The sequence below is a fragment of the Collinsella sp. Sow4_E3 genome, from assembly GCF_052116285.1.
Lineage (GTDB): Bacteria > Actinomycetota > Coriobacteriia > Coriobacteriales > Coriobacteriaceae > Collinsella.
Genome location: NZ_JBQKLJ010000002.1, coordinates 230,686 through 272,560, shown reverse-complemented (window position 1 = coordinate 272,560; position 41,875 = coordinate 230,686). Strand labels below are relative to the sequence as shown.

The window sequence follows — 41,875 nt, the reverse complement described above, 5'->3', positions numbered from 1 at the left end:
ACTCAGCCGTTCGCCACTCGCTTCCACCCGGAGGTGGGTGCCGTTCGACTTGCATGTGTTAGGCGCGCCGCCAGCGTTCATCCTGAGCCAGGATCGAACTCTCCGTCCAAATATGTTTGGGCCTCGAGCCCGTCCGGTCCTCTCAGTCATCGCTGATCGGTTCCGTTCGATTCATATGGTTCTGTTTGATAGGAAAAGGAATTTCTCGGGGCCGCCTCTCGGCGGCCTTGCGAAAAACGAATCCAAGTCAGACCATTTCAAATGGTTCGATGTCTGCCCGGATGCGACACATCTGGTGTGTCCATCCTCGCAGTATCCGGTTCTCAAGGTGCACGCCCTCGCGGTCAATCCGGTCCGACCGGGCCGCGCGGCAAGGAGATATATTGCCAGACCGGAGGGGCCCGCGGGGCGGGAATCCCGCACTCCATATTTTGTTCACAAATAAATTGATCCTTCAGCTGTTCCACTGAAGTCATATCTGAAGCATCGGCTTCCGGTATTGGCGATGACCAGCTGGTTTATAGGTGTTGAGGTATCGGTCATCTCTGGTGCGCTACTTTACTCTAACGGCATCTGGTTTTGGTTTCCTGTCGGTAAAAGGCTGGTTTTGGCCGCCAGGCGTCCTTATATATAGTGAAGATCGGGTTCGAACCCGTGCACCGGCAACAAAAAAGCGGCCGGCATCCGCCAGTCGCTTTTCTATTCTATGGTGGGCCGTCAGGGGTTCGCGCCCGCTGCGCGGGCGGCCGCTTCGGCGCCTCCGCGCCTCGCGCGCTGCGCTGGCAAACGCTGACGCGTTTCCTCAGCTCCGCGCCCTTTCGGGTTCGAACCCGTGCACCGGCAACAAAAAAGCGGCCGGCATCCGCCAGTCGCTTTTCTATTCTATGGTGGGCCGTCAGGGGTTCGAACCCTGGACCTTGGGATTAAAAGTCCCCTGCTCTGCCAGCTGAGCTAACGGCCCGCGGATGGCATTGTACCACGGTCTGAGACTATTCCCAACTCCATTGGCCGTTCTGGAAAATCACAATTTCACGTCCATCAGGTGTAATGCCCGTAATATCGATGTCGTCCGTGCCAATCATAAAGTCAACGTGCGTGCTCGAAACGTTGACGCCATGCTCCAGAAGTTCCTCTTTGGACATGTCATACCCGCTTTCGATGCACTCGGGAAAACCGACACCCAACGCAAGGTGACAGCTGGCGTTCTCGTCATAAAGTGTGTCGTAGAACAGAATGCCGCTTTCACGAATTGGTGTGTTCTTGGAAATAAGCGCGACCTCGCCCAGATGAGCAGCACCTTCATCGGTTTCAATAATGCTCGCAAGCGTTGCCTTACCCACGCGAGCGTCATAGTCCACTACGCGGCCGTTCTCGAACTTAATCCAAAAATCGTCAACCTTATTGCCGTGGTGGATGAGCGGCATAGCCGAGTACACGATGCCGTCGGCGCGCATACGATCGGGCGAGGTGAAGACCTCCTCGGTGGGAATGTTGGGGAAGAAAGGGTGACCGTCGGGAGTTTTTCCCTTGCCGCCGGCCCACTCATGGCCTTTCGTCATTCCAATCGTCAGATCAGTTCCATTCGAAGCGGTGTAGTGCAGGCAATCAAATTGATTATCGTTTAGGAAGCGCAGGTTCTTTTCGAATGTGGCGTCATGGAGCTCCCAGTCGCTCTCCGGGTCCTGGCCATCAGCACGAGCGGTGTGCAGAATCGCATTCCACAGCTTATAGACTGCAACCTCATCGGCGTCTCCCGGGAATACCTCGCGCGCCCAAGCAGCGACCGGAGCGCCGGCGATGCACCACGGGTTAATGTTGTAGTCCAGTCCACGGCGGAAGACCTTACACTGCATGTTCCTCGCCTTAGAAGCTGCGGCAGGCTTAGCGGGATCGATGCCCTTGAGGGCAGCAGGGTCCGTGCCCTCAATAAAGATAAAGCAGGCTCCGTCCTGAGCCAACGAATCCAGCTGCATGCGCTTCCACTCGGGAGTCTGCTCAAAATAGCTTTTCTCGACATGCTCGTAGGTAAGCCTCGTCACGGCATCGTCAGCCCAGATGACCGTCACGTGACCGGCACCGGCGTCATAAGCCTCCGCAACCACCACGCGCGCAAATGACGCGCACTCGACGGGAGACTGAACGACGACCTCCTGACCGGGCTTAACGTTGACGCCCTTGCGGACAACGAGACGCGCATAATTTTTAATCTTGGGCTCCAGGGACTTCATACCCTCCAGAGCCTCTTCGACCGTCAGGGCAGCTCGAATCATGTGCCACTCCATCTATCTACAGGACAGTAAAAAGGCGCGCCGCAAAAAACGACGCGCCTTATATCTTAGCGATATCTATAGGTTGTAACGCTACTACTTCTTCTTGGAGGCCTTCTTGTCCTCTTTGGCAGCCGAGCGCTCGATAATAGCGTTGAGCTTGTTATCGGACATGCCCTCGGCCTGCGCGCGATACATATTACGCAAGGGACGGATGCGCACGAAGTCGTAGATGAAGTCACCCAGAATGACGATGTAGGACAAAACAATGCCGGCCATCTGGACGGGGCTGGACACCATGCCAGCGGGAGCGAAGTACAGCGAAGACCAAATGGCCACGACGAGCACCATGCCGATAGTAAGCACGGCCCACCAGATGCGGCGGCGCTTGGTGTAGTCCTCATCCTGCTTGAGAAGGATACTCGACACCGTGTAGATGCGGTCCTCCTTGGCGCGCCGCTTAGCCTTGCGGGCGCGCTTCTCCTCTTTAGAGAGGCCCTCGAGGCTCTCGCCCTTCTCGAGCTCCTTGCGGCGTGCCTTGGATGATGCCGGCACGACGCGAACAGAACTCGCTGCCTGACGAGCTGGCTTGGCGGATGCGGCGGACTTGCGCGCAACCCCGGTAACCTCGTGGGATTGCGTGCGCTTGTTCGTGGCGCTGCGGGTACTCACTTACGCGTTCTCCTTCATGCTTGTAAACTGGGAGCCCGTGATGATCTGGAAGGCCTCGCGATAGCGCTCGGACGTGCCATCGATGACCTCGGCGGGCAGATGCGGGGTCTCCCCCGTCATATCCCAGTTGGCCTTGAGCCAATTGCGGACGAATTGCTTGTCGTAGCTAGGCTGAATCTTACCCTCCTCGTAGCTGGCGGCAGGCCAGAAACGGCTGGAGTCGGGCGTGAGGCACTCGTCGATCAGCGTGACCTTGCCATCGATGACACCAAACTCAAACTTGGTGTCGGCAATGATGATGCCACGGGTCGCTGCATACTCGGCGGCAGCCTTGTAGATCTTAAGAGACAGATCGCGAATCTGCGTGGCGATGTCCTCGCCAACGATCTCGCAGCAACGCTCAAACGAGATATTCTCGTCGTGATCACCGATCTCGGCCTTCGTGGACGGGGTGAACAGCGGCTCGGGGAGCTTGGAGGCCTCGGTCAGGCCCTCAGGCAGCTGGATGCCGCAGACGGTGCCGTTCTCGTCGTAGGTCTTCTTGCCCGAACCGGTCAGATAGCCGCGGACGATGCACTCGATAGGAATCGTCTGGGCCTTCTTCACCAGCATGGCGCGGCCTGCGAGATAGTCACGATACTCGGCAAACTCCTTGGGGAAATCCGCCGGATCGATGGAGACGAGGTGATTGGGGACGATATCGGCAAACTTGTCGAACCAGAACGCCGAGATACGGTTGAGCACCTCTCCCTTAAACGGAATTTCGTCGGGAAGAATAAAGTCGAACGCAGAAATGCGATCGGTGGCGACCATCAACAGGTTTTCGCCGGCATCGTAGATATCACGAACCTTGCCACGGGAATCCGGACGACGCTCCATCGTTGTCACGTGAGTCACTCCTTACCTAAATACGATAGAAATGCGGGTTCTTTACCGCACGTTTTCGCAAACTCGGAGCGGCAGGGACGCGGCCCCTCCTTCACCGAATAGCGAAAAGCTAGTGCTCCATTGTAGTAGATGCCGCGTCCGCCGTGTGCTCGCGGGGCAGATGAATCGTAAAAGTCGTACCCTTTCCAAGCTCCGACTCCACGGATATGTAGCCATGGTGACGCTCGACGATCTGTTTAGTTACGGCGAGGCCGACGCCCAGGCCGCCAGCTTCGCGGGCGCGGCTGGCATCGGCGCGCCAAAATCGTCCGAAGATACGCGACAGATCGTCCTTGGCGATACCGATACCGGTATCCGAAACGGCAATACTGACATGCTTGCGGTCACTGAGCACCGACACTACGACCCAACCGCCCTCGGGGGTGTAGCGCATGGCGTTGCTCATGAGGTTGATGACGCATTGCGTGATCATGTCGGGATCGGCCTCGACGACATCGTCGTGCCCCTGGGTTTCATCTGCAAAGCGAAGGCGAAGGTCACGGTCGGCAAACAGACGCTCCTGGCCGTTCACAATCGATCGCACGAACGGAACCATGTCCACCGGTTCGAGATTGAGCGGAGCCGTGCTGTTTTCCATACGCGATAGGTCAAGCATCTGCTGCACCAAACGAGCCAGGCGACGCGTCTCGGAAGCGACCGTCTCCAAATGCTCGTCGTCGGTGGGGTACACGCCGTCTTGCATGGCCTCGACCGTTGCAAGCATGGCCATGAGCGGTGTACGAAGCTCGTGTGCGACATCCGAGGTCAGGCGCTTTTCGTGCTTCATATCTTTCTCGAGCGAGGTGGCCATCTCGTCAAAGGTCTCACCCAGCTGATCGATTTCGTCATCGCCGCGCAAGCCCGTACGAGCAGACAGATCGCCGTCGCGAATTTGCTTGGCTGTGCTCGTAATACGATGAATCGGCTTGGTAAGCATGCGCGACACGAGCGATCCGATAACGACCGAGATGCAGATTGCAACAACCGCGGCAAGAGCCATGGCGTTAAAGGTCTTCTCCCTAAACGCAGAATCTGCCTTAGTGAGCAGAGCGTCGGAGCCGATAGCCCATAGCTTTACCTGTCCGACATGCTCGCCAGAGGACGTAACGATTTCGACGTTGGCAACGCTATCGGAGTCGGTGGGCGCTGACGAGACCGGGCTATGCGAGGCCTTTTTACCGCTCGAGCTGCTCGACGGCAATTCGCTCTCGCGCACATCGGCGGTCGCACTTGCCGAAGGCCATGAGTCGTCATAAACGACAACGCCCTTTTTGTTGACGACCTGCATACCCAGGTCGTCGGACACCAAGCTCGATGTCGCGACCGTGCGCAGCTCGCCCGCAGTCCAATTGCCGTTTTCCTCATACGACGTCGCAAGCTTTTCGGCAGCAGAATTGGCGATCTCGACGATATTGGAGCGCGTGTAATCCGAAAAGACGGTGCCCCACACAACGGAGACAACGCCCACCAGCACCAATACCGTCATGAGCGATGTCAGGGCAAAAGCCAAAGCCATACGCGAGGGATAGCTTATCGCCGGCCGTGAATCGGAACGAGGCGTGTTCCAACTTGCCTTGGAACCCGCCTCGTTCTCCTGCTTGTGCTTTTGTCCGATTTCAAAGCGCGCAGGTGTCATATGTGATTTACCTATTTCTCGTCCGACTTATCGGTCTTGGCCGGAGCCTCGAAGCGATAACCGACGCCGTGAACGGTATAGAGCCACTTAGGCTTCTTGGGGTCGTCGCCCAGCTTGGCGCGAAGGTTCTTCACATGGCTGTCGATGGTGCGCTCGTAGCCCTCAAAGTCGTAGCCGAGCACCTTCTCGACCAGCTCCATACGGTTATAGACGCGACCGGGATGGCGAGCAAGCGTGGTGAGCAGCTTAAACTCGGAAGCGGTCAAATCAACTTCCTTGCCCTCGACCAAGATCTTGTGGCCCGAGATATCGATGACCAGATCGCCAAAGTCGAGTACCTCAACGGCGGGCTCGTCTGCCTGGTGAGCACGACGGAACAGGGCGCGAACGCGGGCGACGAGCTCGCGCGGCGAGAACGGCTTGATCAGGTAGTCGTCGGCACCAAGCTCGAGGCCGATGATGCGATCCTCGATCTCGCCCTTGGCGGTAAGCATGATGATGGGCACATCCGAGGTATCGCGGATAGTGCGGCAAACGCGCTCGCCGGGGATCTTGGGGAGCATAAGGTCGAGCACAACCAGGTCGAACTGGTGCTTCTCGAACTCCTCGATCGCAGACTGGCCATCGCCAACGCCAACAACCCAGTAGCCCTCGCGCTCGAGATAGGCAGCGACAGCGTCACGGATCGCCTTCTCGTCCTCGACCAGCAGAATCTTTTTTGCATCTGAAGCCATAACACGGCCCCCCTGTCTCAATTAGCTAAGAACAAGCCCATTTTAACGCACCTGAGCCCACCGGGCATCGCATGGGCGCGACAGCTCGGCGGGCGGTACTCACGGTTACAATGGGCTTATTCCCCCGTTGGCGCCTTTTTAACCCCTCGGCGCTAAAGAGAGAACAGGCGAGCGGTAACCGTCTCGGGAATTCCTTGGCTATTACGCACCGTGGCATAGGTTAAAAACGTATTCGATTTTCCCGCCGTAGCTGGATAATCGCCATATTCGAGAGCGCGGTCGGGCGACAGCAGCGAACCATAGGTTTTAGCGGAGGTATCGATCAGAAAATGCGACGCCTGAACCTTAACCAGATATTTGCCCTTCCTGCCGGCGGCGCACGCAAGCGGTTCGCGCGATAGAAATTGATACGGGCCGCCCTCGTTACCAATGTAGGTACCCATATTGCCCAGGCCGCCCACGCCGGCATAGGTCGCCTCAATGGAGAACACAAACGTATCGCCCATATATACGGCCTCGAAAGGTGACACCGACGAAGGAAGGACCAGCTGAGCCCTCTTGGTATTGTTGCCGTCCGTCAGGTCGATCGCCGTCATGCCGTAATAGACGCCCTCGTCATTGCGCACGCGGGGTGAGATAGTCAGGATGCCATCGCTCACGCGCGGTGCGGACGCAAAGCGGCCTGTCGACTTCCAGATTGCCTCCGCTTTAGATTCATCGAGCGAACGGCGGTAGCAATATGAATCGCTGCCGGTCTTATTGCCACCGGTCGAAGGCATCTTGTACCAGACGACCGACGAGTCAAAGGCGGTAAACAGCGGAGGGTCGTAATCCTCACCGCCGCGATCAAGCTCAACGGCATTACCAGTAAGCGCCGCGCCCGACAGGGTTTGCGCATAGAGCTTCCACGACGAATTCGCGTAGTTCATCTCAACCCACGCAAACACGCTATCGGTGGCGCGAACGTCGTAAAACGCATAACCGGAACCCTCGACAGGATCGTCAATCAACGTGGTGAGTGAGCCGTCCCCCATGTTGAACACGCCAAGCGTGTTGGCATGCAGCGCAGATGCGGGCGCCATCATCGCCGCAGCGTAACCGCCATCGCAGTAATACAGGAGCGTCCCCAATGGCAACGTCCACGACGCCGTCGGCTTAAGATCAATGTCGACGGCCTCATACTCTTCGGTAATCGAGACGATCTTGGAATCATCTTTGATAACCTGCGGCTCACCGGCAGCATCATCGCTGGTGCCCGTTTTTTTCGAGCACCCCGCAAGCAGCGTGGCAGCACTCGCGGCAGCACCACCCAACACAAATCCTCGGCGCGTTATCCCATTCTTAACGCGATCAAAAATACTCATTAGGCAATCTCGGCACGCGCGGCCTCGATGGCACGCGTAAGTTGGTCGGCACAGGAGGTCTTTTTCGTGCCGCACGTATTGCCGGCCAACACCTCAATCACACGATCGGAAGAAACACCTTCGACCAATTTAGAGATGGCCTTGAGGTTGCCGTTGCAGCCGCCGGTAAACTCAACGCCCAGCACCTTGCTGCCGTCATCGGAAAGATTGAGGTGAATATTGCGAGTACACACGCCCTGGGGCTTGTAATCAAACGAAATCATGCGATCTCCTTCTCAGAATGTCATTCGAGACGACTATTATCCCCGTCTTTCCATGAATGCAACGAGGCGCTTTACCGGCAACACACATTACCAGCAAAGCGCCCTAAAAAGCTAACGTTATGCCCGAACCTACTCGAAGCTCAGCTGCTCCAGACGATCGAAGACCGTATCGATGCGGGTGAGGAAGTCCCACGGATCAAAGATCTCGTCAAGCTTCTCCTGGCTGACGGTGCAGCGCGGATCGGCCTCGAGGCGCTCCTTGAAGGTGGGGCCGGAAACGCAGTCCTGCACCTCATGCCAGGTCGCCATGGCGTTTTCCTGCACGATTGCGTAGGCGTCCTCACGGGTAATGCCCGTATCGACGAGGGCCAACAGAACCTTGGAGGAGAAGATGAGACCGCGGGTCTTGTTGAGGTTGGCCATCATGCGAGCCGGATACAGCTGGAGGCCATCGATAACGCGGATAAGGCACTGGAACATGTGGTCAAGCGCGATAAAGCTATCGGCCTGGGCGACGCGCTCGGCAGAAGAGTGCGAAATGTCACGCTCATGCCACAGGGCGACGTTGTCGAAGGCGACCTGGGCGTTGGACTTCACGACACGCGATAGGCCACAGACCTTCTCCATGGTGATGGGGTTACGCTTGTGCGGCATGGCGGAGCTGCCCTTTTGACCCTTGCGGAACGGCTCCTCGGCCTCGAGTGTATCGGTCTTCTGCAGATTGCGAACCTCGGTAGCAATGCGCTCGCAGGTGGCCGCCGTGGTGGCAAGGACGCCGGCGAGGTAGGCATGATGGTCGCGGCTGATAACCTGCGTGGACAGCGGGTCGTGAACCAAACCCAGGTGCTCGCAGACATACTCCTCGACAAACGGCTCGATGGAGCTGTAGGTGCCAACGGCACCCGAGATGGCACCGAAGGCGACGTTCTTGCGAGCGTCCTCAAGGCGATCCAGATCGCGCTTGAGCTCCCAGGCCCAAGAGCCAAACTTCATACCAAAGGTCATAGGCTCGGCGTGGATGCCGTGAGTGCGACCGGCGCAGAGCGTGTTACGCTCCTCGAAAGCGCGACGTTTGCAGATCTCGCCGAGTTTCTTGACGTCCTCGATAATTAGGTCGCAGGCCTGGGTGAGCTGATAGCACAGGGCCGTATCGCCCAAGTCAGAGCTGGTCATGCCATAGTGAACCCAACGGCTGGGTTTAGGCTCGCCCTCGGGAACATCGGCGTCGATATACTCCTTCATATTGGTCAGGAAGGCAATGACGTCATGGCGCGTGACTTCTTCGATCTCGTCGACCTTCGCCTTCTCAAAGTTGGCGTGGTCGCGGATCCACTGAGCTTCTTCTTTAGAAATACCGATCTTGCCGAGCTCCGCCTGGGCCTCGCAGGCCAGAACCTCAATCTCCTGCCAAATGGCGTACTTGTTCTCGAGGGAGAAGATGTGTCCCATCTCCGGGCGGGTATAGCGATCGATCATAGCGGCTCCTTTTTGGTTATTGGCACGTTGGTCGTAACCCAACCATTGTACCGTGCGCAGGTGCAAGTATAGGCAGCAGGTATTAACCTAACATTTTGCCATTTGCCTAACGTTCACACCTTGTCGGGTTCGAGTCCCGGCGCTTTATTGAAAAAAGCACGACACCGTGATGGTGCCGTGCTTGTACTTTTAACTGGAGCGGGCAACGGGACTCGAACCCGCGAGTGTCAGCTTGGGAAGCTGATGCCTTACCACTTGGCGATGCCCGCATATGTGGGGGATAGTATAACGCGGTTGTCTTGTTTGATACAAGGGCACTAACCCTTGTTTTACGCATGGAAAATCATCTTTTTGTTGCTCGAATTGCGAAAACAGGGACTCGAGTAACCTGTTTTACACCGTCTTCTACCTGCTCTTTTGTTTGATTATCTAAAACCGGTCTCCATTTGTTGGGAACTTGGCAAGTTCTTGGTCAGCTCGCGGTACTTACCCGTATGACCCCCGGCGCTAATCTCATCCCACGCGCCGCAATCTCCCAGCGCGGCGCACAAAGGATAAGGAGCAGCCATGTCCAATGCACCCACGCACTCTGTCCACAGCGCAATCGCAACAGCACCGCTGCTCCTATTCCTCTTGTTGTTTCTAGCCTGCGCCACGCCTGGTACCGCCTGCGCCGTCGATGGAAACGATACGCTTAGTTTCCGCACCATCAGCGATATGTGCGGACCGTTTGGCATTGGCAAGTACGAGGCACAAGACGCCTCGATTTCTTACTGCATGAACCAAGACTGCCCCGGCCCCAGCAGCCCGGGAGGACCCTGGCGGACCTACAATCAGGGTTGGACATGGCTCGACAACGAGTTTGCCGCCGTCATCTGCCATGGATACCCTTCCGCCACATCATTTGGCGGCCATAACCTAACGGCCGAACGCGCCCGCGCCGCAACCCAGATTGCCGTGTGGATGCTCAAAGGAACCACGCGCCCCGATGGCTCTTTTGCGTATACAAACAACGCCGGCGTTGCCAAAAGCGGCAAGTTCGATCAAGACGCCGAGGTTGTCGCGGCGGCGCGCTGGCTCTACGACAACGCAAAAGCCGGAAATATTAAGGCCGACCCGCATCGCGCCAGACGCTATCACGGACCCGTCTCTAACGAAGGCCGGCACCAGGATATGCTCTACGTTTTGCCCACCATCAACGTATCCTTTGAGAAAAGATCTGCAGACACTGTCATTACCAGCGGGAACGATACGTATCAGTTAGGTGGGGCGACGTTTAACATATTTGAGGAAAACACGGACAAACACGTCGGCAGCATCAAAATGGACGGCAACGGTCGTGCACGGGCAACACTTTTGCCCAACACGGCATACTACCTAATCGAAACCAAAGCGCCGACAGGCTATCTGTCCCGACGCGATCGCATTGCCTTTACCACCGGAAAAAGCGGCGGACATGTCACAATCAACGAGCAGCCAGGTTCTATCACGCTGCGTGTCGTCAAAACCGATGCCGCTACGAGTGCCGGAGCGCAGGCGGGAACCTCGCTCGCCGAAGCCGAATTTACCTGTGTCTCGCAATCTACCCCTGGGTGGACGCGTACCTTCACGACCGAAGGCGATGGCCAGGCGACCTTAAGCGGCATTCCCCTGGGAACCTTTACCCTCTACGAATCGAAAGCACCAGAGGGCTACCTGCTCCCCCATGACAGCTGGACCTATACGGTCGGCCCCAATCAACTAAACGACATGGGCGTCGTTGAGCTCGAACGCCGCATCCCCAATACTCATATTGCGTTTGACCTCGAGATTTCCAAGTTCAAGGATTACGGGAACGGCGAGCAATCGGGATTAGAACAGCCAGCGGAAGGCGTCGTCTTTGAAATTGTCAGCAACAGCTCTAAGCAGGTCGTAGGCACATTGACGACAAATATCTATGGCTTCGCATCCACCAAAGACCAGACCAAGGCCTGGTTTGGCGCGGGCACACGGCCGGACGGCGTCCATGGAGCCATCCCCTACGATCGTGAGGGGTATACCGTTCGCGAGGTCCCGGAAACTGTTCCCGCAGGCTTCAAGCGGGCAGAAGATTGGACCATCGCGCCCGAGCAAATCGCCGACGGAGCCAAGCTTCAGTACATAGTGGACAATCACACCCTTTCGACACATCTCCAAATCATCAAACGCGATGCCCAGACGGGAGCTTCCGTCCCCCTTGCCGGCTTTAGTTTTCAGCTGCTCAACAGCAACCGTGAACCCATCTCTCAAACATGCTGGTATCCGACGCACAACGTTATGAACACCTTTACCACCAATGCGACCGGCACCGTCACGTTGCCAGAATCGCTCAAGCCGGGCACATATTTCGTACGAGAAGTCGCAGCCAAAGCGCCCTACCTTGTGGGCGACGAACTGAAGGTGACGATTCCTGCCGATGCAGATCTCACACCTATCGCCGCCGTCTCGTATTTCAACAGCGCGGCAACCGGAAGCATCGAGATCGTGAAGGCTGACGCAGTAGACGGCAGTGCCCTATCTAGTGCCAAGTTTGAAATTCGCGCTGCCGACGATATCGTTTGCCCCGATGGCCACATTGCCGCCCTTGCCGGTGAAGCCGTTGCCGCCGTCACAACTGATGAACAGGGTAAAGCTCGCGTAGACAACCTTTCGCTGGGTTGCGGAACGGCACGATACGAAGTCGTTGAAACCCAGTCTCCCGACGGCTATCTACTTGATCGGACAGCACATATCGTTGAGCTTGCTTATATCGACCAGAAGGTCCCCGTGGTCGAGTCGCAGATCGAATTGTCTAATGATTACACCAAGGTCGATTTCTCCAAGGTCGATATGACAGGCAAGCATGAAGTTAAAGGCGCCCGACTGGTCTTATGCGACGCCGATGGAACAGAAATTGATTCTTGGATATCATCCGAGCAGCCCCATCGCGTGGAGCACCTTGAACCCGGTTCTTATACCCTACGCGAAACAATGTCCCCGCGCTCCTATGACCTCGCTGAAGACGTATCCTTTGAAGTCAAGGATACGGGGAAGATCCAGGCCGTAACCATGACGGATGCACCGATTGAGATTAAGGGGAGCGTCGACAAGCGACAAGAAATCGCGCGGCCAACCGCAAAGGGAACAGTGGCGAACGGCGACGGTAAAAACCGGGCGGCGACGCAACCCGACAGAAAGGGCTCCTATTCCTACACCATCGACGCTCAAAACGAATCGAGCACCTGGGTCGACGAGTTCACCGTCACCGACGATCTCGAATGTGCCAAAGACGGCACGGCCAAACTTGTCGCCATTAAAACCCCGATCGCCGTCGGCGACTTAAACGGGCTCTGCAATGTTTGGTATCGAACGTCACCGGCAGACAAGTTGGACATAAAGGAAAAGGCCAACGCCACACTTGACGATGAACACACCAACCCGTGGCTCGAGACAGCCGAGGTCAAAGAGCGGCTGGGCGAGGATGTGCGGATTGTCGATTACGATGGCTGGAGTCTTTGGAAAGCCGATGTCTCGACCACGGAGTCTTCCACCCTCGAAGTAAAGGACCTTACACTTTCGGAAGACACTGTTATCACGGGGATTCGCTTTGAGTATGGCTCGGTTTCCGCAGACTTTACGACCCGGCGCGACAACGATTCTTGGAATCGCGATGGGCTTAAAGACGAGCATGACGACCTTGACGACGCGGCGGCATCCCTCAAATCGGATTTACACGGAGCAATCATCCGGATGTGTGCAACCTCATCCTATACGCCCCAAACCGCACTCGCCAACAGTGCCCGTGTGGACCTTTGCCGCAACGGAGGAGGCGAAAAACTCGAGTCGCACGATAAAGATCGTGTTGTTCAAAAATGCGCCATTCCGCAGGATCTTCCAAATACGGGCAATGCACCCATCATCTCTTTTCTCACCGCATTATTGACCGCCGGTGGCACAGCAATTTGGCTCACTTGGCTAAGCTCGGCATCAAAAGAGGAGTAGGTAGAAATAACGGGCGAGCCGATATGCCGGCTCGCCCGTTATCTGGCGTATGTAACCAAAGGCTATTCCGTAGACGCAGACCCGCCGTCAACAAGTTCCAGATCGCCATCCGAAATGCCGTCGGCACCCAAACTCTGCTCTTGCTCCACCTCTTCGCTCATCGTGGACCTGGGCGTCGACCCCTTAGCGCCCACGATATATGCGGCCCCCAGACCCATAGCGATGGCGATCAAAAACAGAACCACATAGACGGGCCAATGGCGTTTGATGTATGAAAACACGCTAACTCCTTAGAGGTCCGTTACGAACGGCGGATGACCTCGGTGACAACCTCGGACACCGTAGCGATGTTCGTCGGGTTGACGTTGTACGGCAAATCGTCTTCGGTGCGCGCGCAGGCAAGACGCGGGCCATCGACACCGGCAATTGTGAGGGCGCGACGGCTCGCCTCGAGCGCGGCATAGGCATCGGTCTTGGCATAGGGCATCTCAAACGCGCCACAATCAACGTGGAACGACTTGCACACCTTGCTGACCAGATTCATGATGCGGCGATCACCCTTGAGCAACTGCTGCTCGCCTTCGACCGTCACGACCGAAAGCCTACCGGCTCCAATGGACTCAAGATTGATAAAGAACACACCACGCAGCTTATCGCGATGGGCTTCGAGGAACGCCTTCATACCGGCGCCGTCACAATCCGAGGCACCCGTTGCCACAAACCAGATATCGTGACCAAGCAGCTCGTCATCACCCATGGAGGCAACAGCCGAAAGCATGTCCTCGGCAGAAGCGCCGTCAGAAGAGGTGGCACCGCCCTTCCAGCCGTTATCATCGTCCTCAAAGTTATCCCAAGAGCCGATACCGCGGCCAGACTTCTTGGCATCGTAGTCATCCTCGACGCCCAGCCAGTCGCTCATGCTGTTCTGCTCATTCTTCTTTTTGCGTCCGAACAAGCCGCCCAGACCGCGCTTCTGAGGCTTTGCCTCCTTGACGACGGGAGCCGAGATGGTTTCGATGGGCTGAGCGCCCGAAGAAACGGGCATGGAGGGGGCAACCGGCGCCGACGTGGGCTCGGGCCCCTGAGCCGTCGCGAAAGGATCGTCGGCCTGAGCCGAGGGGTCGGGGAGATCGAAGAGGGATGTGCGGGATGCGACGTTGGCCTGCTGCATCGAGGGCAGCGATGGATCGGGGACCGAGGCAAGCGGCGAAGAAGAAGGTGTGAGCACCGGAGCAGAAGCGGGATCGGGGATATTCATCTGCGGACGCGGTGCGGCCTTGGACGAAATCTGTGCCATGAGCGAATCAACCGTCTCGACCTGCGCCGATGCGGGGTTGGCAACCGTGGAGCCGGGATCGCTCGGGGTAGGCATGGTAAAGATCTGCGTAGAGTACGGCCTGGACTCATCGGCGTTAGAAATCACCGGTGTCTCTTCTTGCTCAACGACGACCGTCGCTTCGGCTTCAATCTCGTCGGCGGTGTTCGGCTCGGCGTCAACGTTCTCAACCTGCTCGGCATCGACACTCTCAGCCGGCTCGGCTTCGGGCGCCTCGATCTCATCTGCAACATCCTGGGACTCATCGGAAACAGAAAGGGGCTCGGCGATGGCAGTACCCTGCTTCTCGAACGTTATCGTGGCATCGAAGTTCGCGGCGTCGAGCGTTTCGGTGGCGTCGATTGGCTGCTGGGCCTCGAAGGACGTCGTAGCCTCGGCGACCTCCGTCGCGGCAGGCTGCTCAGCCTCATGCTGTTCAAATTCCCGCGCAGCACGCTCACGCTCGGCCTCGGCAGCCTGCTGGTGGGCGATAGCCTCCTGCTCTGCCACCTCGCGCGCAGCGGCACGCTTTTCCTCAAGGTCGTCGACAAGTTTTTTACCCTTAGCGAGTGCGCCCTTAAAGAAGCTTGAAGCGCTGGCTCCAATCGAAGAGAACGCAGATGCTATATCGGCATGGGGCGTCGCGACCGGTAGATCGGCCGAAAAATCGGTATCGCTCTCATAGGAAACGCGCTGCGGATACTCATCGTAATCGCTGGCGGAATCGTCGTACACATCCTGAACCACCGGAGCGGGTGCAGCGGTGTCCGGCTCGGGTGCAGGGCTGGGCTCGGGTTCCGTCTCGGGCTCGGTATCGACGACGGGCTCGTCGGCAGGCGCGGCGACAGGTTCAACCGAAGCAGGCTCGGGATCGATCGTCGGCTCCTCGCCCTCTTCGTAATCAAGCGTGCACGACTCGGGAAGCATCCCCAAGGCACGAATGGCATCAGAACCAAAGCGAATATTACCGGCAGCATTGCGATACAGCTTGGGCTCGGGCTCGCCCGGCTCAGCGACAGCGGGCGCCCCAATCGACTCGACGACATCCTCATCCGCGACCGGCTCGGCAGCAACCTCGGCTTCAGCAAGAGCCTCGGGAGCAATGACACCAATCAGGGTTTCGTCAGCTGAGGCACCCTCAAAGCCATCGATCTGCTCGTCAAAAACTTCGCCCTGCTCGGATTCGGGAGCGATCGGCTGGCCAAACTCGTCCTCGGTGTAGGAGGGTTCTTCGTACTCGATCGTGTTGCCGTAGTCGTTTTGCTGCTGGGCAGTGGCATACTCAGCCGCCGCACGCGCCATCTCCTCGGCACGACGCTTTTGTTCACCAAAATAGTCATCAAACGGAATGTCGTTGGGGAACTCGTTTTCGCCTTGGTAAGGAGCAACGTTATCCATGACACCGAGCATCGCGGCTACAGAAGACTTATTGCAGACCGCACCGGACGTATAGGGAAGAACAAAACGGTTGGCAATGATATTGGCCGCGTTGGCGAGCGCCACAAGAGAGGCGAGGATCGCAACGATCCAAAGCAGAACCTTCAGAGCGCCGGGGAGCGGCAGAATACGCAGAATGGCGACGGCAGCGGGGACAATCGTGGCGACCGGCAGCATCTTGGCGATGAGCGCGCGATACGGTGCATACGGTTCGCGAGCGAGGAGCTCGGCACGCGGAGAATCGTAATGGGCGACAACAACCACCGGACGGTTGCGCGGAGATGCAAGCGGACCCGTGGCCTTGTGATAGGCAATGACATTTTGACTCACGCCCGTCTTGCCCAGGCGAGAGATAACAGGGCGACCGGTACGCTCGAGCACATACAACACGGCACCGGCGATGGCCAGCAGAACACCGATTAAGCCGATGCTGCCGCCAATACCCATAAGCAGGGCACCGGCAAAAGACAGGATGCCTGTGACGGCAAATGCCAACCTGCTGGGTGCAGGAGCGTTAAATTCCTGGACTTCGGGATCAAAGCCATGATTGCGGAAGATCTGGGCGATATCCTCGGCAGCCAAACGCTCTTCTTCGCTGCACGCCGGCGTGATGCCCGTGCCCTGCAGCAGGTGATTGATATAGTTCTGGGTGTTCGCCATGTGCGCTCCACATCCATAATCCGACAAATAGGCCCAATGCTTGCACATTAGAACCGTATATAGTCGAAAGTATACCCCGAGCGAACGCAATCGGCCGAAATCTGGGCATCTTAACGCACTGAGCGGACAAGGATATAGCCTAATCTCCATATCGGATTAAAATCATGGCATCAAATAACCTTCCCATGCGAGGATTCTATGACGGTAAGCGATATGACCGCGACAAACAAAACAAATGCGCCAGAACCCGGTTTCGACAAAACCGCCCAGCGTATCCTCAACCTTTTCTTTGTCCTCAACAGTTCCCCCGAGCCCTTAACTACCGAGCAGATCGTGCTGGATTCTGACCTAGGCTACGGATCGGGCAACGTCGACTCGGATAAGCGAAAGTTTCGCCGCGACCGCGACAAGCTGCTCGAGCGGGGCATTGTGATCAAGGAAGTTCGCGCCGCGGGTGCCCAGGAGACCGAGGAGAGCGCCTGGACAATCGACCGTGAGCATACGTTTGCCGCGGGCGGCTTGATCACCGCAGACGATGCCGACATTCTGCTAAACGCTATCGATCAGACCCTCACCACGGGCTCTTCGGCCTTTGCGACCCCGCTCGCCGACATACGCTCCAAAATTGCCTATCTGACCGGCGAGACGAATACGGCCGAGCACCCCGTTCTTCACTCGCCGACGGTCGATGCGGTATGGAGCGCGTTTGCCGATCGATGCGCGCTGCGTTTTTTGTATCAAAACGGACGGGGTGAGCAACGACAACGCACTGTTTGCGTCTACGGCATGTTCGAGCGCGAAGGAACAGCCTACTTTTGCGGCCTAGATGACGCCACCGGAAAAATCAGAACCTTTCGCTGCGATCGCATCGTTCGTGCGTGGCGTCCATCGCGGGCCTACGCCATTCCCGCAGACTTCAATCTCAACGATTACCTCTTCTTTGAATTCGATTTCTCCGATTGCCAGCCCGTCACGGCAACTTTCTCGTTTGCTCCGCAGGCTCAATCCGACATGGTCCACGGCCTCACACGTGGGCGAGGAAGGCTCGAGCACGCCAAAGACGGCTGGACCTGGACCGTTGACGTTCGCGACCTGAATGCGGCGGCGTCATTTTGCATGGAACACAGTGTTGACGGTATGAGGCCCGTAGCGCCCAACGAACTCAAGCAGGCGTGGAACCGCCTCATCGAAAGGACAGTGAGCGCTCATGGCCGCGCGTAAGCTCACCAGCGAACAAAGGCTCTCGCGCTCCATCGACATTATGGAGGCACTCTATGCCGCCGGCGAGGCGGGCATGACGCGAGACGAAATCTGCAGTCGCTTCGATATCTCCGGAGCTTCGCTCGACGAGATCATCGGCATCATCTCGACGCTCGCAGACCGCGAATCGGGCGCGCGCATCATTTGCGAATGCCGCGATGAACGTGTGATTCTCATCGGCGATGCGGGCCGAGTGCTGCCGCTTCGCCTGAGTGCCGCCGAGGGCGCCGTACTCAACCATGAATTGGAGTCGCTCGGAATCGAAGAGTGCGCGGCGGCGCGCATCCGGCGCGCACTCCTTCCGGCGGAACTCGGATACAACCAACGCGTTGTCGATACCGTCGCTCGCGGATCTTATTGGCAGCAACTCTGCTGTGCAATCCAGGATGGTGTGCGATGCCTCGTCACCTACCGCTCCCTGGACGACCAGCATCCACGCAGGCGATTGATCGACCCCCTAAAGATCACGACCAACGGCGACCAAACGTACCTGATTGCCTGGGATGTCGAGGCAGACGGGCAGCGCTCCTACCGTATGGACAAGATCGAGGAGCTTCTGCTGACGGAAGACTCCGTCGTGCGTCACACGACCGAAACCACGTCCATGCACGATTCCCTTGCACAGGCAAGCCAGAGCGTTAAGCTCCTGATGCCGCTCGATATGGCAGAACGCGTGAGGTGGGCAGGTATCAGGTCAATTAAAGCCGATGGGGAGGGTACGGCAAGCGTGACCGTTTGCTATAGCTCCGAAAACTGGCTGTTTAGCCAAATTATCGCAGCGGGCGGAGCCATCCGCATCGCAGACGACCCCGCCCTTTCAAAGCGCCTATGTGATGCCGCCGAGGCACTGGCCTTCCGTTCTTAGCGATGGCGTTCGTGCGCTTGGCGCCATAACTGAAGATAGTGGCCGATCTGCGCCGTTTCGATGCGCTGATACGAGCTCGTAGGCAGCGATGTCAGAAATTTCTTGCCGTAACCCTTCGTCACCAGACGCGGGTCGGCCAAAATCAACACGCCGCAATCGGTCGATGAACGAATCAGGCGACCGGCCGCCTGCTTGACCTCGAGAACCGCCTCGGGCAGCGAGTAGCGTACCCAGGCGCGGTCCTCGCGCAGATTGCGCTCGCACGAGAGAGGATCGGTGGGGCTCGAGAATGGCAGCTTGGGGATAATGACGCATCTCAGCGTCTCGCCGCCGGCATCGAAGCCCTCCCAAAATGCCTTGAGAGCAAAGAGCGACGAGGTCGACTCGTTGATAAAGCGATCGCGCAAGCGACGGGGAGACGAATTGCGCTGCTGGCAATTGAGTTCCAGGCCGGCACGCGCCAGCTTGGGCTCAACCCGAGCATACAGGTCTTCCATATCGCGGCGATTGGTGAACAGCGTGAGCACCGACCCGCCCATAGCAAGATGGGCATCGACCAGTACGCGCTCGAGCGCGGACAGATAGCCCTCGCGGTCGCGAGGGTCGGGAATGTCCCCCGCCACGACTACGGCCATGTTCGAATCGAAGTCATAGCTCGAATCCAGGTGCAGTGACGAGGATGCCGAAGCACCAATGCGATCGAGGCCTACGGCATGGTTAAAGTGCTCAAAGCTCTTGGACACCGTCATGGTTGCCGAGGCAAAGATGGCCGTATGCACCTCGGGCAGCCACTCGTTCGCCAGGGCCTCGCCGATGTCGATGCGCTCGGCGGTCATGGATTCTCCGCCCGCACGTAGGCGGCGGTTGACCTGCAGCGAGTACACATAATGCTCGTCGGTGCCGTCAATGATGAGCTTGAGGTTCTCGGCCAGCTCGTGCAGACGGCGCGAAATATCGCCCAGGTCGACGACGATCTCGGGTTTATCGGCAGCGACAGCCTGCACCAGCGCGGCAACATTTTTATCCGCCTGCTCCAGGGCATCGATAGCAGCGCTGGCAGACTGCAAGAAGTCATGCCAGTCATCCGACTCGCGCAACTCGGGGCCAATCCACAGATTTGCGCTGTCATAGCCACCGCGGGCGCGACGGCCGAGCTCACGCACGCCGTCAAACACCTCGGCGAGTGCCATGCTCGCGCGTGCGACCGTAGACGTCGCCTTCGCGGTGAGCCCCAGATAAAGCGTGGAGCCTTCGGATGTCGCCAAATCACGAGATACCTGGCTCAATGCACCGGAGCTCGACCCGCCAAGGCGCTCAAATAGCACACGAGATTCGTCTGCCGAGACCACGCGCGCCCACTGGCGGCGCGCCTCGCGCTCGATGGAATGAGCCTCGTCGATTACCCAGTGGCGGATGGGAGGCAAAATTCTCCCTTCGGCCGCAACGTTGCGAAACAGCAGGGAATGATTTGTGACCACGACATCGGCATGCGCCGCGCGACGACGGGCACCGTGGACGAGGCATTTATCGGGGAAGAACGGACACAGGCGGCGAGCGCATTCGCGCGAGGCCGTCGTAAAGTCGGGACGGTTGACGCTGCGCCAGCGAATGCCGAGCGAATCGAGGTCACCATCGGCAGATTGGCACACATACGCCATGATCACCGCAACCGCTGTGAGCGTGTCGGCAGGATCGCGCTTGGTGGTAATCTCGGCCTGACTTCGGCTCATGCGCTCGAGTTTGCGCAGGCACGGATAGTGGTCATATCCCTTGAGCGCACAGAATGACAAGCCTCCGTCCAGCTGTTCGGCGAGTTTTGGCAGCTCGTGGTACATAAGCTGATCGGCAAGATTATTCGATTTGGTCGCAATGCCAACGGTAATGTTGTTTCGGCGGGCGGCCTCGGCAAAGGGCACGAGATACGCCATCGATTTACCGACGCCCGTACCGGCCTCTATCACGCGATGCGTATCCGTAACCAACGCGTCGCGTACCTCGAGCGCCATGGCAATCTGCTCGTCGCGCGGCTCATAAGTGGGATACATGCGATTGACTAGACCACCGGGGGCATAATCCGCCTCAATCTCTTCGCGGCTCGGCATGCTAAGAACCGGCAGCTCGTCGGCATCTACGCGATCATCGGCGCGATCGGCCTTGAGCACGTCGGCGCGGGCGGCGGCAAGCGAGAAAATCGAGCCGGGGTTTTGACCTGCCAAAAACGAGAAAATGGGACGATAGGACCAAGGAACATCCGCGTGCATATCCGCCAGACGCGCCATAAGGCCCTGCGGCAAGTCCGTAAGGGCAACCAGCAGCACGCGCCACACCCCACACAGGGCATCGACATCGGCATTTGCACGGTGCGACACGGAGTCGCAGCCAAACAGATCAGCCATAAAGGACAACTTGTGCGATGCCAGGCGCGGCAGCGCGATACGGGACAACGCCAGCGAATCGATCCAGATGTCGCTGACGTTGACACCGCCCTTGACCGATTCGATGAATGATCGGTCAAACGTGGCATTGTGCGCGATAACCGGGCACCCGCCCACAAAATCGGCGAGCGCAGCCACGGCCTCTACAGCCGAGGGGGCATCGGCCACATCGGCGTTTGTGATGCTTGTGAGCTCAGTGATTTCGGCAGGGATCAGCTGCTTGGGATGCACAAACGTGTCAAAGCGGTCAACGACCTCGCGGCCCGAAAGACGGGCCGCGGAAATCTCGATAAGCTCGTTGTCCTGGACCGAAAGACCCGTGGTCTCGGTATCGAGGACGATAACATCCTCCTCGATAAGGCCAAACGATTGTGTGCGGGCACGCTCGGCAAGCGTTGCATAGGAATCAATGACAAACTGCGGCGTTCCAGGAGATACAGCATCCTCGATTAGCATGCAATGCCCGCTCGACGGAGACCCATGCGAATCAGACTGTCACAGACCTGCGGGAAGGTCATGTCTTTGGTATGACGAATCTCGTCCGGATACAGCGATGTATCGGTCATACCGGGAATCGTATTGGTCTCGAGGATGACGGGGCCGTCCTCGCTCACGATAAAATCGCTGCGCGAAATGCCCAGACAGCCGAGGGCTTTGTGGGCCGCACAGGCTAGTTCCTGGGCACGAGCATAGTTTTCGGGCGAAATCTGCGCCGGAATACGGTGGATATCCGTGGGATCGACGTACTTCACATCCAGGTCGTAGAACTCACAGTCCTCAGGCTTGCGAATCTCGACGATCGGCAGGGCGCGCACGTCATCCTCGCCGTAGACGCCTACGGTAATCTCGGTTCCCTCGATGCACTTTTCGACCAGCACCTTATCGCCGTACTCAAAGGCCTTGGCGATGGCGGCAGGCAGCTCAGAGGGCTCGTGTACCAGGGAGATGCCGTAGCTGGAGCCGTTGACGGCGGGCTTTACAAAGCAACGCTCGCCGCAAATCTCAACGATGCGATCGATATCAACCTCGTCGCCCGCCTCAAGCGCCAAACCGGGGGCAATGGGGATGCCTGCCTTGGCATACAGAAGCTTTGAAACCTCTTTATCGGCGCCACACGCGCTGGCGAGCACACCCGACGCCGTATAGGGGATACCCAGCGTCTCCATGGCTCCCTGCATGGCGCCATCCTCGCCGCCGGCGCCGTGCATGGCGATAAACGCCACGTCAAAATCGCCAGTTGCCATAGTCACCATAAAATCATCGGCAGCCGTATCGAGCAGCTCCACCGAAGTGTAGCCAGCCTCCTTTAGGGCCACCACGACGTTCTTTCCCGAATTGAGCGAAATCTCGCGCTCGGCGGAATGGCCGCCCGCCAAGACCGCTACGTGCATGTTCTCTAGGCTTTTACCCGGCATGGGCAGACTCCTCCTCTATGATTTCTGCAGCTGATACCATATTGTAGCGATACCCCTTACGTTTCCCCAAAATCGAAAGGCTTCCATGAATCCCAGGACTAAATCTCAGGACATTCGCGACTTGAGCCAAAACGATATTCGCGAGCTCGTGGCCGAACTCGGCCAGCCCGCTTTCCGCGCGAAGCAGCTCATTGAATGGGTTTTTGAGAAGAACGTTTGTTCGTTTGACGATATGACCAACCTTCCCAAGGCTTTCCGCGAGCAGTTAAAGGAGGCATTTGCCTTCGACACGCCGACCGAGCTCACCAAGCAGGTGTCCAAGGACGGCTCTCGTAAATACCTACTCGAGTACCACGATGGCATTTCTGTCGAGACCGTCGGCATGCCCCGTCGTAACAAGCTCTCTGTCTGCGTATCCACCCAAGCCGGCTGCGGAATGGGCTGTGCTTTTTGCGCTACCGGTCTCAACGGCCTCAGGCGCTCGCTGACCGCCCAGGAAATCGTCGACCAGGTACTTCACGTTTCCAATGACTTTGGCGAGCGCGCGACAAGCGTAGTGTTCATGGGCCAGGGCGAGCCCTTTGCCAACTATGATGAGGTTCTTAAGGCGCTGCGCATCCTTAATGACCCCGACGGTATCGGCATTGGAGCGCGCCATCTCACCGTGTCTACCAGCGGTGTTATTCCTGGCATCCGTAAGTTTGCCGACATTCCCGAGCAGTTCACCCTAGCTGTCTCGCTGCACTCCGCCATCCAGTCCACACGCAATAAGCTCATGCCCGGTGTCAAGAAATACACACTCCTGCGCCTTCACGAGGCACTGCAGCTCTACACCGAGAAGACCGGCCGCCGTCCGACGTACGAATATGCCATGATCGAGGGCGTCAACGACACCAACCCCGAAATGCAGGCGCTCTGCGACTTCTGTGAGGGCACGCTGTGCCACGTCAACCTGATTCAGCTCAACGATATTGAGGGCAGCCCACTCAAGCCGTCACCGATCCATAAGGTAGAAGACCTTCAACGCCGTCTTGAGTCCCGTGGTATCGAGACCACGATTCGCAACTCCCGTGGTAACGATATCGATGCGGCTTGTGGCCAACTCAAGCAGCGTTTCAAAGTTCAGAAGAATGCGTAGGGGCGACCAGCCCAAACGTTTCATGTGAAACATCAGAAAGCCCCGGTTGCTTAATTGCAACCGGGGCTGTTTCATATTTATCGATTATCTGCATCATACGATTGTCCAGCATTATTTAGGACGATATTAGGGATCCCTGTACTGGTGATCAGACAAGGAACCCTTCAGAATAGATGAGTCATTGTTAGGTACCTAAAAGCCTACATTTTCCCATTGATGATTAACCCAATCTTGGTTGATCTTGGGATTCTTAGTCATCTGAGCCGTACGCATGGCAACGTCCTCGGTCATAACATCCATTTTCTTTTTTGAGGTATCAACGATATCCTGCGCTCCGCGAAGTAAACGACCACGCAATTCATCATCTGTCGCAATCTTATAACCGGCAAAAGCGCCAACTGCAACAGTAGCAGCCAAAGCGACAGCAGTCAGAACTTTATTCCTCATCCTGACCTCCTTGATCAAACTGAATGATTTCGCCAAGAATGCGAGAGAGTTCCTCTTCATCCTTAAATTCAATCTCGATCTTGTTCTTGCCGCGCGAGCTCTTTACGCGAACGTTCGTGTTAAACACCTGACGCAGAACGCGTGCCGCCTTCTTAAAAGACTGAGGCGTTGCGGTTCGAGGCGTTTTTGGTGTCTCTCCGGCAGAAAACAACGGAGCAAGATTTTCTGTCGCGCGGACGGACAATCCTTCCGCAACAACCTTCTCAGCTAACTTAATGCGTGCATCTTCGTATGGAACTGCAAGAATTGCACGAGCATGGCCAGCAGTCAGTTTACCTTCAAAGATCATCTGCTGAACAACCTCTGGAAGATCAAGTAGGCGCAGCGAATTGGTGATTGCGGAGCGAGACTTGCTAACAGCCTTCGACAAGGCCTCTTGAGTCATACCACTCGCATCGATGAGCTGTCGATACCCCTTAGCCTCTTCGACGGGATTGAGATCAGAGCGTTGCAGATTTTCAATCAATGCAAGCGCAAGCATCTGTTCATCATCAACATCTTTTATGATGACAGGAACTTCCTCAAGTCCAGCGAGCTTAGAAGCCTGATAACGGCGCTCACCCGCGATAATCTCATAGCCATTACCGTGCTTGCGTACAAGAAGTGGCTGAAGAACACCATGCTCCTGAATCGACTCACTCAACTCTCGAAGCTCGGTCTCATTAAAATGAATTCTGGGTTGGTTGGGATTCGGAACGATATCTTCGATTGGAAGTTTAGTTTCCGAAGCGGTATTGGATGCGGACGTCGCAGATCCACCGGTCTCATATTCTGCTTCGGAGACCAATGCATTGAGTCCGCGACCCAAACCGCCACGCTTCCTAGGACTAGGCACGCTTGATCACCTCTTTGGCAAGGTTCATATACGCCTTTGCACCCTTATTTTGCGGCGCATATGTAATTACCGGCTCACCGAACGACGGTGCTTCAGATATTTTAACCGTACGCGGAATCAAGGTCTTAAATGCCTTATCGCCAAAGTACGACTGCACTTCTTCGACAACCTGATTTGAGAGCGATGTTCGCGAATCATACATCGTCATAAGCACGCCATAGGTATCAAGGCTCTTATTTAGGCGTGTTTTGACCATCTTCATCGACTCAAGCAGCTTCGTGACACCCTCGAGTGCGTAATACTCACACTGAATCGGAATCAGAACACTGTCCGCCGCCGTCAACGCATTAATGGTCAACAAGCCAAGTGAAGGCGGACAGTCAATAAATATAAAGTCAAACTCATCCTTAACAGGCTCAAGCAGATCCTTCAAGCGTGTTTCTCGTGCAATTGCGCTCACAAGCTCAATTTCGGCACCTGCAAGCTGGATAGTAGCCGGAATTACAAATACCTTACTGCAATTTGTATCAAGAACAAGCGATTCAGCCGGAACATCATTCAGCAATGCATCATAGATGCAGTTATCGAGTTCTTCTTTTTCGATTCCAAAGCCGCTCGTGCTATTACCCTGTGGATCAAAATCGACAATCAGCGTCTTTCGACCCTGTTCACCCAGTGCTGCTGCAAGGTTTACTGCTGTGGTGGACTTACCCACACCACCCTTTTGATTGATGATTGCAATGATACGCGTGTCTTTTGCGCTCTTTGAACGCTTAACGTCGCGAAATCCCACGGTCCCTCCTGGTGTATTTTAAGCTGTTAAACGGAGGATGTTTCACGTGAAACATTCCGATTCATCATCTGTTATGTTTCACGTGAAACATAACAGGTAATTACTATCCATTATGTTTCACGTGAAACATCTAGGCAAGCGGATTCTTCTTCGCCATGCCATTAGCACGTGGAAGCGAAATAGCTGCCGGACGAGATTTTTTTAGAATGATAAACTCGCGATGACCCAAGCCATTTGGCAAATCTAAATCATCTGTCATAAGTGTGGTGAACCCGCATATGCTAGCGGCAGTTAGACCAGACTGAAGTTCGACGTCTGACGGGTTTCCCTTAGTAATAACAAAGAGACCACTATCTATTAGAAATGGTGAAGCATACTCGACGAGAACTGGTAACGGTGCAAGTGCACGAGCAGTGACAACAGCAAACTGTTTCTTATGGCTTCGGGCATATTCTTCAAGACGATCATGAACCGCGTGAGCATGCTTGAGACCGAGAGCCTCAACAAATGAGTTGACGGCATCAACCTTCTTGCCAACCGAATCGATATAGGTAGCCTTACGTCCGCAAGCAATTGTCAAAGGGATACCAGGAAACCCAGCACCAGTACCCATGTCTAACAAAGCGCCTTCTGGAGCTATGTCTATATAGGGAAGCAAAACAAGCGAATCAAGAATATGAAGAACAGCCGCATCTTCGATATTTAGGATGCGCGTAAGATTGGTGGTCTTATTAGCCTCCAAAACAAGATCAAGATGCTCGATACAGGAGCGTAGGGCATCATTGGAGACCTTCAAAGAATAGTCTTCGCAATACGAAATTAGACGACTAAGCATCTGGCTTGTCTGCTCATCGGTTAGTACAAACAAGACAAACTCCTATCTGACAAAAATCAGTGTATCAAGAACTTTTGACAAAAAAAGGGGACGTGGAAACCACGCCCCCTTAAGATAAGCTCGTTTAGGTTATCGAGCAACAATCACAACATGACGATCGGGGTCAGAACCCTCAGAATGCGTGTCGACGGCGTCGTTGCCGCGAAGAGCAATATGAACCAGACGGCGCTCGTAGGCATTCATGGGCGGAAGCGAAACGCTTTTGTGAGTGCGCACTGCCCGCTCGGCAGCAGACTGAGCCATAGAGGCAACCTTGTCCTGGCGGCGGCTCTTATATCCCTCGACGTCGACGACAACCGGATACCTAAAGCCTAGCTTGCGGCTCACCAACAGCGAGAACATAACCTGAAGGGCATCAAGGGTGCGACCATGACGACCAATTAGGACGGCAAGGTCGGGAGCCGTTACATCAAGAATCAGTTCGCCCTCGTCGCCCTCATACTCATCGATAGGAGAGTTGGCGGCGTCGAAATGCGAAAGGATGGAACGAAGAATAGAAATCGCAACATCGGCAATGGTGTCGAGCTCTTCATCCGTAAGCTCTTCACCAGCCTTGTAGCGCTGTGCAATCTCGAGATAATCGCCCGCGGCCTGCGGGGCAACCTCCTCAAGCATATCCTCGACGATCTCTTCAGACATAACGTACTCCAAAAGTTAGGTACCTAAATAAGATTACTATACCGCTACTTCTTCTTGTGCGGGCGCGGCTTCTTCTCGCGACGCGTGACCTCAACCTGCAGCGGGGCGTTCTTAAGACGCTCCTCCTCTTCGGCCTTAGCCTTCTCGATAACCTTCTGCGTCACAAAGATCTGCTGGATGACCTGCCAGGCAGAAGACACGTCGTAGTACAAAAGAACACCAACGGGCAGGCTCCAACCCATCCAGAGCATCATGACGGTCATGACGACGGCCATCATGCGCATGCTCTGGGCCTGCTGACCAGTCTGATTGCGCGACATGTACAGCTGCGGAATCAGGGTCAGGACAGCAAACAGAATCAGGCAAACCAGCGCAGGCAGTGCGACCATAAAGCCATCGGCAAAAGAGGCACTCGGCGTGGTAGTCAGATCGGGCAGAATGTTGAAGAACGAGAAGGTGCCCTCGTTAAAGTAATGCGGCAGGTTGCGCAGAAGCGTAAACAGGGCGATGAGGATAGGCATCTGAATCAGAAGCGGCAGGCAGCCGGACAGCGGATTGAACTTGTTCTCGCTGTAGAACTTCTGCATCTCCTCGGCCTGACGTTGGGGATCGTCGGCGTAGCGCTCCTGGATCTCGAGCATCTTGGGCTGCAGCACCTGCATACGGGCCGTCGACTTGGTCGACTTGAGCATGAGCGGCGTCAGCAGCAGACGGACGATGACCACCAGGATAATGATGGACAGGCCCCAGTCGACCGCAAAGGTCTGGATGAGCTTGAGCAGCTCGAAAAGGATGTTAACGATCCAATCCCACATGTAATTTTTCCTCCGATAGCGAGTGCCCGCTAGGGCACAGGGTCATAACCGCCGACGTGCAGGGGATTGCAGCGAGCGATGCGCCTCACGGCAAGCCAGCAGCCTCTACAAACACCGTATTTCTCGATAGCCTGGACGGCGTAATGAGAACACGTTGGATAATAAATGCAGGCGTCAGGCAATAAGGGCGAAATAACCTGTTGATATATGCGAATAGGAGCGATGGCAACACGTCGCAAAACGTGATTGCTCATCGCTCCTCCCCGGCAACGCCGGCGCGTATCACAAGCGAACGCAATGCCTCGTTCATCTCCTCCGGCGACGAGATCCTCGTCTTGGGGGTCGCGAACAAGATGATGTCATAACCCGCAACGGGAAATCCGCAGCTGCGGGCGGCCTCGCGCATCACACGCTTAGAACGATTGCGCACAACTGCGCAACCGAGTCGTTTAGCACCAACGAAGGCGACCCTTCCAGAGTCGCCTTCGCCAACCGATTCACATATGGTCATTCGAATCAGAGGATGATTGAAACGACGCCCCTGACTGAACACATGCTCGAAATCTTGCCGAGACTTAATAGTCTTCATGCGAGATGTGTGTATCGCTGCTAGACAGTGAGACGCTTGCGGCCCTTGGCGCGGCGACGGGCGAGCACGGCACGACCACCCTTGGTGGCCATACGGGCACGGAAGCCATGGGTCTTGGCACGCTTACGCTTATTAGGCTGATACGTACGCTTCATCTTAAGTTCCTCCTGCTGCATTTCGAGTGTCCGCGAGGGCGCGGACGCAGATATAGACACGTGAGCTTGAAGATTGTAGGGAAATCAATGTTCAAATGTCAAGAAATCAAAGGTAAAAGGTTGCGCAGTTCACACGGTTCCGCCATAAGCCGGATGAGTTGTTGAGTATGACTCCAACTTTTCACGATATTTCACCGAGTTTTCGACAGGTCATGTTGGCAATGTTGAGAACTTTTCGCCCATTTTCCAAAGTTTTCAACTTGTTTTGAAAACTTGTCGAAAGATGAGAAACATTGCGCGGTGAGCTACTATTTATCCGAAACCTTTTGAAAGATTGCGAGCGGCATGTCTGACGACTTTTACACCATGGTCGATTCCGGTGACCCGGCACCCGACAACGAGCACATCAACGGCGTACGCGAAGAGCGCGAAGAGGGCGAGCAGACATCGAAACAGACACCGAAAACCATGTATGCGGCGCGCATCGCCGTCTATGACGACATGCTTTCGACCCCGCGCGTGATCGTCATCGAGCCGCAAGACATCCGCACGTATCTGGAAGAGACGACTAACACCGTCTACCAGTGCATGAAAGAGCAAGGCGGACACATCTCACTCATGGTTATCCGCGAGATTGTCGAAAACTTTATCCACGCCCACTTTGCCGAGCCCATTATCTCGATCCTGGACGGCGGGGAAACTATCCGCTTTGCCGACCAAGGTCCGGGCATCGACGACAAAGAGCGCGCCTTCGACTTTGGCGTAACCAGCGCAAACAGCAAGATGAAGCGGTATATACGCGGCACCGGGGCAGGTTTTCCCATGGTGCAGGAATACCTGGAAAACGCCGGCGGGGCAGTCTCCATCGAAGATAACATGGGCAACGGCACCGTCGTCACGGTGAGCCTCGACCCCAAGCGCGTGCAGGAAATTGAGCGCGCGGGAGGGCGCGGGGCAGCCGTGCGCCCCGAGGCCCAGGGGTCGGAATACCCACTGCCGGGAGCATTTCCACAGCAAGCAATGATGACTCCGCAGCAAACCATGGCCGCGTCCCCACTACAACAGCCCATGGCTTCGCAGCAGATGCATCAACCCGGCATGCCGCCCATGCAGGACCCCCAGCCCGCGGGACAGACGACAACTCAAGGCTCGGCAGAGTCCATGGTCCCGGCCGATTTGGATGCAGCCGCGATGCAGCAGGTGACGGGCATGCAAGGAGCTCGGCAGATGGGCTTCCAACCGTACCCGCAGGCATATCCGGGACAATATATGCCGCAGCAGGGATACTCCCAGCAATATATGCAGCAGTATCCCCAGGGCTATCAGCAGCCGTATCAGCAGATGCCGCAGCCGTACAATCCCTGGGCCCAGCAGATGCCGCCGCAGCCATACCAACAGTGGCCGCAAAGTTTTCAACAGCCGATGCCAACCATGCAGAGTTCTCAACAACCAGCAGCTCAAATGATGTATCCTAATGCGGCGAATCAATACGCACAGCCGCAACCGGACGTATTTGTGAGCGAGCGCGGCAACGCGGCGCTGGGATATCTGGCTCAAAACCAAGAGTGCGGCGCCACCGACCTGGCGCGAGCATTTGGAAACTCCGCGCCCACGTGGTCACGCACACTCAATGACTTGGCGCAGGCCGGCTTGGTAATCAAACACGGTCAGAAATACCATCTGACCGAACTCGGCAGCGCTCGCGTGCGTGCCCAAAGTTAAGGAACGGGAGAGACAGTGGACGAGGAAGCAAGCATCATCCTGGAGGATGCCATCGCTTTTTGCCAGCGCGACGGCCAAGATGCACGCCTCATCAACATGTTGGGGCAATCGCGTGCCGTGAGCCTGACCGAGGACACCTTGACCATCGAGGCACCGTCGCGCTTTGCCATTGCGCAGCTCAAAAAGCACCAGCCGACTATCGAGCACTACCTAGAAGAGATTGCCTTTGCTCCGATCGCGCTCAACATCGTGACCCCGCAGGGTCCCACGACAGGCGTCACGGGGGCGGCACCCGTCACTCCCCCTTTGACGGCCGTCGCCCCCGTGGCGGCTCCGGAGACCAATGCGGGCGATGTTTCCCGTGAAACCATGCCCCACGCAACAGCCGTGCCGGTAGCAACCGCGCCCAGCGTTTCACACATGCCCGTCGCGCACGACGCGGCGCCGGGCGAAGAACCGGGCATCGCGATCAAAAACACGCTGTCGGCCGACGATTTCCGCCGCATGATGAATCAGATGAAGGGCGCGGCACCCGCCAAGAGCGCAAAACCAGTCTCGACATCGCCTGTGAGCGTCCCCACGGCTGCGGCGCCGGGCGAGCAGAACGCCGATGGCGCGCCCCTCGTGGCCAACTCAAAATTCACCTTCGAAAACTTTGTCTACGGCCCCGAAAACAGCCATGCCTATCGTTCGGCGCTTAAATTCGCCGCACTCGCAGACGAACGCGGTACTTGCACATCCCTGTTCATCTATGGCAAATCGGGCTTGGGCAAGACCCACCTGCTGCTCGCCATCAAAAACGAGCTCGCCGAGAAGTCGCCCGAGATCAAAGTGAAATACGCCAACTCACAGGCATACATCGATGATCTGATGACAGAATTCGACCGCCAAAAGAAGAGTAACGCTCCCATCATGCAGGCATACCACGGCGTGGACGTGCTCATCATCGATGACATCCAAAACATCATCGGCAAACGCGCGAGCGTGGACTACTTTTTCCAGCTCATGGACGAGTTTATCCGCAACAACAAGAAAGTCGTGATTGCCGCAGACCGTGCGCCCAAGGATCTGAACATGGACGAGCGCCTGACCAGCCGCTTTAACGCTGGCATGCTCTGCTTGGTAGCAGAGCCCAGCTACGAGATGAAGTACAAGATTCTGCAGCGCTATTACGAGAACACGATCGCGGCGGCGCCCGAGGCGGGCGACGACTCGCTGCTGGCGGCCTACGGTGGCGACAGCGGACATCTGACCGACGAGCACTTTAAACATATGGCGGAGGTATCGGGCACCAACATCCGTGAGCTCGAGAGCTTCTGCGAGCGCTGCGCCGGGGAGGCGGGCGACCGCGAGCGCGAGGGTAGCGAGCTGAGCTTCGACGACATCGATGCCATCGCCAGCCAGTACTTCGACACGTCGGCCAAAAAGATCAACGTGCAGACAGTTCAGTCTGTTATCGAGGAGCAGTACGGCGTGACGCATGAGGAGCTCATTGGTCCGCGCCGCAATGCCAATATCGCCAAGGCGCGCCATATCGCCATCTACCTAGCGATCGAGATGTGCGAGATGACAACCACCGCCGTGGGTGCGGAGTTTGGCAACCGCAACCACTCGACCGTCAGCACGAGCTACAAAAAAGTCCAGAAGATGATTCAGGAAGACCGGACCGTGACCGAGGACCTCAAATCGCTACGAGACAAAATTACACTGCGCTCGTAGGGAAATAGGCACACCTGTTGAAAACTTGTCGAAACCGCGGGCATAAGGTGTCTAAAACCCAGCCCGCTCCGATGAAAAGTTTTGCGCAGGTTTTGAACGTGGAAAACGACCCCTGTTGCACACAGGGAACTGTCGATTCTCTTTTTGGGTTTGACCTGCATGTTTGGGAGTAATCAACAGTTTCGTCAGTACTATTACTATTATTGAGATATTTATATCTATAGAAAGGTATTAAAAGATGAAGTTCACCGTCAGCCAGAGCTCGCTTACGCAAGCAATCGGCGTCGTCATGAAGGGTGTCGCTTCGGCATCCACCCTCCCTATTCTGTCGGGCGTGCTCATCAAGGCACAAGACGGCATCTTGGAATTCCAGACCTCTAACTACACTATCTCGATTCGTCACCGCATCGCGGCACATGTGGAAGAGGAAGGTGAGATGGTAATCCCCTGCAAGATGCTCTCCAACATCACCAAGACCCTTCCCGATGCCCCAGTTACCTTTGAGCTTTCGGAGCGCCAGGTGCTGATCGGTTGCGAGAAGAGTTCCTTCCGCCTGAATACGCTCGATGCCAACGATTTCCCCGAGTTCCCGGCCTATGCCATCGAGAGCGCCGTTGAGCTCCCGACCGACATTCTGTCCGAGATGGTCAGCCGCGTGTGGCGCGTCACCTCGACCGACAAGGCCCGCCCCATCCTGGGCGGTGTGCATATGAGAGTCGAAAACAACACCGTGCGCCTGGTGGCGACCGACTCCTTCCGTCTGGCCGTGTGCGATACGCAGGTGGAGACCTCGACGCTCGAGGGCTCCTTTGAGCTCAACGTGCCGGCCGATGCCTTCAACGACGCCCTGAGCATCATGGCGAGCCAGGCGACCATTATGATCGGTGCCACCGACACCCAGGTTGTCTTTGAAGCCGGCAACACCACCTACGTGTCGCGCCGCATAGAGGGTGTGTATCCCAACTACAAGCAGCTCATCCCCGATTCATGCGTAACGAGCGTCAAGATCGACGTGGCAGCTTTTAATGCCGCCCTCAAGCGCGTGGCGGTCATCGCGAGCGCCAACCCCGCCGTCAAGTTTGAGATCGATGTCGAGAACGGCCAGATGGGCCTGTCCTCCATCTCCAATGACCAGGATCTGGCGCAGGAGACGATCGATGTCGAGGCCGAGGGCGAGTCGGGTACCATTGCCTTTAACTACCACTACATCTTTGGCTGTCTCAACGCCCTGTCCAAGGAGAAGGAGATCACGCTGGAGCTCAAGAGCTACTCGCAGGCCGGCATCTTTAAGTCCTACGACAAGATCAACTATCTGTACCTGGTCATGCCGGTGCGCATCTAGCGGCGCCCTATGGCCATGTTCGCCCGCGATCTTTCCGTCGCGCGCTACCGCAGCTTCGATAGCTATCGCCTGGAACTGAGCGATGGCGTGACGGTGCTCGCGGGGCCCAACGCGGCGGGAAAGACCAACCTCATAGAGGCGCTGCAGCTGCTAACGAGCGGCGCCTCGTTTAGGCATTCCACTGCCGTCGAGCTTGTGCACGACGGCACGGGTTTGTGCAAGGCCGAGCTTAGGCTCGAGGGCGATGGCCGCGTGCTGGACATGGGCCTATGCGTGGAGGACGGTAAGCGTTCGTTTAGCCGCAACGGCAAGCGATGTGCCGCCTCTGGTGTGCGCGGCGTGCTGCCGAGTGTTTTGTTCTGCCCCGATCATCTGGATATGGTTAAGCGCGGTGCCAGCGTGCGTCGCGCCGCGCTCGACGACTTTGGTGTGCAGCTGAGCGCCCGCTATGCCGATCTGGCAAGCGCCTATGGCCGCTGCGTGACGCAGCGCAACGCCCTGCTCAAAGAGACATGGTGCTGCCGTGAGATGCTCGGTGCGTGGAATGAGTCGATTGCCCGCGCCGGATCGGCCCTGCTGGTGCACCGCTTGGCCCTGCTCGATCGCTTGGATGCCCACGTGCGCAATGCCTACGGGCTGGTTGCGTCCGGGGAGGAGGCCGATGTGGCCTATGCGTCCACGTTGGGAGAGCTGCCCCAGACCGATGACCGCGAGGAGCTGAGGGGCTGGGCATACGAGCGCATGCTCGCGGCGCTCGACGAGCGCGCCGACGAGGAAATCCGCCGCGGCGTGACACTCGTGGGTCCGCACCGCGACGAGATTGAGTTTTCGGTCGCCGGCCGCTCGGCCCGCTCGTTTGCCAGTCAGGGTCAGCAACGTACGTTGGTCCTGGCTTGGAAGGTGGCCGAGGTGGCCGTAGCCCGCGATATTCTGGGTACCGCCCCGCTGCTGCTTTTGGATGACGTGATGAGCGAGCTCGACGGCGATCGCCGCGCCGCTTTTTTGCAGCTGATCGGCGACGACATCCAGACAGTCATAACCACCACCAATTTGGGATACTTTACCGATGAGTTACTTGATCGAGCCAAGGTGGTGAGCATGGGTGAGGCATGCTAATTACGAGCGTGAGAACGGCACGGCTGCCTTCAGTGACTTTTTGGGTGCCGAGCGCCAGCGCATCTTGGCGTCGGCTACGCCCGAGCGTCGTGCGCAAATGGAGGCCGCCGAGGAATCGCGCGCGGTCTACCGTGCTTGGAACGCGGTGTGCTCGGGCACGCGCGAGGGCCGGCACGTGACGGGGCTGCGTTATCTTCCCGAGTCCAACGAGCTGCTGGTGTATCTCGATTCGCCCTCGTGGACACAGGAGATGACACTTTTGCGCGAGATAATCCGCGCGCGCATGGAGCGTGCCGGCGCGCATGTGGATGGCCTGGTATTTAAGACGACCCGCCCCGGCCACACACCGCCCGCGGTAAAGGAGCGCCTGCGTCCGGTCGCGCCTGAGCGCCCGTCCGCGCCGCATGCCGACCTGAATGAAGCCGAGCGCGCCGAGATCGAGCGCCAGGTGTCGCCCATCGAAGACCAAAAACTGCGTGAGGCCCTCCAGAACGCCATGCGGGCCAGTGCCGAGTGGGCCAAGGGCGTGCAAAGCAAAAAAGAGTCTTAAATCGCATCTGGTGGCCTTGTATAGGCAAATACCCTCGTCCCCGAGGGTATTTTTTACGATAAAATAGTAAGGCTATACAGATTTTCTTAATCGAAGGAGGACGTGTGGCAAACGAAAACGATTACGATGGCGGCGAAATTAAGATCCTCGAGGGTCTCGAAGCCGTCCGTAAGCGCCCGGGCATGTATATCGGCTCGACGAGCGCCAGCGGTCTGCACCACCTGGTGTGGGAGATCGTTGACAACTCCGTCGACGAGGCCATGGCCGGTTTCTGCACCGAGATTCAGGTGACGGTCCACGCCGACAACTCCATTACAGTCGTCGATAACGGGCGCGGCATCCCCGTCGACGAGCACCCTGTCAAAAAGATTCCGACGCTCGAGGTCGTCATGACGATCCTTCACGCCGGCGGTAAGTTCGATAACTCGGCCTATAAGGTTTCCGGCGGCCTGCACGGCGTGGGCATCTCCGTTGTCAACGCCCTGTCCAAGCGCGTGGTCGTGCAGGTGCGCCGCGACGGCAATATCTACGAGATGGAATTCTCGCGCGGCAAGACCGTCAAGAAGATGGAGGTCGTGGGCACCTCGGATTCGACGGGCACCACCGTCTCCTTCTGGCCCGACGACGAGATCTTCGAGACCTGCGTCTACGATTTCGATACACTGCACAATCGTCTGCAAGAGACGGCGTTTCTCAACAAGAACCTCAAGATCGTGCTGACTGACGAGCGTGAGGCGGCTCCCCGCGTGGAGGAGTTTTGCTACGAGGGCGGCATCATCGACTTCGTCAAGTTCCTCAACGACGGCAAGGACGTCCCCGAGGCCTTTAAGGAGCCCATCTACATTGAGGGCAAATCGGACCCGGATGCGCCCGTGGCCAAGATGGGCGAGGTCGAGGTGTCCCTGCAGTGGAACGCCGGTTATGGCGAGAACGTCATGTCGTTTGCCAACGATATCTACACCCCCGAGGGCGGCATGCACCTCGAGGGCTTCCGCACCGCCCTCACCCGCGTGATTAACGATTACGCCCGCAAGCAGAACCTGCTTAAGGAGAAAGAGGCCAACCTGAGCGGTGACGACGTGCGCGAGGGTCTCTCGGCCGTCATCTCGGTCAAGCTGCCCGATCCGCAGTTTGAGGGCCAGACCAAGGCCAAGCTCGGTAGTTCCTACATGCGCGCGCTTACGCTCAAGATCGTGACCGACGGTCTTGCCGACTACCTTGAGGAGCACCCCAAGCCCGCCCGCGAGATCGTCAAGAAGGCGCAGCAGGCCTGCAAGGCCCGCAACGCCGCCCGCAAGGCGCGCGAGGCGACCCGTCGCAAGAGCCTGCTCGAGACGGCCTCGCTGCCCGGCAAACTCGCCGACTGCTCGGTGCGCGATGCCGAGCTGACCGAGCTCTTCATCGTAGAGGGCGACTCGGCAGGCGGTTCGGCCAAGGACGGCCGCCGCCGAGACATCCAGGCGATTCTGCCCCTGCGCGGCAAGATTCTGAACGTCGAGCGCGTGGGCGACCACCGTGCGTTCTCGAGCGACACCATCCAGTCGCTGATCACCGCGATCGGTTGCGGCGTCACGACGAGCGCCGGCGACGGCGGCGACTTCGATATCACCAAGGCGCGCTACCACAAGATCATCATCATGACCGATGCAGATGTCGACGGTGCGCATATCCGCATCCTGCTGCTGACGTTCTTCTACAAGTACATGCGTCCGCTGATCGATGCCGGCTATGTCTATGTTGCCTGCCCGCCTATCTTTGGCATTAAGGTGCGCAACAAGATCCACTACGTGTATCCCAACGGCCGACAGCCCGAAGACGAGATTCTGCGCGACACCATTCAGAGCCTGGGCCTGAACCCCGACGACAACGACGAGGACGGCAAGGCCAAGGATGGCAAGATCACCAAGAAGCGCAAGGGCTATACCGTCCAGCGCTACAAGGGCCTGGGTGAGATGGACCCCAAGCAGCTTGCCTCGACGACGATGGACCCCAAGACCCGCATTTTGCAGCGCGTGACGATCGAGGATGCCGTGGTGGCGGACCGTGCCGTACGCGAGCTCATGGGTTCCGAGGTGGGCTATCGCCGCGAGTACATTGAAAAACACGCGCATGATGCACGCTTCTTAGATGCCTAACCTGTTCGGCTTTCCCAGCCACCGCACCTTCGCCCTCAATCGTCGGTTGCGTACCCAAGTACGCTTCCCTCCTCTTTCGGGCGAATCTGCGGCACCTGGAAAAGCCGTCTCCGTGGTAGGGAACTAATGGACCACGCAAACCATGAGGAGGTAACGTGGCAGACGATATCAACAGCAACGAGGGTATGGACGAGGCCGGCGACGCCGGTATGCCCGATGATCTGAAGCGCCTGCTCGCCCGCGCCGAGCAGGGCGAGGATGGCGACCCGGATTCCTACAACCCCGATGTCGAGGATGAAGAGGAAGAGGATGACGACGCCGAGCTCGAGGAGAGCTTTGGCGCGGTCGATCGCGGCGCCTCGGCCGGCGAGGACATCAACGGCGGCCAGCTCCAGATTTCGGAGTTTGGCCGCGAGATGAAGCAGTCGTTTATCGAGTACTCGATGTCGGTCATTACGGCACGCGCCCTGCCGGACGTGCGCGACGGCTTAAAGCCGGTGCACCGCCGCATCCTGTACGCCATGAACGAGAGCGGCATCTACCCCAACCGCCCGCACAAGAAGTCGGCCTGGACGGTCGGCGAAGTTATCGGTAAGTACCACCCCCACGGCGACTCCGCGGTCTATGAGACCATGGTTCGTCTGGCGCAGTGGTTCTCCATGCGCACGCCGCTTATCGACGGCCACGGCAACTTTGGAAACATCGACGGCGACGGTGCCGCAGCTATGCGTTACACCGAGAGCCGTCTGGCAAAGCCCGCCATGGAGCTGCTCCGCGACCTGCAGAAGGATACCGTCGACTGGCAGCCCAACTACGACGAGTCGCTCGCCGAGCCCGTGGTACTGCCCGCACGCTTCCCCAACCTGCTGGTTAATGGCAGCCAAGGCATCGCTGTAGGCATGGCCACCAATATCGCCCCGCATAACCTCACCGAGGCGATCGAGGCCACCTGCTACCTGATCGACAACCCCGACGCCACCGTCGACGAGCTCATGCAGATTATGCCCGGCCCGGACTTTCCCACCGGTGCCATCATCATGGGTAGCGCCGGCATTAGGCAGAGCTACGAGACCGGCCGCGGTTCCATCACCGTGCGCGCCAAGGCCCATGTGGAGTCCACCAAGACCGGCCGCAGCCGCCTGGTCTTTACCGAGATTCCCTACATGGTCAACAAGGGCACCCTTCAGGAGAAAATCGCCCAGCTCGTAAACGACAAGCGCATCGAGGGCATCTCGGACATGCGCGACGAGTCCAACCAAAAGGGCATCCGTCTGGTCATTGAGCTCAAGAAGGGCGTTATCCCGCAGGTCGTACTTAACAACCTGTATAAGTACACCTCGCTGCAGACCACCTTTGGTGCCAACAATCTGGCGCTCGTCAATGGCGTTCCTAAATGCCTGAGCCTGCGCGAGATGCTGCAACACTACATCGACCACCAGGTCGACGTAGTCACCCGCCGCACCCACTTTGACCTTAAAAAGGCCCAGGCCCGTGCACATATCCTTGAGGGCTACCTTATGGCCCTCGACCATATCGACGAGGTCATTAGCATCATCCGCTCCTCGCAGACCGATGCCGAGGCCAGCAGCCGCCTGATTGAGCGTTTTGGCTTTACGCCCGAGCAGACCACGGCCATCCTCGAGATGAAGCTGCGTCGCCTGACCGGCCTGGAGCGCGACAAGATCCAGGAAGAGCTGGACGGCCTGCGCCGTGCTATCGCCTACTACGAGGACCTGCTGACGCACGAGGAGAAGATTCTGGGCGTCATCAAGGAAGAGATGCGCGAGATCTCCAAGAAGTTTGGCGACAAGCGCCGTACCGAGATCAGCCAGATCGAGAAGGATCTGGATGTCGAGGACCTCATCGCCGACGAGGACATGGTCGTGACGATCACCCACACCGGCTATGTGAAGCGTATCCCGGTGGCCGCTTACCGCGCCCAGAAGCGCGGCGGCAAGGGCGTGTCGGGCGTCAACCTTAAAGAGGACGACGTTATCGACGAGATGTTTATCGCGTCCACCCACGAGTATGTGCTGTTCTTCTCGAGCAAGGGCAAGGTCTACCGTCTGAAGGTGCACGAGCTGCCGGTTGGTACGCGCCAGGCGCGCGGCACCGCGATCGTCAACCTGCTTCCCTTTGAGGAGGGCGAGAAGATCGCGAGCGTCATTAGCTGTCGTAAGTTCCCCGCCGATGAGTACCTGATGTTTGCCACCAAGAACGGCATGGTCAAGAAGACCGTGATGAGCGCCTATGATCGCAGCCGCCGCGATGGCCTAATCGCCATCAACCTGAGGGACGACGACGCGCTGCTCGCCGTGCGCCGCGTGCGCGAGGGCGACAAGATCATCATGGCCACCACTGCGGGCAAGGCGATCATGTTCCCCGAGGACCAGGTTCGCGCTACCGGCCGCGACACCAGCGGTGTCCGCGGCATTGGCATGAAGGACGGCGTGAGTGTCCTGGGCATGGAGGTCACCAACGGCGAGGGAGACCTGTTTGTCATTACCGAGTGCGGCTACGGCAAGCGCACGCCGGTCTCGGATTATCCGGAGCAAAACCGCGGCGGCCAGGGTGTCTACACCATTCAAATGACCGAGCGCAAGGGCAACCTTGCGGCCATGAAGGCGGTCGGCCCGCAGCATGAGCTGTTTATCGTGACGGAGGGCGCGACGGTCATTCGCGTCAAGACCGACGAGATCAGCCAGACCGGTCGAACCACGCAGGGTGTCAAGATGATGACCGTAAGCGATGACGACCGCGTGTGCGCCGTTGCCCGCATGACAGCCGCCGAAGAGAAGCCCGAGGGAGAAAGTACCGAGACCGCAGACGTCACCGAAGAGGCCCCAGTCGACCTAGGCGACGGCAACGACATACCAGAGGATCTCCTAGACGAGTAAGAGGCCCTAGCTAGTAAAAATCATCAGACCCCATATATCGGCGGTCGGCGCACTGCGCGCCGACCGCTTTTTTGACAATCTTTGAACCCCACGTCGGCCCCGGCTGCCCGGCGGCATGCGAAGTCGATCGCGAGTTCCGCACGAGCCGGAGAGCACTTAATGTGCTCTCCGTGCGAGCAGGACTGTCCGGGCAGGAGTCTTCGCACGCCGCCGGGCAGCCGGGGCCGACACCCTTCAAAGATTTTCAAAAAAGTTGTTGACGTGCGCGTAATGACTCGTCTAATATATCCCTTGCGCGATGGACCTGTAGCTCAGTTGGTTAGAGCGTCCGGCTGATAACCGGGAGGTCACAAGTTCGAATCTTGTCAGGTCCACCACTTTCTTTCGCAATAAACACCCCAGCGAGAGCCGAGTCGCCGCTGGGGTGTTTATTACTGTCTCCGTGGGGGTTTAGCTCAGCTGGGAGAGCGCGGGCTTTGCAAGCCTGAGGTCAGGGGTTCGATCCCCCTAACCTCCACCATGATGGACCTGTAGCTCAGTTGGTTAGAGCGTCCGGCTGATAACCGGGAGGTCACAAGTTCGAATCTTGTCAGGTCCACCATCAAAACGTTAAGAGCCCTGGGGCATTGCCTCGGGGCTTTTTTCTTACCCGTTGGAGCAGTTAATTTGGGACGGGGCTTTTTTGGCTACCCTGTTCTGCGCAGCCTCAGTTTCTAGACCTGCCGCTGGGTAGCTAAAAAAGCCCCGTCCCAAATTAACTAAAAAAGCCCCGTCCCAAATTAACTACTTTGATTTTGTGTGCTGGGCGAAAGATTGGGTAGTATAGCTATTCAATGCGGCGGAGCTGCCGCGCATGCCAATAACAACGTACCGGAGGTGTTCCATGGTTCGTGTCGACATAGAGACCATCGTCATGGCCGCCGGTCCCGTGCCATCGCTGATCGTCTTGCGCGAGCGTTGCCGTAAGTCGGATTCGTCCGCGCCGCTGCGCTCTCTTTCCATCCAGACCGGTTCCTACGAGGCAGCGGCCATCAGCCGCGGTATCGATACCGGCCGCACCGATCGCCCCATCACCCACGATCTTTTGCTCGATACCATCGAAGTGGTGGGAGCAAAGATCGAGCGTATCGAGATCGTGCGCGCCGAGCCGCCGGTGTTCTACGCGACGGTCGTCGTGCACACCGATAGGGGCGAGCATATGCTTGACGCGCGACCGAGCGACGCTATCGCCCTTGCCGTGCGCAGCAATGCCCCCATGTTTGTGGAGGACGACATCATGAATCGCTTGGGCACCGTCTCTCCG

Annotated in this window: 33 protein-coding genes, 5 tRNA genes and 1 rRNA gene (1 of these 39 cut by a window edge); 15 read left to right on the top strand and 24 right to left on the bottom strand. The window is 57.4% G+C overall.

What is annotated here, in order from left to right; genetic code table 11:
* From ACTQ48_RS03080 to ACTQ48_RS03030, 11 genes are all read right to left on the bottom strand, one after another.
* Positions 1 to 109, bottom strand: a 16S ribosomal RNA gene (locus ACTQ48_RS03080); the annotation flags it as partial.
* Positions 110 to 885: 776 nt separating this feature from the next.
* Positions 886 to 961, bottom strand: a tRNA-Lys gene (locus tag ACTQ48_RS03075).
* A gap of 28 nt (positions 962 to 989) precedes the next feature.
* Positions 990 to 2,270, bottom strand: coding sequence for an aminopeptidase (locus ACTQ48_RS03070; RefSeq protein ID WP_427717868.1), 1,281 nt, complete (start codon positions 2,268 to 2,270; stop codon positions 990 to 992).
* Between the two features lie 93 nt (positions 2,271 to 2,363).
* Positions 2,364 to 2,939 carry a hypothetical protein gene (locus ACTQ48_RS03065; RefSeq protein WP_427717870.1) on the bottom strand — a complete coding sequence of 192 codons (576 nt, stop codon included), beginning with the start codon at positions 2,937 to 2,939 and terminating at the stop codon, positions 2,364 to 2,366.
* Complete coding sequence (locus tag ACTQ48_RS03060) at positions 2,940 to 3,818, bottom strand: phosphoribosylaminoimidazolesuccinocarboxamide synthase (RefSeq protein WP_154516897.1); 879 nt, start codon at positions 3,816 to 3,818, stop codon at positions 2,940 to 2,942.
* Positions 3,819 to 3,936: 118 nt separating this feature from the next.
* Positions 3,937 to 5,502 (bottom strand): sensor histidine kinase, encoded by a 1,566-nt coding sequence (locus ACTQ48_RS03055; protein WP_441570088.1) that lies wholly within the window; start codon positions 5,500 to 5,502, stop codon positions 3,937 to 3,939.
* 11 nt (positions 5,503 to 5,513) lie between these two features.
* On the bottom strand, positions 5,514 to 6,236 hold the full coding sequence (locus ACTQ48_RS03050; protein ID WP_006236208.1) for a response regulator transcription factor: 723 nt from the start codon (positions 6,234 to 6,236) through the stop codon (positions 5,514 to 5,516).
* 152 nt (positions 6,237 to 6,388) lie between these two features.
* Positions 6,389 to 7,600 carry a hypothetical protein gene (locus ACTQ48_RS03045; RefSeq protein WP_441570087.1) on the bottom strand — a complete coding sequence of 404 codons (1,212 nt, stop codon included), beginning with the start codon at positions 7,598 to 7,600 and terminating at the stop codon, positions 6,389 to 6,391.
* Positions 7,600 to 7,863, bottom strand: a complete 264-nt coding sequence (locus ACTQ48_RS03040) for a TIGR03905 family TSCPD domain-containing protein (protein ID WP_427717875.1) — start codon at positions 7,861 to 7,863, stop codon at positions 7,600 to 7,602. Before ACTQ48_RS03040 ends, ACTQ48_RS03045 begins: the two co-directional genes overlap by 1 nt.
* 129 nt (positions 7,864 to 7,992) lie before the next feature.
* On the bottom strand, positions 7,993 to 9,339 hold the full coding sequence (gene purB, locus ACTQ48_RS03035; protein WP_154516820.1) for an adenylosuccinate lyase: 1,347 nt from the start codon (positions 9,337 to 9,339) through the stop codon (positions 7,993 to 7,995).
* 194 nt (positions 9,340 to 9,533) lie between these two features.
* A tRNA-Gly gene (locus ACTQ48_RS03030) sits at positions 9,534 to 9,608 on the bottom strand.
* A 298-nt stretch (positions 9,609 to 9,906) separates the two neighbouring features.
* Here ACTQ48_RS03030 and ACTQ48_RS03025 point away from each other — a divergent pair.
* On the top strand, positions 9,907 to 13,338 hold the full coding sequence (locus tag ACTQ48_RS03025; RefSeq protein WP_441570086.1) for a SpaA isopeptide-forming pilin-related protein: 3,432 nt from the start codon (positions 9,907 to 9,909) through the stop codon (positions 13,336 to 13,338).
* 62 nt (positions 13,339 to 13,400) lie between these two features.
* On the opposite strand, the gene ACTQ48_RS03020 is transcribed toward ACTQ48_RS03025, so the two are convergent.
* A complete protein-coding gene (locus ACTQ48_RS03020; RefSeq protein WP_427729007.1) occupies positions 13,401 to 13,619 on the bottom strand; it encodes a hypothetical protein in 219 nt (72 codons plus the stop codon).
* A gap of 20 nt (positions 13,620 to 13,639) precedes the next feature.
* Complete coding sequence (locus tag ACTQ48_RS03015; protein ID WP_441570085.1) at positions 13,640 to 16,750, bottom strand: hypothetical protein; 3,111 nt, start codon at positions 16,748 to 16,750, stop codon at positions 13,640 to 13,642.
* 198 nt (positions 16,751 to 16,948) lie between these two features.
* Here ACTQ48_RS03015 and ACTQ48_RS03010 point away from each other — a divergent pair, with 198 nt between their 5' ends.
* Positions 16,949 to 17,971: a helix-turn-helix transcriptional regulator gene (locus tag ACTQ48_RS03010; RefSeq protein ID WP_441547435.1), complete on the top strand. Its 1,023-nt coding sequence runs from the start codon at positions 16,949 to 16,951 to the stop codon at positions 17,969 to 17,971.
* On the top strand, positions 17,958 to 18,875 hold the full coding sequence (locus tag ACTQ48_RS03005; protein WP_441570084.1) for a helix-turn-helix transcriptional regulator: 918 nt from the start codon (positions 17,958 to 17,960) through the stop codon (positions 18,873 to 18,875). Before ACTQ48_RS03010 ends, ACTQ48_RS03005 begins: the two co-directional genes overlap by 14 nt.
* Here the strand turns inward: ACTQ48_RS03005 and ACTQ48_RS03000 are convergent.
* A complete protein-coding gene (locus ACTQ48_RS03000; RefSeq protein WP_441570083.1) occupies positions 18,872 to 21,766 on the bottom strand; it encodes a helicase C-terminal domain-containing protein in 2,895 nt (964 codons plus the stop codon). The genes ACTQ48_RS03005 and ACTQ48_RS03000 overlap by 4 nt on opposite strands.
* Positions 21,760 to 22,725 carry a D-alanine--D-alanine ligase family protein gene (locus ACTQ48_RS02995; RefSeq protein ID WP_427748142.1) on the bottom strand — a complete coding sequence of 322 codons (966 nt, stop codon included), beginning with the start codon at positions 22,723 to 22,725 and terminating at the stop codon, positions 21,760 to 21,762. The genes ACTQ48_RS03000 and ACTQ48_RS02995 overlap by 7 nt, the downstream gene beginning before the upstream one ends.
* Before the next feature lie 85 nt (positions 22,726 to 22,810).
* Between ACTQ48_RS02995 and rlmN the strand changes: the two genes are divergently transcribed.
* A complete protein-coding gene (gene rlmN / locus ACTQ48_RS02990) occupies positions 22,811 to 23,863 on the top strand; it encodes a 23S rRNA (adenine(2503)-C(2))-methyltransferase RlmN (protein ID WP_154516799.1) in 1,053 nt (350 codons plus the stop codon).
* A gap of 192 nt (positions 23,864 to 24,055) precedes the next feature.
* On the opposite strand, the gene ACTQ48_RS02985 is transcribed toward rlmN, so the two are convergent.
* The 9 genes from ACTQ48_RS02985 to rpmH form a co-directional block, all read right to left on the bottom strand.
* Positions 24,056 to 24,310 (bottom strand): hypothetical protein, encoded by a 255-nt coding sequence (locus ACTQ48_RS02985; protein ID WP_154516796.1) that lies wholly within the window; start codon positions 24,308 to 24,310, stop codon positions 24,056 to 24,058.
* On the bottom strand, positions 24,300 to 25,178 hold the full coding sequence (locus tag ACTQ48_RS02980; protein ID WP_427795191.1) for a ParB/RepB/Spo0J family partition protein: 879 nt from the start codon (positions 25,176 to 25,178) through the stop codon (positions 24,300 to 24,302). Before ACTQ48_RS02980 ends, ACTQ48_RS02985 begins: the two co-directional genes overlap by 11 nt.
* A 19-nt stretch (positions 25,179 to 25,197) precedes the next feature.
* The gene (locus ACTQ48_RS02975) at positions 25,198 to 25,998 is read right to left on the bottom strand and encodes a ParA family protein (protein ID WP_427729019.1); all 801 of its coding nucleotides are present in this window, start codon (positions 25,996 to 25,998) and stop codon (positions 25,198 to 25,200) included.
* 130 nt (positions 25,999 to 26,128) lie between these two features.
* Positions 26,129 to 26,866, bottom strand: a complete 738-nt coding sequence (gene rsmG, locus ACTQ48_RS02970) for a 16S rRNA (guanine(527)-N(7))-methyltransferase RsmG (protein WP_441570082.1) — start codon at positions 26,864 to 26,866, stop codon at positions 26,129 to 26,131.
* Between the two features lie 96 nt (positions 26,867 to 26,962).
* Positions 26,963 to 27,532 carry a Jag family protein gene (locus ACTQ48_RS02965; protein WP_154516793.1) on the bottom strand — a complete coding sequence of 190 codons (570 nt, stop codon included), beginning with the start codon at positions 27,530 to 27,532 and terminating at the stop codon, positions 26,963 to 26,965.
* Positions 27,533 to 27,576: 44 nt separating this feature from the next.
* On the bottom strand, positions 27,577 to 28,347 hold the full coding sequence (locus ACTQ48_RS02960) for a YidC/Oxa1 family membrane protein insertase (RefSeq protein WP_427717906.1): 771 nt from the start codon (positions 28,345 to 28,347) through the stop codon (positions 27,577 to 27,579).
* Positions 28,348 to 28,376: 29 nt separating this feature from the next.
* Positions 28,377 to 28,601, bottom strand: coding sequence for a membrane protein insertion efficiency factor YidD (yidD, locus tag ACTQ48_RS02955; protein WP_154516787.1), 225 nt, complete (start codon positions 28,599 to 28,601; stop codon positions 28,377 to 28,379).
* Entirely contained in the window at positions 28,598 to 28,936 is a 339-nt protein-coding gene (rnpA, locus tag ACTQ48_RS02950) for a ribonuclease P protein component (protein WP_154516785.1), read from the bottom strand. The genes yidD and rnpA overlap by 4 nt, the downstream gene beginning before the upstream one ends.
* Before the next feature lie 20 nt (positions 28,937 to 28,956).
* Positions 28,957 to 29,091 (bottom strand): 50S ribosomal protein L34, encoded by a 135-nt coding sequence (rpmH, locus tag ACTQ48_RS02945; protein ID WP_019127408.1) that lies wholly within the window; start codon positions 29,089 to 29,091, stop codon positions 28,957 to 28,959.
* Between the two features lie 345 nt (positions 29,092 to 29,436).
* Between rpmH and ACTQ48_RS02940 the strand changes: the two genes are divergently transcribed.
* The 11 genes from ACTQ48_RS02940 to ACTQ48_RS02890 all read left to right on the top strand — a co-directional run.
* Positions 29,437 to 30,813, top strand: a complete 1,377-nt coding sequence (locus tag ACTQ48_RS02940) for an ATP-binding protein (RefSeq protein WP_441540319.1) — start codon at positions 29,437 to 29,439, stop codon at positions 30,811 to 30,813.
* A 96-nt stretch (positions 30,814 to 30,909) separates the two neighbouring features.
* On the top strand, positions 30,910 to 32,532 hold the full coding sequence (locus tag ACTQ48_RS02935) for a DnaA ATPase domain-containing protein (protein ID WP_441570093.1): 1,623 nt from the start codon (positions 30,910 to 30,912) through the stop codon (positions 32,530 to 32,532).
* 238 nt (positions 32,533 to 32,770) lie between these two features.
* On the top strand, positions 32,771 to 33,874 hold the full coding sequence (gene dnaN, locus ACTQ48_RS02930; RefSeq protein WP_427748154.1) for a DNA polymerase III subunit beta: 1,104 nt from the start codon (positions 32,771 to 32,773) through the stop codon (positions 33,872 to 33,874).
* A 9-nt stretch (positions 33,875 to 33,883) separates the two neighbouring features.
* Positions 33,884 to 34,990: a DNA replication/repair protein RecF gene (recF, locus tag ACTQ48_RS02925; RefSeq protein WP_427729030.1), complete on the top strand. Its 1,107-nt coding sequence runs from the start codon at positions 33,884 to 33,886 to the stop codon at positions 34,988 to 34,990.
* Complete coding sequence (locus tag ACTQ48_RS02920; protein ID WP_441570081.1) at positions 34,977 to 35,540, top strand: DciA family protein; 564 nt, start codon at positions 34,977 to 34,979, stop codon at positions 35,538 to 35,540. The genes recF and ACTQ48_RS02920 overlap by 14 nt, the downstream gene beginning before the upstream one ends.
* A 104-nt stretch (positions 35,541 to 35,644) precedes the next feature.
* On the top strand, positions 35,645 to 37,675 hold the full coding sequence (gyrB, locus tag ACTQ48_RS02915) for a DNA topoisomerase (ATP-hydrolyzing) subunit B (protein WP_427717924.1): 2,031 nt from the start codon (positions 35,645 to 35,647) through the stop codon (positions 37,673 to 37,675).
* Between the two features lie 185 nt (positions 37,676 to 37,860).
* Positions 37,861 to 40,572, top strand: a complete 2,712-nt coding sequence (gyrA, locus tag ACTQ48_RS02910; RefSeq protein ID WP_441570092.1) for a DNA gyrase subunit A — start codon at positions 37,861 to 37,863, stop codon at positions 40,570 to 40,572.
* Between the two features lie 300 nt (positions 40,573 to 40,872).
* Positions 40,873 to 40,949, top strand: a tRNA-Ile gene (locus ACTQ48_RS02905).
* Between the two features lie 67 nt (positions 40,950 to 41,016).
* Positions 41,017 to 41,092 (top strand) — tRNA-Ala (locus ACTQ48_RS02900).
* Between the two features lie 4 nt (positions 41,093 to 41,096).
* A tRNA-Ile gene (locus tag ACTQ48_RS02895) sits at positions 41,097 to 41,173 on the top strand.
* A 282-nt stretch (positions 41,174 to 41,455) separates the two neighbouring features.
* Positions 41,456 to 41,875: the 5' portion of a bifunctional nuclease family protein gene (locus ACTQ48_RS02890; RefSeq protein WP_441570080.1), read on the top strand. The gene runs 81 nt beyond the window's last position; only the first 420 of its 501 coding nucleotides appear in the window; it begins with the start codon at positions 41,456 to 41,458; its stop codon lies off the right edge, out of view.

Coding starts and splice junctions, on each gene's coding strand:
- ACTQ48_RS03070 (WP_427717868.1), bottom strand. CDS start 2,270: ATGATTCGAGCTGCCCTGACGGTCGAAGAGGCTCTGGAGGGTATGAAG.
- ACTQ48_RS03060 (WP_154516897.1), bottom strand. CDS start 3,818: ATGGAGCGTCGTCCGGATTCCCGTGGCAAGGTTCGTGATATCTACGAT.
- ACTQ48_RS03055 (WP_441570088.1), bottom strand. CDS start 5,502: ATGACACCTGCGCGCTTTGAAATCGGACAAAAGCACAAGCAGGAGAAC.
- ACTQ48_RS03050 (WP_006236208.1), bottom strand. CDS start 6,236: ATGGCTTCAGATGCAAAAAAGATTCTGCTGGTCGAGGACGAGAAGGCG.
- ACTQ48_RS03045 (WP_441570087.1), bottom strand. CDS start 7,600: ATGAGTATTTTTGATCGCGTTAAGAATGGGATAACGCGCCGAGGATTT.
- ACTQ48_RS03040 (WP_427717875.1), bottom strand. CDS start 7,863: ATGATTTCGTTTGATTACAAGCCCCAGGGCGTGTGTACTCGCAATATT.
- purB (WP_154516820.1), bottom strand. CDS start 9,339: ATGATCGATCGCTATACCCGCCCGGAGATGGGACACATCTTCTCCCTC.
- ACTQ48_RS03025 (WP_441570086.1), top strand. CDS start 9,907: ATGTCCAATGCACCCACGCACTCTGTCCACAGCGCAATCGCAACAGCA.
- ACTQ48_RS03015 (WP_441570085.1), bottom strand. CDS start 16,750: ATGGCGAACACCCAGAACTATATCAATCACCTGCTGCAGGGCACGGGC.
- ACTQ48_RS03010 (WP_441547435.1), top strand. CDS start 16,949: ATGACGGTAAGCGATATGACCGCGACAAACAAAACAAATGCGCCAGAA.
- ACTQ48_RS03005 (WP_441570084.1), top strand. CDS start 17,958: ATGGCCGCGCGTAAGCTCACCAGCGAACAAAGGCTCTCGCGCTCCATC.
- ACTQ48_RS03000 (WP_441570083.1), bottom strand. CDS start 21,766: ATGCTAATCGAGGATGCTGTATCTCCTGGAACGCCGCAGTTTGTCATT.
- ACTQ48_RS02995 (WP_427748142.1), bottom strand. CDS start 22,725: ATGCCGGGTAAAAGCCTAGAGAACATGCACGTAGCGGTCTTGGCGGGC.
- rlmN (WP_154516799.1), top strand. CDS start 22,811: ATGAATCCCAGGACTAAATCTCAGGACATTCGCGACTTGAGCCAAAAC.
- ACTQ48_RS02985 (WP_154516796.1), bottom strand. CDS start 24,310: ATGAGGAATAAAGTTCTGACTGCTGTCGCTTTGGCTGCTACTGTTGCA.
- ACTQ48_RS02965 (WP_154516793.1), bottom strand. CDS start 27,532: ATGTCTGAAGAGATCGTCGAGGATATGCTTGAGGAGGTTGCCCCGCAG.
- ACTQ48_RS02960 (WP_427717906.1), bottom strand. CDS start 28,347: ATGTGGGATTGGATCGTTAACATCCTTTTCGAGCTGCTCAAGCTCATC.
- yidD (WP_154516787.1), bottom strand. CDS start 28,601: ATGAGCAATCACGTTTTGCGACGTGTTGCCATCGCTCCTATTCGCATA.
- rnpA (WP_154516785.1), bottom strand. CDS start 28,936: ATGAAGACTATTAAGTCTCGGCAAGATTTCGAGCATGTGTTCAGTCAG.
- rpmH (WP_019127408.1), bottom strand. CDS start 29,091: ATGAAGCGTACGTATCAGCCTAATAAGCGTAAGCGTGCCAAGACCCAT.
- ACTQ48_RS02940 (WP_441540319.1), top strand. CDS start 29,437: ATGTCTGACGACTTTTACACCATGGTCGATTCCGGTGACCCGGCACCC.
- ACTQ48_RS02935 (WP_441570093.1), top strand. CDS start 30,910: ATGTTGGGGCAATCGCGTGCCGTGAGCCTGACCGAGGACACCTTGACC.
- dnaN (WP_427748154.1), top strand. CDS start 32,771: ATGAAGTTCACCGTCAGCCAGAGCTCGCTTACGCAAGCAATCGGCGTC.
- recF (WP_427729030.1), top strand. CDS start 33,884: ATGGCCATGTTCGCCCGCGATCTTTCCGTCGCGCGCTACCGCAGCTTC.
- gyrA (WP_441570092.1), top strand. CDS start 37,861: ATGGACGAGGCCGGCGACGCCGGTATGCCCGATGATCTGAAGCGCCTG.